We start from the raw sequence: 56,804 nt of genomic DNA on the forward strand, positions 1-56,804 counted from the left end.
ATCATGGCCAGCATGACCAGCAGCAACAGCGGCACGCCCAGATTGCCTCGACTGAGGTCGGCAACGTTTGTGCGTGCAGTGTTGATTAACTGAGAGCGATCCACCGGTTTTCCCCGTTCCTTTAAAGCAAACTTTTGACGCCTGAAGCAGGCTCGGGGCGGCTACTGCAAGAAGCTTTCCAACTTTTGCCGGGGGTTGAAATAGAGGTCTGTTTCGGGGGTTGTATTGCCTGTACCGACGCCTTCGCGGGCAAGCCTCGCTCCTACAGGTTTTGAGTTATACGTGACATATGCGAACGACACAGGACTGTAGGAGCGAGGCTTGCCCGCGAAGAGGCCAGCATTACCAACACAACAATCAGGAATCGCGGCGCAGATCCGGTGGAATCGGCAAATCCTCCTTGAGCGGATCGAGCCGCTTACCCTTGCCCATGAGGCATGCAGGGCCGCTGCACAGACTACCGACCCTATCAGTTCTGCTAGTACCCAACCTGAGCACCCGCATAGATACTCAGACTCCACTCTTCAAAAACAGGGATGAGCCCCCTACTTGCCTTGATGCAAAGCTACAAAATTAGCCGAACCATCAAAGGCGCCCGACCGAACCAATATTTGACGTTAACAAAAGGAGCAAATAGAAACAAAGCCCTGTCCTTCATAGAAGAGCTAAAAACCGAAACTAATTCAAGAATCCTACTGGAAAAGCAACAATCCAGATTCATACAAGACTTTAATAGAATCACATCCCCGAAAACGTTGGAAAGCGCCCCCCCGCCTGGAAGCCTTGGCCAGAAAGACGATATTGAGTAAAGGACTCTCTACCAGCCGTCTCCCCTCGATGATAGAAGAAACAGTACATCCGGCACAGTACAGGCAAGTCGTTGAGTATTTAAATAACAGTAGCAACGCAAGCAACCCAGCGCTTAGCTTAAGTAAATTGCACTTTCTGCCCAGCGAAATAGCCAAATCCCAAGACCCAATCTTTAAAAAAGTAGCCACTCGATACAGGGAAGAAATGCTCCAAATCAGATCACTCGACGCAATTCACTACCGAAACATTAGACGCGCAAAAAAATACTTTGAAGCCCCCCATTACCTTGTTCTGCCAAATCTCTGAGAGATGAACGTCAAATCCCCGGTCAAGAATTCCGCCGCAAATCCGGCAGAATCGGCAAATCATCCTTCAGCGGATCCGGTCGCTTGCCCTTACCGGCGCGGTACTGCCGAATCTGATAGACATACGCCAACACCTGCGCCACAGCCAGATACAACCCACCCGGAATTTCCTACTCCAGCTACGTAGAGTATCGACCGCGCCAGCACCGGCGATTCCAGCAACAGGACCTCGTTGGCCGCCACGACAATGATGATCAGCCCGCAGGCCATCCACAGGGTGCTCCAGCCGAGCACTTGCAGGCTATGGGCGATCGCGCGGTCCAGCGGCTCATGGGCGATGCAAAAAAAAGGGACACCCATTAGCCTCGACTTGAGATCGGCTGATGGACGCCCCTTTTCTTCCGATCTCCCCCGCGCCTTTTTTCCTACACTTTGAGCTTGAGTGAAACTTCATCAACATACGTAGTTGTACCACTCGCCAGAGCGCCACCAGACAAGCCGACGATTAAGAAATCACTGCCGCCTACATTAGGCACCTTATATTCCATCTGGTAATTGACCCAATCATTGGTGACAGTGAGAGATTGATCTATTGAGCCCTGCCCATTACTTCGAATGAACACTCGTCCACCAGTAGCGCCCACGGTGGGTCCCACGGCTTTGGCTCTGAATTTAAAAATATACGTTTTATTAAACGTTACACTCACCGATTGGCGAGCGCTGCCCAGATGGGAAACGAGGATACAGGGGTTGCCATCGTCAAGAAAAATCTGCGCCTTAGCGTCGATATTCGGACGCAGCAGTTGCCAATACTCTTCTCCCTGATTAAAGGAGCCGTTTTTGATCAACTCATCGGGATCGATGACCTCCTCCTCTCTGCGTAGCAAGACATCATCGAAATCCAGTTTGCCGGTAACTCCAAAGAGGGTGATTAGAAGACTGTCCGTGGCCGACAAGCTCCTGAAACGCACCTTCTGCTCTTTCCAGTCGTGCACATCGCTCAAATAGACACGGAAATCGACCCCGCCCCCTATGACTCCTATGTAGCCGGTGGGGTTTCGATCCTGGCCGTCGGATTGTCTCTCACTACCTCTGGTGTTTACTGAAAGGGAATAGAGCGTCGATGGTGTAATGCCTCGAACCACTTGCATTGCGGAACCGGAAATAGAGGAGGCAAAGTATGGGTTGCCAGCCTCGATCTCTCGGGTGGCAAGCGACTCCGGCACCGTCTTTTCAAACGTCCATTCGGAGCTTTCCTCATCTGCAAAGTCGCCATCTTTCACTAGGTTGTTGAGACACGGCGCCATATTCATTGAAAAGTTCGTCATCTCGAATTCCTTTTTCGCGATCAGTGGTAGGAGGAGTTATTAAATGCTGAAGGGAGGAGAATTGGCTACTGTCAGAAGTAACAGGTAGGGGGTGGACTCCGACAGTTGGTAGTGGAATCCTGATACAGCGCGGTTGCAGGTTTTTAGGTCGCTGCGCTCCCCCCAACGGGCGGTATGGCGGGTTGGGTCAAAGCGCAATCTGTTGGGAGCGGGCTTGCGCCGGACGGCGTTCCGACGAAAGCGGTGTGTCAGTCGACATCTTCATCGCCTGGCACGGCCTCTTCGCGGGCAAGCTCGCTCCCACAGGTTTGGTTTGTTGACTGACTGGCTCGGGACTTTTCAGGAATCGCGGCGCAGATCCGGCGGAATCGGCAGTTCATCCTGGAGCGGATCCGGCCGCTTACCCTTACCTGTTCGGTATTGACGAATCTGATAGACATACGCCAGCACCTGCGCAACCGCCAGATACAACCCGCCGGGAATTTCCTGTTCCAGTTCAGTGGAGTAATAAATCGAACGCGCCAGCGCCGGCGACTCGAGCAACAACACTTCATTGGCCACAGCAATTTCACGAATCTTCAACGCCAGGAAGTCGCTGCCCTTGGCGACCAGCATCGGCGCCCCGCCCTTTTCCGGATCGTATTTGAGCGCCACGGCGTAGTGAGTCGGGTTGGTAATGACCACGTCGGCCTCGGGGATCGCGGCCATCATCCGCCGCTGGGACATCTCGCGTTGCAACTGGCGAATGCGCTGCTTGACCTCTGGTTTACCTTCCTGATCCTTGTGCTCATCGCGCACTTCCTGCTTGGTCATCTTCAGTTTTTTCAGGCTTTCCCAAATCTGTACCGGCACGTCGACCGCAGCGATGAGGATCAGCCCGCAAGCCATCCACAAGGTGCTCCAGCCAACCAATTGCAGGCTGTGAATGATCGCCATGTCCAATGGCTCATGGGCGATGCGCAGCAGATCGTCGATGTCCGACGACAAGACCACCAACGCCACGAACAATACGATGAAAAACTTCGCCAGGGCTTTGAGCAATTCAACCAACGCTTTGGCCGAGAACATCCGTTTCAGTCCCGCGCCCGGGTTCATCCGACTGAATTTCGGCGCCATGGAGCCCGCCGCGAACAGCCAGCCGCCGAGGGAGATCGGGCCGATCACCGCAGCCAACAGCAAAGTGATCATCACCGGTTGAATCGCCAGCAGGGCAATCTGTCCCGAGTGCAGCAAGAAGGTGCCCATGTTGCGCTCATCCAGAATCACTTCCCGCGACAGCGTGAAGTTCATCCGCATCAGCTCCATCATGTCCTGCGCCAACGCACCACCAAAAATCAGCAGCGCACCGGCACCGGCGAGCATGATTGCCAGCGTATTGAGTTCCTTGGAGCGCGCAATCTCGCCCTTCTCACGGGAGTCCTTTTTACGTTTTTCCGTGGGGTCTTCTGTTTTGTCCTGACCGCTTTCGCTCTCAGCCATGACTCAGCGCGCCCGTGCCAGTTCGCGTAACAACTGCAAGGCCTCGGAGGCCAGCGGTTGATACTGATTGAGAATGTCCGCCAGACCGACCCAGACAATGAACAGCCCGAGCACCAGGGTCAGCGGGAAGCCGATCGAGAAAATGTTCAGCTGCGGCGCCGCCCGGGTCATCACGCCAAACGCAATGTTGACCACCAGCAACGCCGTGATCGCCGGCAGCACCAGCAACAGTGCCGCACCGAGTACCCAGCCGAGTTTGCCGGCCAGCTCCCAGAAATGATGGACCATCAACCCGCCACCGACCGGCAGCGTGGTGAAGCTTTCGGCGAGGACTTCGAACACCACCAGATGGCCATTCATCGACAGGAACAGCAGGGTCACCAGCATGGTGAAAAACTGCCCGATCACCGCCACTGACACGCCGTTCGTAGGGTCGATCATAGAGGCGAAGCCCATGCCCATCTGGATCGCGACGATTTGCCCGGCGACCACGAAAGCCTGGAAGAACAGCTGCAAGGAGAAACCCAGCACCGCGCCGATGATGATCTGCTCGGCAATCAGCAGCAGTGCGCTCAGGTCCAGCGCGTTGACCGGCGGCATCGGCGGCAGGCCGGGAGCGATCACGAAAGTGATCGCCAGGGCGAAGTACAGACGGATGCGCGTGGGCACCAGCGTCGTGCCGAAAATCGGCATGACCATCAGCAACGAGCCGATGCGAAACAGCGGCAACAGGAACGTCGCCACCCAGGTGCTGATCTGGGTATCGGTTAGCTGCAGCAGCGACATGATTCAGCCGATGACCTGAGGAATGCTGTGGTACAGCTGGAGGATGTATTCCATGAAAGTCTGCACCAGCCACGGGCCGGCAACGATCAGGGTCACCAGCATCACCAGCAGGCGCGGCAGGAAGCTCAGGGTCTGTTCGTTGATCTGGGTGGCGGCCTGGAACATCGCCACCAACAGGCCCACCAGCAAGCTCGGGATCACCAGCACGGCGACCATCACGGTGGTCAGCCACAGCGCTTCGCGAAAGATGTCTACGGCAACTTCCGGCGTCATGGTGAAACACCGCCGAAGCTGCTGGCCAACGTGCCGATGATCAACGCCCAGCCATCCACCAGCACGAACAGCATGATCTTGAACGGCAGGGAAATGATCAGTGGCGAGAGCATCATCATACCCATCGCCATCAGCACACTGGCCACGACCAGATCGATGATCAGGAACGGGATGAAGATCATGAAGCCGATCTGGAACGCGGTTTTCAATTCTGAAGTTACGAACGCCGGCACCAGAATGGTCAGCGGCGCCTGATCAGGCGAAGCGATGTCAGTGCGTTTGGACAAGCGCATGAACAGCTCCAGATCGCTGCTGCGAGTCTGGGCCAGCATGAAGTCCTTGATCGGCACCTGCGCCTTGGTCACGGCATCCTGCGCGGTGAGTTTCTCCGCCAGGTACGGCTGCAAGGCATCCTGATTCACCCGATCGAACACCGGCGCCATGATGAACAGGGTCAGGAACAGCGCCATGCCGGTAAGGATCTGGTTCGACGGTGTCTGCTGCAAGCCCAGGGCCTGACGCAGGATCGAGAACACGATGATGATCCGGGTGAAACTGGTCATCAGCATGACGAACGCCGGGATGAAACTCAGCGCGGTCATGATCAGCAGGATTTGCAGGCTGACCGAGTATTCCTGAGCGCCTTCGGCGTTGGTGCCCAAGGTGATCGCCGGGATCGACAACGGATCGGCGGCGAACGCCAGCGGCGCGACCAGCATCAGGGCCAGCGTCAAGACGATGCGTAACGCATCCATTACTTCTTATCCTTGTGATCCTTGCCGAGCATCTTCAACAGATGCTGAGCAAACTCCGGGGTCGCTTTCTCGGTAGTGGCGGGCACCGGCACGGGCTCCTTGAGCACATGCAGCGCGGTGATGGTTCCGGGGCTGAGACCGAGCAGAATCTGTTCGTTGCCGACCTGCACCAGCATCAAACGATCACGAGGACCCAAGGCGCGCGAACCGATCAGCTCGATCACCTGCCCCCTGCCCGCCGGCCCGGCCTGCTGGACCCGGCGCAGCAACCAGGCGAGGAAAAAGATCAGCCCCAGCACCAGCAGCAAGCCGAATACCAATTGCGTCAATTGCCCGGCCACACCGCTGCTGGCGGCCGGCGCGGAGGCCGCTGTCGCAGCCGTCGTTACCGGCTCGGCCGCCAACACGCTTAACGGCAAGGCCAGCGCCAACCCCAGCACAAAACCCAGAACCTTTTTCACTCAGCGCAGCTTCTTGATGCGTTCGCTTGGGCTGATCACGTCGGTCAGGCGGATGCCGAACTTTTCGTTGACCACCACCACTTCACCGTGGGCGATGAGCGTGCCGTTGACCAGCACGTCCAGCGGCTCGCCGGCCAGACGATCGAGCTCGATCACCGACCCCTGGTTGAGTTGCAGCAAGTTGCGGATGTTGATGTCGGTGCTGCCGACTTCCATGGAAATCGACACCGGGATATCGAGGATCACGTCCAGATTCGGACCATCCAGCGTCACCGGATCGTTGTTCCTCGGCACGCTGCCGAACTCTTCCATCGGCAGACGGTTGGACGGCGAACCGGCGGCGTCGGCGGCCAGCAAGGCATCGATATCGTCCTGCCCGGCATCACCGGTTTCTTGCAGGGCTGCAGCCCATTCATCGGCCAGCGCCTGGTCGTCCTGGGCATTCATATCGTCATTCATCATTTGTCCTCGGCGGGCACCTGCTCAATCAAGAGCAGTCAATTAAAAGGGAGGGGAGCGCCGGTCAGCGGCGCTCGATCGGCTCGATAACCTGCAACGCGAGGTTGCCTTTGTGCGAACCCATCTTGACCTTGAAGGCCGGCACGCCGTTGGCGCGCATGATCATGTCTTCCGGCATTTCCACCGGGATAATGTCCCCCGGTTGCATATGCAGGATGTCGCGCAGGCGCAACTGGCGACGGGCGACCGTGGCCCCGATCGGCACGTCGACATCCAGCACGTCCTGGCGCAAGGCATTGACCCAGCGCTCGTCCTGGTCATCGAGATCGGACTGGAAGCCGGCGTCGAGCATTTCGCGCACCGGCTCGATCATCGAGTACGGCATGGTCACGTGCAGGTCGCCGCCACCGCCATCGAGTTCGATGTGGAACGTCGATACCACAATGGCTTCGCTCGGGCCGACGATGTTGGCCATGGCCGGGTTCACTTCCGAGTTGATGTACTCGAAGTTCACTTCCATGATCGCCTGCCACGCTTCCTTCAAATCGACGAAGGCTTGTTCCAGCACCATGCGCACCACACGCAGTTCGGTCGGGGTGAATTCACGCCCTTCGATCTTCGCGTGACGGCCGTCGCCGCCGAAGAAGTTGTCCACCAGTTTGAACACCAGTTTGGCGTCGAGAATGAACAACGCTGTGCCGCGCAATGGTTTGATCTTGACCAGGTTGAGACTGGTCGGCACGTACAGCGAGTGTACGTATTCGCCGAACTTCATCACCTGCACGCCACCGACGGCAACGTCCGCCGAGCGGCGCAGCATGTTGAACATGCTGATGCGGGTGTAGCGGGCGAAACGCTCGTTGATCATTTCCAGGGTCGGCATACGCCCCCGGACGATGCGATCCTGGCTGGTCAGGTCGTAGCTTTTGACACTGCCAGGTTCGGCAGCGTTATCGGTCTGTACCAGACCATCGTCGACGCCATGCAACAGCGCATCGATCTCATCCTGGGACAGCAGGTCCTGCACGGCCATGTCGTGTTCCTACTGCAGTACGAAATTAGTGAAAAGCAACTGTTCGATCACCACTTTGCCCAGCTCTTTCTGCGCCACTTCCTGGACGCTGGCCGTGGCTTTCTGGCGCAACATTTCCTGGCCGACAGGCGTGGCCAGCGTGGCGAAGTCCTGCCCGGAGAACAGCATCACCAGGTTATTGCGGATCACCGGCATATGGACTTTGAGCGCTTCCAGATCGGCCTGATTGCGACCCTGCATAGTGATGCTCACCTGCATGTAGCGCTGACGGCCGTTCTGGGTGTAGTTGGCGACGAAGGCCGGCGCCATGGCCTCGAAGATGGCCGGCTGCTTGCCGACCACAGCGGTTTCAGCCGCAGCGGCAGGTTTGCTCTGGGCGCCGTGCATGAAGAACCAGGTCGCCCCCACGGACAAGCCGATCGCCAGCAGCAGGGCCACGATAATCACAATGATCAGCTTGATTTTGCCTTTGGTTGCGGGGTCTTTTACTACTGCTTCGCTCTTCGCCATGCCAATAATCCGTCACTATTCGGGTTTTCACAGTCGCACGGCAAGGCAAGAGCAAGTGTTATGCCAGAAGTATCGGGAGGTAAGGAGACGGCGAATGATCGGCGAGCACCAATCAAATGTGGGAGCGGGCTTGCTCGCGAATGCGGTGTGACAGCCAACATAAATGTTGAATGTTAAATCGCATTCGCGAGCAAGCCCGCTCCCACAAGGAGTTGTGGCGTTTGATCAGGCGTAGTAGTCGACGGCGCTGGTGCCGATCACACTGGTGGTATTCGCGGTTATTTCAGCGAGCGTCGCTGGAAGCTCTTCATCGACAGAATCGAGGCGACCGCCACTGGCGTTGCTACGTCCACCTTGCCCCTGTTGAGCCTGTTCCTGACCCTGCCAGCCACGGGACTGATCGGAAACGTTGACATCAACCTGGCCCATGCCCTGCTGCGCGAACATGTCACGCAGGCGATGCATTTGCCCGTCGAGCGCTTCGCGAACGCTTGGGTGGGCGCTCATGAAAGTCACCTGGGTTTGCTGATCCGGAACCATGTTCACCCGAATATCGAGGCGCCCCAACTCGGCCGGTTGCAACTGGATATCCGCCGCCTTGAGATTGGCGCTGGACAGGTACATGACCCGGTTGACCACCTCTTCGGTCCAACCGCTCTGATGCATGGCGATTGGCTGGTTCACCGGCAATGCATTGGCAGTCTTCGGCGTCGCCGCCTGTGTCAGTGCCGCCAGACGGTTGGCGAAATCATCGACACGGGTATCGCTGCTCGCGGACTTGAGGTCTTTGAGGCCGTCATCGATCAGGCCACTGAAAGTCTTCTCGCTGCCCTGACGGGTGCTGTCCTGGTCGGCTTGCACATCGAGCATACTCGCCATGCCCGCGGCAAAGTTTTGTGCCGAAGTTGGCTCGCCGTCGACTTGAGCCGCAGTCGGCGCAGCTTTTGGCTGGGCCTGGCTTGCAGCCGAAACGTGCCCGCCCTGCTCCATGGCCATGCGCACGGCTGGCAGCGCATCGAGAGGATCGGCTTCGGGATCGAAATCCGGGTCGATGGGCGCAACAGTCTGTGCCGCAGCTGCGGTAACGACGGCGGCGACAGGCGCCTCAACGTGTGGTTGCACAGTGGCCACAACTGTTGGGGTTTCCGGCACTGGGGCTGGCACCACCGGCTGCATCACCAACGCAGCATCGAGAGTCGGATCGACAGGTACGGTATCGGCCAGCGGCGTCGACGTCTCTGTCGTATCCGAAGCGTCATCGCTGGCCGTCTTGTCGTCAGCCAGCGCCGGTTTATCGGCGGGCAAGGATTTGCCGCTATCGGCAACCGTCGGTTCCGGGGCGGCAGACTTGTCGTTGCTCACGTCTTTTTTTCCGGCACTGTCCGGCGCTTTGTCGCGCGCAGGTTTAACCGATCCGTCCACCACAGCCGAGGGCTTGTTCCGGGCTTGATTGGCGTAGACCTGAGCGAAGCTGGAGGCTTTGTCCCCGGACTCATCCGTCAGCGCCGGTGCATTGGCGGCCGCGGCTTGAGTCCTGGCCGTAGCGGAGGCCTGAAGAAGGGAATTGGGGGTAACGGGCATAAAACGGTCTCCGCTGCACTGGGATCGTAGGTACAGTTGAGCAAATTGATTGCAAGGGTCGAGCCAGCTTTATTCGCTGGCCGCTAAAAGCGTCGGACGGTTGCTTTATTCAGCAAGGGAGCGCTGGCGCTCCGCTTCGTAGAGAGGTCGGACAATGGCGAATTCACCGTCAATTTCTCCGACCAGCGCTTCAATACCTTCGAGGCTTTTCTGCTTGGCTCGCTGCTCCAGTTCATTGCACAACTCGGCCAGCCGGGTAGCGCCCATGTTGCTGCAACTGCCTTTGAAGCTATGCGCAGCCGCGCCCAACTGATCGGCATTATCGGCCTTTTGCAGCAGGCTCAAACGCTCTTCGGAATCGGCGAGAAAGGTATCGAGCAATTCTGGATACCCGTCTTCCATAACTTCCTGCAACGCGCTCAGCACGTCGCGGTCCAGATGTGTGTCAGCCACTTGTTCACTCCTTGATCAAGAACATGCCTGGGATCAGGCCAGAGCCTCCCAGAAGAACTCCACGCGAGCACTGCGACCATTATCGGACCAGCTCGCATGATCGCTCAACTGGCGGATCAAGCTGACGCCACGTCCCGACAGACGGACATCATCATCGACAGGACGCGCCATCACCCGCGCCACATCGAAACCCTTGCCACTGTCTTCGACCCGGACCGTCAGGCAACCGCCCGCGCCTTTTGGCGTCACTTGAAAATGTACCCGCACATAACCGTCCCGCAATTCGTCCAGGCGTGCATTGCGTTGCTGATAATAACGCGCAAAACCCGAAGCATCGCGTTTGAGACTCGAATCCAGGCCCAGCACGCCATGCTCCAGGGCGTTGGAATAAAGCTCTGCCAGCACACTGTAGAGTGCGCCACTCTGAGTCCGCAGGCCATGCACCTCAAGCAGCAATTGCAACAAGTACGGCAGCGGATTGAAGCGTTTGAGGGTGGCGGCGCGAAACTCGAAACTCACCGACCAGTCCAGCGGACTGGACTGGCCGCTGTCGGAGTACACCGGCGCTGGCGGACTCAGTTGCGCAGCTTCTAGTAGGCTGACCTCGACCATACTCACGTCATCGCGGGCCTCGCCGCGAAAGTCCCGCAGGGCCTGCTCGATCTCTTCGAACAGCGCATCAGGCTGACGATTGGTTGCAAACACCTGCTCCAATCGCTCTACGCCAAACAACTGCTCATTGGCATCGCAGGTATCGATCACCCCGTCGGATAACAAAAACACCCGATCCCCAACAGCCATCGGGAACACTTCGGTGCAATCATTGAAGGTTTGCGGGCTCAGCACGCCCAGCGGCAAGTGCCGTGCCGTCAGTACCGTACGTTCGCCGCTAGCCGTGCTGTGCAGATAACCGTCCGGCATCCCACCGTTCCAGACCTCCACCGAACCTCGCTGAAAGCTCAGGCACAGCAGGGTCGCGCAGCAGAACATGTCCACCGGCAGAATACGTTTGAGTTTGGCGTTCATCTCGCGCAGGGTTTCGGACAAGCCGTAGCCCTTGGCCGTCATGCCGTAGAAGACTTCAGCCAACGGCATGGCACCCACAGCGGCCGGCAAACCATGGCCAGTGAAATCGCCAAGCAGCACATGCATGTCGCCGGCCGGGGTGAACGCGGCCAGCAACAGATCGCCATTGAACAGCGCATAGGGCGATTGCAGATAACGGATGTTCGGTGCATTCAGGCAACCGGAGTGGGCGACCTTGTCGAACACGGCTTTGGCCACCCGTTGTTCGTTGAGCAGGTAGTCGTGGTGCCTGGCGATCAGATCGCGCTGCTCCAGCACCGTGGCCTGCAAACGCCGCAAGCGGTCCATGGCCTTGATCTTGGCGGCGAGGATCACCTGGTTGTAAGGCTTTGCCAGAAAATCGTCACCCCCGGCCTCCAGACAACGGGCCAAGGCTTCGCTTTCGGTCAGCGACGTCAAAAAGATGATCGGCACCAGCGTTTCGCCGGCCAGCGCCTTGATCTGCCGCGCAGCCTCGAAACCGTCCATCACCGGCATCATGGCGTCCATCAGCACCAGGTGCGGTCGCTGCGAACGGAACACTTCGACCGCTTCGGCGCCGTTGCCGGCCGTCAGCACTTCATGGCCCTGGCGACGGACGATAGTCGATAGCAGCAGGCGATCGGCCGCGCTGTCTTCGGCGATCAGGATTGTCAGCGGCTCAAGCGGCTGCATGATGCTCAACTGATGTCGAACAACTTGTCGAAATTGGAAATGGCGAGGATTTTCTTCACGTCGGTGCTGCTGTTGACGACGCGAATATCGGAACTGTCGCCACCGGCGTGATCACGCAGCAAGAGCAGCATGCCCAGCGCCGAGCTATCGAGATAAGTGGCTTTCTTCAGATCCACCACAATGGACTCTGGCTTGCTGTTGAGTCGCTCATAGGACTCGCGAAACTCCTGATGCCGACCGAAATCGAATCGTCCTTCGATCGAAATCGTCAGTTTTTTCCCATCCTGAGATACTTCTGTAACGACTGACATTTCACGGCTTCCTTGTCATTGGCGAACGTACGTGTAGAAGGTTTAGCACCTGATGGGGGCTGGAGCAAGGCTGAAAAAATTGTACGGTTTGTGAAATCGCCTTCGCGGGCAAGCCTCGCTCCTACAAGGGCCCGCAATCTGTAGGAGCGAGGCTTGCCCGCGAAGAACGATAACGCGGATTACCTGATTCAATACGGATCATGCCTCGGCAATCGCTGAGACAACTCATCCAGCAGCTTCTGCTCGCGCTTGTCCTCCAATTGCTGCGCCTCATCCTTGTAGCGCTGAACCAGTTTGCGCAAACCTTCGACCCGGGCAAACGCCTGCTGCCAGGCTTCCCGGGACTTGTTCAGATTGTTTTGGTGCCAGTTCAGACTCTGACGCTGCTGGTCGATGGCCGTGCCCAGTTGCGCGAGAAAGCCCTGATAACCCAGCAGCCACTGACCCGAAACGCCACTGCTGCCGCGCACGATCCATTGCTCTTGATAATCGAGACGAAAGGCTTCGAGGTCGGCGAGTTTGCTTTGCGCCAGACGAACCTGACCCTGAAAATGCCCCAGGCGCTGGACGGCGGTTTTCTCGGCCTTTTCAGCCATTTCCACCACAGGCGCCAGACGTGCTGCGCGGCTCGAGGCCATGACCGGTTAACCGCCCGGCGCTGGCGCGAAGATCGAAGCGAGATGACCTTCGCTGGCGCCCATGTTGATGTTGTCGTTCAAGCCCTGACGCAGGTACATCGTCATGGCCGGTTGCAGATGGATCGCAGTGTCGGTTTCCCGGTCACCGCCGGGCACATAGGCGCCGACGCTGATCAGGTCGCGGCTCTGCTGATAGCGCGACCAGTATTGCTTGAACATCTGCGCGTGGTTCATGTGCTTGATGCCAACCACCGACGGCATCACCCGACTGATGGACGCTTCGATATCGATGGCCGGGTAATGCCCTTCCTCGGCCAGACGCCGGGATAGCACGATGTGCCCATCGAGCACGCCCCGCGCCGAGTCGGCGATCGGGTCTTGCTGATCGTCGCCTTCGGACAATACCGTGTAGAACGCGGTGATCGAACCGCCGCCCTTTTCGGCGTTACCGGCACGCTCCACCAGTTTCGGCAACTTGGCGAACACCGACGGCGGATAACCCTTGGTCGCCGGCGGCTCGCCGATGGCCAAGGCGATTTCCCGCTGGGCCTGGGCGAAACGGGTCAGGGAATCCATGAGCAACAGGACATTCTTGCCCTTGTCGCGGAAATACTCGGCGATCCGCGTGCAGTACATGGCCGCGCGCAGACGCATCAGCGGCGCATCATCCGCTGGCGATGCCACCACCACCGAACGCTTGAGCCCTTCTTCACCGAGGATGTGCTCGATGAATTCTTTAACTTCTCGACCCCGTTCACCGATCAGCCCGACGACGATGATGTCGGCCTCGGTGAAGCGAGTCATCATGCCCAGTAACACGGACTTACCAACGCCGGTACCGGCAAACAGCCCGAGCCGCTGACCGCGACCGACCGTCAACAAACCGTTGATACAGCGGATACCCACGTCCAGCGGCTGGCTGATCGGGTCACGTTTGAGCGGGTTAATGGTCGGGCCGTCCATCGGCACCCAATCTTCAGCCTTCATCCCGCCCTTGCCATCCAGCGCACGACCGGCGCCATCGAGCACCCGCCCAAGCATGCTCATGCCCATCGGCAAGCGACCGTTATCGGCCAAGGGAACTACACGGGCACCGGGCGCGATGCCAGCGACGCTGCCGACCGGCATCAGAAAGACTTTGCTGCCAGAGAAGCCCATGACTTCGGCTTCGACCTGCACCGGGTGATAGCTGTCGTTGTTGATGACCATGCAGCGGCTGCCCATGGCGGCGCGCAAGCCTTCGGCTTCGAGGGTCAGGCCGACCATGCGCAGCAGGCGACCTTCGAGGATCGGTGCGCCGGCAAGCGTAGTGGCCTCGGCGTAACTACCGAGGCGCTTGGCGAAGCTGGTGCGATCAAGGCGCATCAGGGGCGTCCGGTTCCGGAGTGACCGCAGGCTTTTCGTCGCTCGGCAATTCCAGGCTCAGGTCCGGCGCGGCCGGGTGCAGTGCCTGATCGTGCAGTTGGTCGAACAGCTTGGCCATGACCTGGGTAACACGGGTTTCGATAGTCGCATCGATACGGCTGTGTTCGGTCTCGACCCGGCAACCGCCCGGCAACAAGGACTCGTCCTCGACGATGCGCCAGGTTTCTTCATGACGCTCGCGCAGGGCTTTGACCTGTTCGAAATCCTGCGGATTGACGTACAGCCGCACGTTGCCCACGCCCAGCGGCAAGAGTTTGAGCGCTTCACGCATGACGTGTTCGATCTGCGTAGAATCGATCGCCAGCTCGCGCTGAATCACTTGTCTGGTGATGTGCTGCACAAGGTCGACCAGCGACTTTTCGATCTGCGTGTCCTGCTCGGCGATGGGCTCGAACAGGTTGGCCATCAGCTGTTCCAGACCAGCGATCTTGGCCGCCAGGGCCACTTCGGCTTCCTGACGGACCTTGAGCGTAGTGCTGTGGAAACCTTCTTTTTCGCCAACGGCGAAGCCTTCGTTGTAGGCCTCCTGGCGAATGCTTTCGAGCTCTTCGAGGGTCAGTGGCTGGACTTCTTCCAGCGGCACTTCTTCCATTTCCGGCGGTTCGGGCTCGGGTTCCGGCTCGGGTTCCGGCACAAACGGGTCGAAACTGGGCAGCGACCAGATGTCGAAACCACCGACGTCCTTGGCCCGGATCAGGTCAGTATTGGACTCATCATGTTTGGACGACATAGTGACCTTAGATCATCTCTTCGCCGCCCTTCCCGCCGAGAACGATTTCTCCGGCTTCGGCCATACGGCGGGCAATGGTGAGGATTTCTTTCTGCGCCGTTTCCACGTCGCTGACGCGCACCGGGCCTTTGGCCTCGAGGTCGTCGCGCAACAGTTCGGCCGCCCGTTTGGACATGTTCTTGAAGATCTTCTCCTTGACGCCTTCGTCCGAACCCTTGAGGGCCAGCACCAGCACGTCCGAGGACACTTCGCGCAACAGCGCCTGAATGCCGCGGTCGTCGACATCGGACAGGTTGTTGAACACGAACATGAGGTCTTCGATCTGACCGGACAGGTCTTCGTCGACTTCGCGGATCGAGTCCATCAGCTGACCTTCGATCGAGCTGTCGAGGAAGTTCATGATGTCGGCCGCGCGCTTGATGCCACCCAGGGTGGTGCGCGAGGCATTCGAGTTGCCGGAGAATTGCTTCTCGAGAATCTGGTTGAGTTCTTTCAGGGCCGCCGGCTGCACGGTGTTCAACGAGGATACGCGCAGGATGATGTCCAACCGGACCTTGTGGTCGAAATTACCCAGCACTTCACCGGCCTGATCCGGGTCGAGATACGCCACCACGATCGCCTGGATCTGCGGGTGCTCGTAACGGATCACGTCAGCGACGGCACGCGGCTCCATCCACTTCAGGCTGTCGAGGCCACTGGTATTGCCGCCCAGCAGAATCCGGTCGATCAGGCCGTTGGCCTTGTCTTCGCCCAGGGCCTGGGTCAGCATTTTGCGCACGTAGTCATCGGAACCGACGCCCAGGCTGGTCTGGTCGCCGACGATGTCGACGAACTCGCTCATGACCTGTTCGACCTGCTCGCGGTGCACGTTGCCCATCTGGGCCATCGCCACACCCACACGCTGGACCTCTTTGGGCCCCATGTGGCGCAGCACTTGCGCGGCGTCGGTAGAACCCAGGGACAGCAGCAGAATCGCGGCTTTGTCGACCTTGGTCAGTTTGGCGGCAACGGCTCGGTTATCACTCATCTGCGTTAATCCACTCTTTCACGACCTGGGCCACGCGACCCGGATCTTCTGCCACCAGACTCTTGATTGCGTTCAACTGGGCGTCATAGCCTTCGCTCGGACTCGGCAGCAGGATGCTGGTCGGGCCACCGAGGCTGACGCGGTCGTTGGCCAGTTCGCCGTCCAGGCCGCCCATGCCACCGAGTTCCATGTCGCTGCCCAGGCCTGCAAGCTGCTTGTCTTTGCCGCCACCGGTGATGTTGTTGAGCACCGGACGCAGCACGCCGAACACCAGCACCAGGATGAACAACACACCCAGCACTTGCTTGACGATGTCCCAGAACCACGGCTGGGAGTAGAACGGAATCTCGGCAATCGCTTCACCGCGTTCAGCGGAGAACGGCATGTTGATCACGCTGACGCTGTCGCCACGGCTGGCATCGAAACCGACCGCGTCCTGTACCAGACGGGTGAAACGCGCCAATTCATCGGCACTCCACGGCGCACGGGTAGTTTCACCGTTGGCCGCGTTGACCTTGACCTGATCATCCACCACCACCGACACCGACAGGCGATTCAACCGGCCCTGCTGTTGTTTGGTGTGGCTGATGGAACGGTCGAGTTCGAAGTTCTTGGTGGATTGTTGACGCTTGTCTGCCGGGTACGGCGCCAGCATCGGCTGGCCGGTGGCTGGGTCCATGATTTGCTGACCGTTGGCATCGAGCAACGGCTGGCCTGGCTGCACCATGCCGGCCGACGCGGTGGCGCCCCCGGTGGTTTGCGGCGCCGAGGCTGGCGACGGCGGCTGGTTGCTCAGGGCACCCGGCACACCTTGCGGGCCATTGCTGGCGGTACGTTGCTCGTTGACCGACTGCTCGCTGCGCAACGCCGGCTGGTCCGGGTTGAACTGCTCGGAAGTCGACTCGACGGCACTGAAATCCACATCGGCCGAAACTTCGGCTTTATAGCGGTCATTGCCCAGCACCGGTTGCAGGATGTTGTGCACGCGCTGGGTGAGCATGCTTTCCATGCGACGGCTGTAATCGAATTGCTTGCCGGCCATGGTCAGTTCGGAGTTTTCCGCCTGATCCGACAGCAGGTTGCCCTTCTGGTCGACCACGGTGATCTGCGACTTGCTGAGTTCAGGAACGCTGGTCGCGACCAGATTGATGATGGCGACGACTTGGCCCGGCTCCAGCGAGCGACCGGAATAGAGCTCAACCAGAACCGAAGCGCTTGGCTTGCGTTCGTCACGCACGAACACCGAGCTTTTCGGAATCGCCAGATGCACACGGGCACCCTTGACGTTGTTCAGGCTGGAAATGGTCCGGGCCAGTTCGCCTTCGAGGCCGCGACGATAACGGGTCGCTTCCATGAACTGGCTAGTGCCCAGCCCCTGTTCCTTGTCGAGAATCTCGAAACCGATGTTGCCGTCGCTGGGAGTGACACCAGCGCCCGCGAGCTTGAGCCGCGCACGGGACAGATCATCGGCCTTGACCAGCAAGGCACCGGAGTTCGGTTCAACGGTATAGGGAATGTCGGCTGCGGCCAGGGTTTCCATGACCTGCTTGGCATCCATACCGGCAAGGCTGCCATACAGAGGCCGGTAGTCCGGCTGCTGGGACCACAACACCACGGCAAAACCAATCGCCACGCTCGCAGCCAGGCCGACCAACAGGCCCACCTGACGCAACATGGTCATCTCGGAGAGGTTTTCCAGGAAGGACAACCCGAACAGCGGCGGTTTGCCGTCTATTGGAGTGGCCTTGGCCGGAACATTATCGGCGATTGCTTCTGCCATGACTCAATCTCGTCCTTAAACCGGCATCTGCATGATGTCTTGGTATGCCTGAACCAGCTTGTTACGCACTTGGGTCAACGCCTGAAAAGACACGCTGGCCTTCTGTGAGGAAATCATTACATCCGTCAGGTCGACGCCGCTTTTACCGATCTCGAAGGCACTGGCCAACTGATTGGACGCCTGCTGGGTGTCGTTCACTTTATTGACGGCTTGACCGAGCATGTCGGAAAAACTGCTGCCACCCAACTCAGGGACTGCGGCCGTCGATTTCGGCGCAGACATGGCATCCATTTGCATGGAGCGCATATCCAGCATCAACCGATTGAATTCAATACCTTGGCTCATGGTTTCTCTCTTTGACGAGCTACGTCTTTGGCGACCCGCAATTTTTTGACACTCACTCGGCGGGCAGTGAGGTGTTAGCAACAAGGGTGCCAGCTCCGTGACCGCTCTAAACAAAAGCCTTCCGGACTTTGCTCAACCGTGAACCACCGCAAAATAAATGTGGGAGCGGGCTTGCTCGCGAATACGGTTTTCCATTCAACAGAGATGCTGGCTGGTCTACAGCTTTCGCGAGCAAGCCCGCTCCCACATTTGGACGATGTGGCTTGCGTCAACTTTCAGGTGGCGAACAAGTACGCTTCCACATCCATGCCGGCGTCGCGCATCTGCGCCAGCTTGTAGCGCAAGGTGCGCGGGCTGATGCCCAGTCGCTCGGCCGCTTCTTTGCGACGGCCGCGCTCGGAGCGCAAGGTGTCGATGATCATCTGGAATTCACGGCGCCGCAGGTCATCGCCGAGGGCGCCTGCCGATTCGGCTTCGACTTCCACTGCGCGCGCGGGCATCACTGCCAAAGTCGGCAACGGCGCACACGCCACAGGCCCGGCCAGGCAGAAATCCTGCGGCTGGATCAAACCGCCCTGCTGCAGAATCAAGGCACGCTGGATCGCGTTATCCAGCTCACGCACGTTGCCCGGCCACGGATAACCGATCAGGCACGCCTGCGCCTCGGGCGAAAGCTTCGCCGCGGCATGCTTCATTTTATTGACGTGTTTGGCCAGCAGGCGCTCGGCCAGCGGCAGGATGTCGGCGGTGCGTTCGCGCAGTGGACGCCAGGCCAGTGGAAACACCGACAGGCGATAATAAAGATCTTCGCGAAAACGCCCCGCCGCCACTTCACTGGCCAGGTCACGGTTGGTGGTGGCGACCACTCGGATGTCCAGCGTGATCGGCTTGCGTGCGCCGACTCGCTCGACTTCGCGCTCCTGCAAAACCCGCAGTAACTTGGCCTGAAGGCCTAGGGGCATTTCGGAGATTTCATCGAGCAGGATCGTCCCGCCATCGGCCTGCTCGAACTTGCCGGCCTGCGCCGCGATGGCACCGGTGAACGAACCTTTTTCGTGACCGAACAAAGTGGCTTCGAGCATGTTGTCCGGGATCGCTGCGCAGTTGATCGCAACGAACGGCTGACTGGCGCGGCGGGAGTGCTGATGGATGTAACGCGCCAGCACTTCCTTGCCAGTCCCGGACTCACCGGAAATCAATACCGTGGAGTCACTGCGCGCCACCCGCGCGGCCAATTCCAGTAATTGCGCACTGGCCGGTTCGAACGCCACAGGCCCCTCATTCTCGGTCGCACCAAGATTACCCAGTGCGTGACGCGCCACCAGATCGAGCAGGGCTTTGGGCTCGAACGGTTTGACCAGATAGTCCGCTGCACCTTGACGCATGGCATCGACCGCTCGCTCGACAGCACCGTGAGCAGTCATCAGCAGCACTGGCAGCTGCGGCTGACGAGCTCGCAGCAATCCCAGCAGCCGATGACCGTCCATGCCCGGCATATTGACGTCGCTGAGCACCAGGTTAAACGCCTCGGTGCCGACAGCCTCTAGCGCCTCTTCCGCCGAACCGACCGCGGTGTAATCGTGCCCGGCTAGCAACAGCGTATCGGCCAGTGCCTCCCGTAGCGCGCGATCATCCTCGACCAATAAAATCTTGATGGCCATGTCCTTCACTTCACTCCCGTCGCGCTGGGTTGCTCACCGGAAAAGAGCGGCAAGATCACCTGCGCGCAAGTGCCGCGACCCGGCCGCGAGCGCAACTGCAATTCTCCCTGATGAGCACGGGCCACCGCCTTGACCACAGTCAGGCCCAGACCGGTGCCGGTGGTTTTGGTGGTGAAAAATGGCTCGCCCAAACGCGCCAGTACCGCCACGTCGATACCGCTGCCGCTGTCACTGACGCACAGGCGCAGGTTGTTGCCACGGGTATACAGGTGAACTTTCAAGCGGACATCGCCAGCACTCGCCTGAATGGCGTTCTCGATCAGATTCAGGATCGCCCCGACCAGCGTGTCGCGATTGCACAACAACTCGCCGGCATGACTGTCGCACTGCCAGCGAATCGGCAGATCCTGAACCTGAGTCAGTGCGGCCGCTTGCAGCGACTGCATCAGCATCCTGGGGCTCACGCGGTCAGTCAACGGCAGCTCGCCACGAGCGAACACCAGCATGTCGCGAACCTGGTGTTCCAGCTCATGCAAACGCTCTTTCAGGCGGCCGGCAAACCGCTGTTGCGTGGCGACCGGCAGCTCCTGCTCAGTCAAATGACTGGCGTAGAGCAATGCAGCGGACAACGGTGTACGAATCTGATGAGCCAATGAAGCGACCATACGGCCGAGAGACGACAGGCGCTCATGACGAGCCAGTTGATCTTGCAGATGACGGGTTTCAGTCAGGTCGTTGAGCAACACTAGCTGACCGGGTTCGGCATCCAATGAGCGCGTGGCGATCGATAGACGCCGACCGTCCTTGAGAGAGATTTCATGACCGTCGTCTTCGCGCGGGGCAAAGCATCGAGCAATCACATGACGCCACAACTCGCCTTCGAGGGGCAGACCAAGCAGTTCACTCGCGGCGGGATTCGCTTCGCGTACGATGCCCTGGGCGTCGATGACGATGACGCCGCCGGGCAACAGATCGAGCAGATTTTGCAGACGGTTGGCCAGGCGTTCTTTTTCCGCCAACTCCTGCATGCGCTGAGCACTGACCACCGCCAGCTCGCCCTTGAGCTCGGTAACCCGGGCTTCAAGCATGCTGTAGGAATCGGTCAATTGGCTCGACATCTGGTTGAACAGCGCAAATGCCTGCTCAAGGCCAAGCCGGCTTGCCTGCTCTACGGACGACGGTTGCCCCGAAGCATCAGGGACAGGAGACATCTGGGCGGCTAGGGGCATCGTGCTCTCTCGCGTGGCTGACCGTCAGTTAAACGGAATGTTGCGAGGGATGTAGCAATACCCGTGCCTAAAAAAAACCGCCTGTAAATGAAGGACTTGGAAAACAGGCGTCAATCATCCGCCTGTTCATCACCCTCGCGACGACTCATGCCGTACTTGCGCATCTTCTCCACCAACGTGGTACGACGAATACGCAGCCGTTCGGCCGCCCGCGCCACGATGCCATTGGCATCATCCAGGGCCTGCTGAATCAGCCCTTGTTCCAGACCGCCGAGGTAGTCCTTCAGGTCCAGGCCTTCCGGCGGCAGCAGGGCATTGGCGGTGAAGTCCGGGGTATGACCGTTGATGGCCACCCGCTCTTCAAGATCGCTGCGCAGGCTGTCGACCAGTTGCTCGTCTTCGTCATCGACATAGCGGAATTTCTTCGGCAACTCGACCACGCCGATCACCCCGTACGGATGCATGATCGCCATGCGCTCCACCAGGTTGGCGAGTTCGCGAACGTTGCCCGGCCAGCCGTGACGACACAGCGACATGATCGCCGCCGAGTTGAAACGGATCGAACCGCGCTTCTCGTGCTCCATGCGCGAGATCAACTCGTTCATCAGCAGCGGGATGTCTTCGACGCGTTCGCGCAATGGCGCCATTTCGATCGGGAACACGTTCAAGCGATAGTAGAGGTCTTCGCGGAAGGTGCCGATCTCGATCATGCTTTCGAGATTCTTGTGGGTCGCTGCGATGATCCGCACATCGACGCTTTGGGTCTTGTTGCTGCCCACGCGCTCGAAGGTGCGCTCCTGCAACACACGCAGCAGCTTGACCTGCATCGGCAACGGCATGTCGCCGATTTCGTCGAGGAACAAGGTACCGCCGTTGGCCAGCTCGAATCGCCCGGCACGGCTAGTGATCGCGCCGGTGAAGGCGCCCTTCTCGTGGCCGAACAATTCGCTTTCCAGCAACTCGGCGGGGATTGCCCCGCAGTTGACCGGAACGAACGGCGCTTCACGGCGCTTGGAGTGGTAGTGCAGATTACGCGCGACCACTTCCTTGCCGGTCCCCGACTCGCCGAGGATCAGCACGCTGGCATCGGTGTCGGCGACTTGCTGCATCATCTGACGGACGTGTTGAATCGCCCGGCTGGTGCCGACAAGGCTACGGAAAAGATTGGGTTCACGATGACGACCGCGCTCGCGAGCCTGGTCATACATCTCGCGATAGACCTGGGCACGGTGCAACGAGTCGAGCAATTTGCTGTAGCTGGGTGGCATTTCGAGAGTCGAAAGCACTCGACGACGCTGGTCTTCCGGCAAGTCAATGGAAGAATTATCGCCCATTAACAAAACTGGAAGGAACTCATCCCAGGTAGAGAGTGTCTTTAACAGGCCCAAAAGTGCACCAGGAGCATTTACCGTCCCGATGAGGACACAGATTACTTCGCGACTTGATGACAAAGAGCCGACAGCCTGCTGCCAGTCATGGCTGCCACAGGGTAAATTTTCTTCGCCGAGAAAATTTAAAATCACCGCCAAATCGCGGCGGCGAACGCTATCGTCATCAATCAGCAGAATTTTGGTTTCACGCCACATGCAATAGCAACTTCCCTAGTCAACTCAATGCCCAAAATGAAGGGCAAGTTAGACGTTTACAAACACGTCGTGCCTGTAGACGCCTGAAATCTGGAACCAGCCACTAGTTAAGTCAAAAAACCGTGCACAGTCAAATTTATGGCGCACTATGTTTGGATTAACTGAGGGTTATTATCCAAACAGATGGTAAACCTTTGCTGCGCTCTGTGCTTGGTGGATCTGCGTCATCTCGTCGACTATCGCCTGCCGCTCACCCGTCGCCGCCTCCAGAAGCTGTTTATACACCCCCAGCAACTCCTCAAGGTTGTCGCGCAACGCGGCCTCGTCCACCGATGCTTCACTCAAGACGTCTTCCATGCAGGAACGGCAAGCCAGGTCCAATTCACCAATGGCTTCCCAGTTGCGCTCGGCCAATGCACCGACCAGGGCGTCCCGGGTTTGTTCGATTCGCTGCAAGACAAGACTCATGGTGAACTCCTTAAAACTGCGGACCCGGCGCGGCAATAGCATCCCAACCGTCTTTGACCGTGCGAAGCAAATCGGCGACTTCGTCGAGAATCTTTGGATCGGTCCTGACGTTGGCTTCAGCCAGACGCTTCATCATGTAGGTATAGAGATTATCCAGCTCGCCTACAGATTCGGCCTGGTTTTCCAGGTCCAGACCTTCACGCAGACCACCAATGATGCCAATGGCCTTGCCGATCAGAACCCCTTTATTCGGAATATCCTTGCGCTCCATTGCGCCTTTGGCCTGGGCGATTCGATCCAGGCCGCCTTCCATCAGCATCTGCACCAGACGATGGGGGCTGGCTTCAGACGTTTGCGCCTGAGCGCCAATCTTCTGGTATTGGCGAAGGGCTAACATTGGATTCATGTTGTACCTCATCAGAAATCTGTGGTTCGTATAACCAGTGTATCGACGACGCGTCAAAAAACTTTAGATTCAAAAACAAAAAGCCCGGAGCGTGAAAACGCTGCCGGGCTTTTGGCACTCTGAGTGTTACGAGTTCTTCTGCTGCGCGGTCATGGCTTCGAACATCGAGGTGATGTTACTGGCAGTGGCTTTCAGCTTGCCGACAAGAGTATCCATGTCGTTGTATTTTTTGGTCAGGACCGCAGTGAGTATGTCGATACGACGATCAAGGACCGCCTGGTCGTTTGCCAGCTTGGTCTTGGTCTTGGTCAGACTGGTCGCACGCTGCTCCAGTACACCGCCCGCGTCTGAAAAAGGCGCAATAGCCTTCTTCATGCGCTCCAACAGACCATTGTCGCCGGTAAATAACTCCTGAACTTCACCGCCCAGTTTTTTGTCATTCAAGGCAGCAGTGAATTTGGTGCTGTCAAAATCGAGCGCACCGGTCTTCTGATTGGTGGTAATACCCAACTGCGCAAGCACCGTCAGCTTGTCTCCCGCCCCGGTTTCAGACAACGGACTGCGAATGGCCGACAGGATCGAACGAGGTAGCGCATCACCGGTCAATGCTGCCGGAATGGTCGGATTACCATCATCGTCGAGCGAAGGCTTGGTCAACGAGGTGACGCTGTTGGCGATTGCGTTGTAGGCATCGACGAACTTTTGGATAGAGGCTTTAAGGCCGTCGGTGTTGGTGGAAACCGTAATGGTCGAAGTCCCCACTGCCAACAAGTTGAAGGTCAGCCCGGAAACCGCCTTATCCACGGTATTGCTCTTGCTTGTCAGCACCATACCGTCAACAGTGAAATTTGCATTTACAGCCAAAGCACCGATAGAACCGGCAGAATCGGCAGTCATCGGAGAGGCAGTAGTTCCCACGACTTGCATGCCGTCGATGGTCAACTCAGGGATACCAGAGACGGAGATATCCGAGTCGGCACCTGTAGTGCTCGAACCCAACACCAGACGTGAACCGAAGGAGTCAGTCACGATGTTGGCGCTGATACCTGCGCTTTTGAGTGAGGCATCGGCGTTGATCGAATCTCGAACCGATTGCAGTGTAGCGCCAGGCTCTATATCAAGATTGTATGTCCCGGTGCCCTGCTTGATAACCAGCGTGCCATCAGTGATAGCACTTGTCGTTCCATCGACAAACGCCTTACTGGTCACTTTGGAAGATGTGGCGAGATTCGTGACATTGATAGCGTAGTTGCCACCCACGGCCGAATTACCAGCGATGGCCGTGACAAATTTCACATCAGAGGAAGCCGCAGCAAACCCGGAAAACTGCGGATTGGTTTTGCTACCCAATTCAGTCATGGATTTGATAAACGCAGCCATCAAGGACTTCAAGGTCCCGATACCGGAGATGCTAGCGGTGTTGGTCGCAGTCCCACGGTCGATCTGACCTTGCTTGGCCGCTTTATCGGCGTTCACCAAGGCTTTGACGATAGCACCGGTATCAAGGCCCGAACCTAAACCCGTGCCCGGTAGAATTGGACTTGCCATGTGAAACTCCCTTCAGTGTGTCGTCGGCCTTTTGACCAGTACAACGCCCAAAAGAACATAAACAACAAAATTCGTGCCAGCCGTCAGACTTTAGCGCTGAACAACAGGCTGCTTGCATCATTCAAACTGTTCGCCAGCTTAAGGACTTCTTCGTTGGGGATCTGACGGACCACCTCACCGGAGTCACTGGCAATAACCTTGACGACGACTTTGCCTGAAGGCTCATCGATCGAGAACTCCAGGTTACGCTTGACCGACTGAACAAACTTTTCGATTTCCTGAACGGCCATCTTCAGTTTTTCCTGCTCGGTCTTGTCGCTTTTACCTTCTTCCTTGACGGCAACCACTGGCGCAGTTTCCGCTAGAGGCTTTTCCGCGGACTGATCGGCAACAGTCGTTGCCTGCTTGGCCGCAGGATAAGACAAGTTCAGCTTGATGCTCATATCCATGTCCATCACCTCTTAAAGTAAAAAGCGAGAGAGCGCGACAAGCGCACTCCCCCGCCAAAACTCATCAGCTATTACTGAAGCAGTTTCAGTACAGCGGATGGCAGTTGGTTGGCCTGGGCCAGAACTGCGGTGGACGCTTGTTGCAGAGTTTGTTGCTTGGTCAGCTGTGCAGTTTCAGCAGCGAAGTCGGTATCTTGTACGCGACCCAGTGCAGCACTGGCGTTTTCGTTGATGTTCTGCAGGTTGGAGATGGTGCTGGTCAGACGGTTTTGTGCAGCACCGAGGTCAGCACGAGAGGTGTTGATCGTTTTCAGCGCAGCGTCAATTGCATCGACGGCGGCCGCGAAACTGGCCTGAATTTGAGTGTCATCGCCGGTGATAGCGATGGCGCCGCTATCAACAGACAGGGTGGTAGCCGTGAGATCTCCAAGTGTAATAGTGATCTGGTTTTCAGTACCGGTGTTCGAACCCACTTGGAACGTCATGACGTTGGCTGCTGTTTTCAGCAGATCCTTGCCGTTAAGTTGGGTGCTGTTGGCGATACGTGTCAGCTCATCAGACATCTGAGCAAACTCAGTATTAAGAGCGACACGGTCGTCAATGCTGTTGCTGCTGTTACGGGCCTGGACAGCCAGTTCACGCATACGCTGCAGAATGTTGGTCTGCTCCTGCATCGCGCCTTCAGCGGTCTGGGCAATGGAGATACCGTCGTTGGCGTTTTTGATCGCCATGGTCTGACCACGGATCTGCGAAGTCATACGGGTAGCGATCTGCAGGCCGGCGGCGTCGTCTTTTGCACTGTTGATTTTCAGGCCGGAAGACAGGCGACTCATCGAAGTGGACAGAGCATCGGAAGCCTTGTTCAGGTTCTTCTGTACGTTCAACGATGTAACGTTAGTGTTTACTGTTAAAGCCATGACGAATTCCTCGTTGGTTGGGTACTGCGGCTTCCGGCCCTGGCAACCGCCGGGTATGGCCTAGAGAACCTTCGTAATAGTTATCGTCGTGTTTGCAACTTGCTTTAGGAGATTTTCAAAAAAAATTGCCATCACGTTGCCACCCCCTGCAATTCAAGGGTTTGGCAACGTGAGAGCAGCGAAAAAAATGACGTCAGGGAAATGTCGGTGATGGAGCGGGGAGAATTCGCCTGCCCGGCAAAAAAGAAATTGTTTAAATGGACAGACTGTCGCGCACCAGTTCTGTCAGCCTGAAACCTGGCCTCGCGAGTGCGGTCATGACGACTGGTCGTCGTTGCGCTCAAAGAGCCTCGCTTTTCATTCGGGCACAAAAAAGCGCTCAAGGTTTATACCTTGAACGCTTTTTTTACCCGGCTTTAGAGGTTCAAGGGCGATAGATGATCGCCGAACCCCAAGACAAACCAACACCGAAACCGCTGAGTGCCACACGCTTCCACTTGGAATCGAGCACATGTTTTTCCAGCAGCAACGGAATGCTCGACGACACGGTATTGCCGGTCTCGACCATGTCTTTGATGAATTTCTCGGGCTCGCCCTCGAAGCGCCGCGCCACGGCGTCAACAATCGCTGCGCTGCCCTGGTGAATGCAGAAGGCATCGATGTCGTCTGCCGTCAGGCTCGAGTCTGCGAGCAGCTCATGCAAATGCGCCGGGACTTTCAGCAGCGCGAAGTTGAACACCTGACGGCCATTCATGAAGAACACCCCGTCGGAAACCTTCAGGTGCGGCGCGCCGGAGCCGTCGGTGCCGAACTTGGCTTTGCCCAACTGCCATGGTGCGTCTTCGCCCATCCAGGTGGCGGTGGCGGCATCGCCAAAAAGCATGGTGGTATTGCGGTCTTCCGGGTCGACGATCTTGGAGTACGGATCGGCGGTCACCAGCAAGCCATTCTTCAGGCCCGCGGCTTCCATGAAACCCTTGATGGCGTAGATGCCGTAGACGTAGCCGGAGCAGCCCAGGGAAATATCGAACGCGGCCACGGTGGTCGGCAGGCCCAGTTTGTCCTGAACGATCGCGGCGGTGTGCGGCAGGCCTTCTTCGTCACCGTTCTGGGTGACGACGATCAGCACATCGATGGCTTCACGCGTCAATTCGGGATTGTTGTCGAACAGTGCATTGACTGCTTCGACACACAGATCCGACGTTTCCTGACCGGCATCTTTACGCGGCAGGAAGGCCGAACCGATCTTGCCCAGGATGAATTCTTCATCCTTTTCGAATTTTGCACCTTGTGCGTAATTGTCCACGCCGGCTACAGGAACGTAGCTCGCAATGCTCTTTATGCCAATCATTACGGCTTCCCAATAATAAACAGCCCAATACCACCACTCGCAAGGATTCGAGGGGCGCCGACAAACAACGAATAACGTCGCCCTCAAGGGGCCGACAGCGGGAAGAATAAAAGGCCACCACTGGGCTAAACACAGTCCAGGCGCCATCTCCCCTTTTTATACAATACAGTGAAGATGCGCGTTATGACTCGCAGGTCACGCTATTTTGCCGAATCAGCCCCGCAAGCGGTTATTCGACCAACGACCAATCCAGCGGCGTTCCGCGCTTGATGGCCTGTCGGGCGTGGCGGCCCAGAAGGGTTTCAGTGTGTTTGGGGGCCAGGGCGGGTGGCCCGTAGATTGGCGACGCTGAAGGGTTCATCGGCGGCCATGTCCTGAGTGATATACAGCGACCGACGGTACCCCAGGGACTTGCGCCCGGCTTCGGTCACGCCGTCATGCACCTGGCCCATGGCCTGCCAGGCGCACGCGGCTTCGTGGCTTATGCGAGCAACTGCGCCCAGTTCACACGGGTCGGCTCGCTGAGTATAAAGCCCTTGCCGGTCAAGGCCAGGTTCTGGTTATAGGCCGGGTCCTGTTCGAAGCGGGCCTGCCATTTGTCACGCAGGGCGGCACGAGCCTGAGTTGCTTCAGGCAGTACGCCCGGGTGCAGCAATTGCGCTTGTGGCGTCCAGACAACGAGGTAACCGGCGTCAGCGACTTTCAGGCACAGATCGACATCAGCGAAGGCCTCGTCAAAATGCTCTTCGTCCAGGCCGCCGACCGCTTCATACAAATCCTTGCGAATCATCAGGCAGGCACCGGACACCGCCGAGTAGTTCTGCTCCACTTGGTGGCCATTCAGGTAGCCCTTGGCGTCCTTGCGTTCGCCGACAAAGACCGAGCCGATATCGCCATTCAAACCGAGGACCAATCCGGCCTGGGTGGTGACGCCTTGAGTGTCGACCAATTTGGCACCCACGATGCCGACTTCCGGACGCTGAGCCTGGTTGAGCATGGCGTCGAGCCAATTGGCATTGAACACCTGGGCTTCGGTCGACAGCAGCACCAGGTATTCGCCCTTGGCCTGCGCGCTTGCAACGTTGTACAACGCTGAATCGCTCAGGCGCTGGCCGGTGCGCAGCACACGAATGCGTTCGCCTTTGCCTTCCAGACTGCTCAGCCATTCGGCCAGTTCTGGCGATTGGCTGTGGCTGTCGACAATCAGCACTTCGTGGCGCTGGTAGCGGGTGCGTTGCAGTACGCTGACCAATGCACCTTGCAAGTGTTCCAGGTTGTCCTGACTCTGGAGGATGATCGACACCATCGGTCGCTGAGCATGCTGATAGTCAATCTGCCAGGTCTGCGGCAGCGTCGAACTGACCTGACCACGATACCCACGATTAGCCAAGTGACGGGTCAAGACTTGACGTTCCTGAGCATTTTCTTCAGCAGCTGGCGCGTTGCAGATCAACAAGGGTTCGGCCAGGTGCGCCAGGCCAGCGAGGCCGCCATCTTCGATCAGACGCAGCAACAGGTCGAACTCCAGAGCCTGGCTGTACTCGGTCGAGTAACCTTTGGCTTGAGCCAATACATCGCGCTGGATAAGCCAGTGACGCGCCATTAGCGACGGCACCGTTTGCAGCAGATCGAGGTTAACCCCGGGACGGAATACATCCACCAGAGCACCGCTGGCCTGACGCTGGATTTCGTCCATCGCCACCGCACGCACACCCTCGGCGCCGATCAGCTCAAGGCTGGCGCGCAGCAAACCGCTTGGGGTGAACTGGTCACCGGCCTCGGCCAGCAACTGCCAGTCGGCCATGGACTGGGCGACGATTTGATTGATGCGATCCACGTAGTTGGCGGTGGTGACTTTGACGAAGTGCACAGTGTCGCGCACGGACGTGGTCGCCGGTAAGTCGCCCGTGGTGAAGACCACCACTTTGAAGGCCCTGCAGTGGCCGTTGACCAGGCTGTCGAAGGTCGCCTGCAACTTGAACATGTCCGCATCCAGGTCCAGCAGCAGAATGCCGAACTGCGGGCCGCCATTGTGACTGGCCAGATGTTGGGAGATCGCTGAAAGTTGAGCGGTATCGGGATTGCGCGCCTCGACCCAATCGAGCAAACGCCCGGACGGCATGCTCTGAAGCAATGTGCGGTCATCTTGTCCCGGTACCGAATCCAGACGCTCGGCCCATGCTTGAAGCTTGAGCTTCTCGTCCTGTTCCTCGGTGCCTTCGAGCGATTCAACCAGACGCTTGACCACCGACCGGTTGAACCGGTTAAGACTCAATGCCTCCCACAAACGGGCACGGAGGGTGCGCTCGTTGTCATTAGGCTGAACTCGCATCAGCTCGTGTTGCTTGAGCAGGATGCCTTCGAGTTCCTGCAATTGCAGACGACCGGCCGGCATGGCGTGCAACAGAAATTCGAATTCGGTCAGCAGGTCGAACATCGGTTTGTTGTAGAACGGCATTTCGACGAACTGCTCGGGGCCGAACGAGCGAACCGGCTCTAGCCCCGCCTCGATCCAGGCCGAACGGAAAATTATGGTGCCTTTCAGCGAGCGACCTTCGAGCAGGCAGTCGGCCATGGCGGTAAAACTGTCCAGAACCATCTGTTTGACCCGTGCTGGATCGCTGTCGCTGAACTGCGCCGGAATCGAGGCCAGGAATTGCGCAAACTGCTCGCGTTCGGCGACAGTTTTCGCATCTTTGTACGTCAGCACGGTCAACACGTTGGTGTTGTGGTCAGAACCGCCATAGTTCGCCTCACGCACAGCGTAGGGAATCGGCAGGATCCGCGCCTTGGCACACGCCAGCAGGTAGAACGCGTGGCCGATTTCCTGCCACTCGAAACTGGTGCCGGCTGGCAACAAGCTGTACCACTGCTGCAGCAGGTCGGTGCGGGTCACCGCATAGAACGGCGGCAGGAACTGGCCCATGAATTCCATGACCCGATCTTCGGGCTGTTGCGAGTTGTAATCCTCTTGCACTCTTTTGTCGCGGCGGTAGTAGTTCACTTCAGTGGCACGGGCGAGATACATCATCCCGTAGCCATGACACAGGCCGTAGTCAGGGTTGGCCTCAAGAAACTCCACCGACTCAGTCAGTGCGTGATGCAACAGAAAATCGTCATCGGCGGCAAACACCATGTACGGCGTGGTGACCTGATTGACGCCGTAAGTGAGTTTTTCCTGGAGCCCCTTGTAGGTGTACTGCGGCAAGTGGCGATAGTCGACCGACGGGAAATCCCGGGCCACGTGTTCATCGCCCTGCGCGGACGAGTCCAGAACCAGAACCGTGCAGGGATAGCTGCTGTAGTACTGCAAGGTGCGCCGCAGAAACGCGTTCCGGTTGTGGGAAATCACCACCACCGTGAACCGCTCGTTCAGCGGTGCAACGTTGTTTTGAGCACTGTTTTGAACCTGCATCTTCCTATCCCCACAATCGGCCAATCGCCAAGAACCTGAAACCACTTTTGATTAACGAACGCGACGCAGGTAACCATCCGGCGCCACGGTGATCAGCAGCTTGTTTTGCAGTTGCCGATCGATTTCGAAGTTCTGGTTTTCTTCCAGGTATTTCCACACCGCGGTCTTCGGGTTGTCGCCCGGGCCCCATGGGCGATCCGGGAAGAAATCGGCCGGCATGTCTTCGACCACGGTGTCCATGACCACGCAGTAGCTGTCCACCGAAACCAGTGGTGCGTAGAGGCGCAGCTCTTCGAGCACGTGATCGTGGGTGTGGTTGGAATCCAGCACCAGAATGACTTTCTTGCCTTCGGCAATGGCACGCACTTGCGCGGCAATCGCCGGATCGATGCTCGAACCTTCGATCATCGAAATGCGCTTGATCATCGGGTGGCTTTCGATGGCTGCGCGGTTGTGCGCACGAATGTCGAGGTCGATGCCCAGCACTTCACCATGGCCTTGCAGCTCCAGCAGCGAGGCGTAGTAAATGATCGAGCCGCCGTGGGCGATGCCGCATTCGATCACCAGATCCGGTTTGACCTGCCAGATGATTTCCTGCATCGCCATCATGTCTTGGGGCAACTGGATGATCGGACGGCCCATCCACGAAAAGTGGTAGCTGTATTTGTGTTTGGCCGATTCGTTGAAGAAATCCCGGGCCAGACCGGTGAGCTTCTGGTTGTCACCCTGCTGGGCGATCTGTTCCTGGCATTCGGCTTCGAAGGCTTTATTGATGCTGTTGTCGGTCATTTTAGAATCTCAAAAGTCACTGGAACGAAGCACTGTCGACGGCGTGATAGACGTAGCGCCCACCGGTCATCCGCTTGATTTCTTCGAGGTAGTTGGAATTCATCACAAACAGATTGGCGCCTTCGGGCAAGGCGTCCATGGCCTCTTGCGGCGAGGACACCCGCACACCGCTCAGGGGTAGATAACGGCCCTGTTTGGCCGGGTTGATATCCACCACACGATCCACCACCACCCCGGCTCGTTGCAGGAACAGCGAATAAATCACGCCTTTGGACGAGGCGCCCCAGATCGCTGAACCTTGCTCGGGTGCCGTCTGAATAATCTGCGCCGCGCGGTCCAGGCTGGCGGTGAAATGTTCCGACAGCGTCAGCAACGACGGTGCCTCGGCCGGCGTACGGCGCAACGTCGACAGATCCGCAACGATGTACAGGTACTGACCACCGAAAAGGTGCCCCGCCTCGTGCACCGTTCCGAACATTGCGCGCAGATCCGCAAGGCGGAAGTAATTCACATGTTCGTAGAAAACATCGAACCAGGCGTTGTGCTCGACAATCCAGTCGAAGCACGGCACTTCGATGTAAATCTGACCGCCATGGTTCGCACTGGCAATTTCAGCCAGGAAACTCACCGGATCGCTGATATGTTCCAGCACGTGCCGCAGGACGATCGCTTCGGCGGCCAGCCCCAGTTCCCGGGTGAAGGGGGCCTTGATCACTTCGGTATTGTCCCCTTCATAGGAAGGGTCGATCCCGGTGATGGCATAGCCGAGTCCCCGAAGCATCTCCAGGAAGTAGCCTTTGCCACAGCCGACTTCTATCAGGCTTTTACCCTTGAAATGATGCGCCAGGATCGCTTCGACATCATTCAAGTGCTGCTGAAATTGCACCGAATGGGCCTGTTCGCTTTGATAGTCGACGTCGTAGCTGAGTTTACTGGCGTCAAATGCCTGGTTGAAGATCAGCCCGTTCTGGCTGTCCTGCACCAGCACAATATCCGCGCTGCCCGAAGCTTGCGCTTGTTCGGCATTGGCGAAAGTGCGGTTCTGCAGAACCGGCAGCCCGATCGCTCGATAGAGTTCACGCTGCATGCTCTTCTCCCATCAGTTGCGAAATCCGCTGGGCAACGCCCCAAAACGCCATGGGCTCATGGGCGGAGTAACCGTAGTGCCCAAGATTCAGGACGATGGAGGATTGACGCTGGCGCACACGCTGCTCAACCAGCGCCCGCACGGACACCGGTTGGCCGCTGCAACAGTTGATCACGCCATTGACATCGCGCCAGGCAATGAGTGATGCGAGCTGGGAGGCGGCCTGCCTGACTTCCAGGTAGTCGCGCAACTGGTCGCCCGTCGACATATTGAACTGCGTATCGCCGGCGTCGATGGCCCGGTCGAGACTGGCTAACAGGCTGTTGGGGTTCTGTCCCTCGCCATACAGATAGAACAGCCGTGCCCACTGCAATGTGAACGCACGCTCACGCTGCAAGGCTTCGAGGAACAGGCGCAACGTGTGCTTGGCCAAGCCATAAGGGGTGCAGGGCTGTGCGACCACCGTCTCACTTAACGGGCCACTTTGCAGCCCATACTCAAAACAGGTTCCAGTGACTAGCACCTGGCTGACACCGGCCTCGATCACCCGCTTGAGAAACGCATAATCCAGTGGCAGGTTCCGCTCGAAATGGAACAGCGCCTGGTAGTTCGGCAGGCCGGTCCATGCCAGATGCGCAATGGCATCCATGCCATCGGCCAGGTTTTCCACGTCCAGATCCGGTGCGTGGATATCAGCGGCGACAAACTCCACTTCATCGAACCACGGCATGGCGTGCGCGGCTTCGATATTTCGAGAAACCGCACGAACCTTGAAGCCTTTGGCGAGCAAGGCGCTGATCAGATGCTGGCCGACAAAACCGGTGGCACCAGTGACCAGCACTGTCATGGCGTGCCCTGTCACAGTTCGACTCCGCTGAAGTCTTTGTCCAGCAGAGGATGGCATGCATCTTTGGCCGACAAGTTCTTGACGGGTAACGGCCAGGGTATCGACAACGCAGGGTCCATGACCGACAGACCCGCTTCATGATTCGGAGCGTAGTCCGCATCCGTCAGATAGAGCACTTCCGAGTCGTCGGACAGGGATTGAAACCCATGAGCAAAACCCGCCGGGATAAGCAAACTGCGCCCATCGTCGGCCCGCAGCTCTTCGGCGTGCCACTGCAAATACGTAGGGGACTGCGGCCGTAGATCGACCACCACATCCCATACCGCACCACGTACGCAGGTAATCAGCTTGGACTCTGCATAGCCGGCTTTCTGATAATGCAGGCCACGCACACTGCCCTTTTCGACCGTACGCGAATGGTTGATCTGACGGATGGCAAACGGGCGGCCCTGCGACGTCAGACGGGTCTGGCAAAACAGCCGGGCAAACCGACCTCGATCATCGCAGAACACTTTTTGCCGGATCAGATACAACCCCTCCAGCTCCAGGGCCTGGAGCGTGAAATCAGTCATGACCGTTCCCTGTAGAGATTCAATTGATTCAAGGTCATCGTGCGCATGTCGTCACCGTTCTGCCACGCCAGGTGCCAATCGAGGGTCTGGGTCAGACACTGCTGCAACGACCAGCGCGGTTGCCAGGCCAACAGTTGACGGGCGCGGCTGCTGTCCAGGCGCAACAGGCCGGCTTCGTGCAAATCACTCGGTTCGATGCGCAATCCACGCGCTTGCGGCCAGCGGTTGGCGAGCAATTCGACCACTTCGCCGACACTGCACATGTCCGCTTCGCTCGGGCCAAAATTCCACGCACCGGCAAACTCCGGACCTTTTTCATGGAGGCCTGCAGCGAGTTGCAGGTAACCGGCCAGAGGTTCCAGGGCGTGTTGCCAGGGGCGCACGGCTTGCGGGTAGCGCAAGGTCACCGGCTCATCCGCCGACCAGGCCTTGAGTACATCGGGAATCAGCCGTTCAGGCGCGAAGTCGCCACCGCCCAGTACATTGCCGGCTCGGGCAGTGGCCAACGCCAGGCCGTGCTCGGCATACTTTTCGGCGGGGAAAAACGACGCGGCATAAGACTGGGCCAGCAACTCGCAGCAAGCCTTGCTGCTGCTGTACGGATCGTGACCACCGAGCGCTTCATCTTCGCGGTAGGGCCACAGCCATTCCTTGTTGGCGTAGACCTTGTCGGTGGTCACCAGCACGCAGGCACGCACGCCACCGACCTGGCGGATCGCTTCAAGCAGATTGAGGGTGCCCATGACGTTGCTGGAGTAAGTCCCCAGCGGGTCGCGATAGCCTTCGCGCACCAGCGGTTGGGCCGCCAGGTGCAGGACGATTTCCGGTTGGGTTTCGGCGATCAGTTCCAGCAAGGCGCCCAGATCACGCAGGTCACCGCGCTGATCATTGATGCCTTCGTGCACCCGCGCCAGCTCGAACAGGCTTGGCTCGGTGGACGGGTCGAGGGCAAAACCGCTGACCTCGGCACCGAGGCTTTGTAGCCACAGCGTCAACCAGCTGCCCTTGAACCCGGTGTGGCCGGTCAACAGAACGCGCTTGCCGCGCCAGAACTCCGGGCTCAGTCCCATTGCTTCCATGGGGCCTCCCCGCTCTGCCACAGTGCTTCGAGATGGTTTTTGTCGCGCAGGGTATCCATCGGCTGCCAGAAGCCCGAGTGCTCGAAGGCACGCAATTGCTCAATTGCGGCCAGACGCATCAGCGGCTCCGCCTCCCAACTGGTCGTATCACCCGCGATGTAGGGCAGTACCTGCGGTGATAGAACAAAAAACCCACCATTGATCCAGCCGCCATCGCCACGTGGCTTTTCCGTGAACCCCATTACCTGGTCGCCAATGCGTTGCAGGGCGCCATAACGACCTGGCGGTTGCACGGCGGTGACGGTGGCCAACTTGCCGTGGGCCTCATGGAAATCAAGCAGCGCACTGATGTCGACGTCGCAGACGCCATCGCCATAGGTGAAGCAAAAGGCTTTTTCGTCTTTCAGATAGGGCGCCGCCCGCAACAGACGGCCACCGGTCATGGTTTCCTCGCCGGTGTCGATGAGGGTGACGCTCCACGGCTCGCTGTAGTTCTGATGAACATCCATGCGGTTATTGCGCATGTCGAAGGTGACGTCAGAGGTGTGCAGGAAGTAGTTGGCGAAGAAGTCCTTGATCGCATAGCCCTTGTAGCCAAGGCAGATCACGAAGTCATGAATTCCGTGGGCGGAGTACTGTTTCATGATGTGCCAAAGAATTGGCTTGCCACCGATCTCGATCATCGGCTTGGGCTTGAGGTGCGACTCTTCGCTGATGCGCGTGCCCAGGCCACCCGCCAGAATTACTGCCTTCATCACTGTCCTCTTTTTTGCACGGCGGGGCAGCCCCCTCAAGGGTCGGCGACCGTCAGATGCACATCATTTACCCGCAGCCACTGGGCCACTCACGCCCATCGGGGTGAAGGTTTTATGGCGATATAGGGAGGGCTTGCAGGAAGTGAGCCAATTGCGCAGGACAAAAAAATCGCGCGACACCGACCTCGTAGGAGCCCGGCTTGCCGGCGAAGGCGTTTTCATCGGCGCTGCATGACATGAGGCTGTTATCGCTGCATGGGTATCTACACATCTCTTGGGCTATAGAGATTTACTGCCGGGGCTTGGTGTTTTTGGAGTACATATCCGTTTCTGCGGTCACGGCCGCTGGCGGTTTCGCTTTTACAGCGAGTCACTTGGAAAAGCCCCAAGTAACCAAGGGCTCTTGCCCCGCCATTCGGTGCCTCGCCTAGGCTCGGCATACCCTCTCTCCGGCATTGCTCCGGGGGCCCGCCGCGATCGGCCATCCATGGCCGTGCGCGGCTACCGCGGCATCCTTGCCGCGGTGCCCCCTGCGCAACGCCTGCGTTCGGCCTCTGGGAAAAGGGGCAAGCAGATCAAGATCAAAAGCCAAAGCAACGGCAACGGCAACGGCAACGGCAACGGCAAGATCAACAGCTTCGCGGGCAAGCCTCGCTCCTACAGGGATCGGCGTACGGCTTTCGCTTCTCACCACTCGACAGGCCGAGCGTTAGCTCGCCTGCAGCTCTTGATCTTGATGCTCCGCCCCATCGAGAGGCCGAGTGGAGGTTCTGCGCAGTGGGCAACCCGGCATGGATGCCGGGTTAGCCGCGCACGGCCAGGGATGGCCGATCGCGGCGGGCCCACGGAGCAGGACCGGAGCGAGGGCATGCCGAGCCTTAGCGAGGCACCGAACGACAGGGGCAAGAGCCCTTGGTTACTTGGGGCTTTTCCAAGTGACCCGCCGTAAGGGCGGAACCCTAGGTGGCCGTTACCGCAGAAATGGATATGTACACCATCAAAACCGGTTTACCAGTTATTCAAACAAAGCGTCGAGCGCCTGTTCAAGACGCGTCACGGCAATGATCTGCAACCCCGGCGGCGCCTCTTTCGGCGCGTTGCCCTTGGGTACGATCGCGCGTTTGAAGCCATGTTTGGCCGCCTCTTTCAAGCGTTCCTGGCCACTCGGCACCGGGCGCACTTCACCCGACAAGCCGACTTCACCGAACACCAGCAGATCATGGGGCAGAGGCCGGTTGCGTAAACTGGACATGACCGCCGCCATCAGCGCCAAGTCAGATGCTGTTTCCAGTACCTTCACTCCGCCAACCACGTTGAGGAACACATCCTGGTCGTGGGTCGGAATGCCGCCGTGGCGATGCAACACCGCCAACAACATGGCCAAGCGATTTTGATCCAGCCCGAGCGTTACCCGCCGCGGATTGGCCAGATGACTGTCATCCACCAACGCCTGGACTTCCACCAGCATCGGCCGAGTGCCTTCCCACGTTGCCATGACCACGCTGCCCGGGACTTCTTCCTGAGCGCGAGTCAGAAAAATCGCCGAAGGGTTGGAGACTTCCTTCAGGCCTTTGTCGGTCATACCGAACACGCCCAATTCATTCACCGCGCCGAAACGGTTTTTCACTGCCCGCAACAGACGCAAACGTCCATCGGATTCGCCTTCGAAATACAGAACGGTGTCGACCATGTGTTCCAGCACTCGAGGACCGGCCAGCGCGCCCTCTTTGGTGACATGGCCCACGAGGAAAATCGCCGTGCCGCTTTGTTTCGCATAACGCACCAGCAACGCCGCACTTTCGCGCACCTGGGAGACGCCGCCCGGAGCCGATTGCAGTTGCTCGGTGAAGATCGTCTGAATCGAGTCGATCACCATCACCTTGGGCTTTTCCTGCCGGGCGGTGGCGATGATGGTTTCGATGCAGGTTTCGGTCATCACCCGCAGTTGATCCTGAGGCAAGCCCAGTCGCCGGGCACGCATGGCCACTTGTTGCTGGGACTCTTCGCCGGTGACATACAGCGCCGGCATGCTTTTGGCGAGGTTGCACAAGGTTTGCAACAAAATGGTCGACTTGCCAATGCCGGGATCACCACCGATCAACACCACCGAGCCATCCACCAGGCCGCCGCCGAGAACGCGATCCAGCTCGCTGGACGCCGTGGAGAAACGTGGAATCTCTTCGACGCTGACTTCGGCCAGGGTCTTGATCTGCGCCTGCTGGCCGGTCCAACCGGTGCGACCACTGGGGGCTGCGGCGCCGCCGCTCTCCACCATGGTTTCGGTCAGCGTATTCCAGGCCCCGCATTCGCCGCACTGGCCGGCCCACTTGGGGAAGGTTGAACCGCACTCGGTGCAGCCGTACATGCGCTTGGCCTTGGCCATCTGAACTCCCGGAAAAAACCGCGATGATAGCTCAGCTGGCGCGGATCAGCGCGGCGCGGCCGTGCGGATTTCACCACTGGCCAGACGCGTGGCACTGTTGCCCAGCGGATCTTCGGCGTTCATGTCCGCGCCTTTGGCCTTGAGTGCGTCGAGCAGCTCGATGCGTTTGAATAAGCCGGCGTACATCGCCGGATGTCTGTCCCGCGCCATTGCAATAAGCGATCTTCCGAAGGTTCGATACCCGGAACTAAATTGGCCGGGGCCATGGCCATTAGTTCAGTGTCCTGGAAAACATTCGCCGGATTACGGTTCAGCACCATTTGTCCAACTTTTCGTTGAGCAATACCGGGCCATATCTTGGTGGCGTCCAATGGATCGAAATTAAACTTGGACACGTCTTGTGGATTGACAACCTGGATGTACAAGTTTCACTTCGGAAACTCTCCTTTGTTGATATAAGTAAGCAAATCGTTAGTCATATGACTGTAGTCTTGAGCTTGAACACCCGTCACTTCTTCAGGGTCGATATTTTTTATCCCCTGCAAACTTTTCCAGTGAAACTTTACATAGTGAACATCACCTTTGGCGTTAACCAACTTATAGGCATGTACACCGTTGCCGTCCATTTCCCGGTAACTGGCCGGCGTGCCTGAATTGGAATACAGCTCGGTCAAGGTGCGAGTGGCTTCCGGAACATGGGAGAAGAAGTCGAAACGACGGGAATCGTCGTCAAGGTTGGTGTGCGGGTCCGGCTTGAAGGCGTGGACCATATCCGGAAACTCGGTCACGGTGAACGTGCCATGGGCGCCAGTGCCACGGGCATGCACCACGCGCTCGGGGATACCGAGCCGATAGCTAAAAGGCTCTGGAAATCCCGGTCTAGAGCGGGTAGACGCGGGCGACCGGTGGCACTTTGTAAACTAATTGCCGGAAGATGTGTCGATAGGAGCGAGCATCGTAAGGCGGTGTTTCGAGCAGGAGCCGTTTTGCTGCTTTACACTGCGTCCACCAACCTCATCTGTAACAAGGAAATAACCTATGGGCGTGATAAGTGAGTTCAAGGCCTTCGCGGTCAAAGGTAATGTGGTCGACATGGCCGTCGGTATCATCATCGGCGCGGCCTTCGGCAAAATCGTTTCGTCGTTTGTCGGCGACGTAGTGATGCCACCCATCGGCTTGCTGATCGGTGGGGTGGACTTCAGTGACCTGGCCGTTACGCTCAAGGCTGCCAATGGTGATGTGCCGGCGGTGGTGCTGGCATACGGTAAATTCATCCAGAGCCTGATCGACTTCATCATCGTCGCCTTCGCGATTTTCATGGGCGTCAAGGCTATCAACCGTCTGAAACGCGAAGAGGCCGTTGCGCCAACCCTGCCGCCGGTTCCGACCAAGGAAGAAGAGCTTCTGAGCGAGATCCGCGATCTGCTCAAGGCCCAGAACAACCGGCCCTGATGGCTGACTACCCCAGAAACGGCACCTTCAGGCTGACCGCTTTTCGTAGGAGTCAGCCTTCGGGCGCCGTTCGTTTACCAGTAGTTTTCCACTGCCACCTGGCCGGGTCGTCGACTGAGGCTCAGGTGCATGTCCCGTTGTTTGAGTAACTTGCGTGTATCGTCGATCATCTGTGGATTGCCGCAGAGCATCACCCGCGAATGCTCGGCCGTCAGCTCTACACCGGCCGTCTGCTCCAGTTCGCCACTCTCTATAAGCCTGGTGATCCGCCCGCTCAAAGCACCCGGATGCTGCTCGCGGGTGACAGTGGCGATGAACTGTAGCTTGTGCGCGTACTCAGCCAGATAATCGCGCTGCGCCAACCCCGCAATCAGCTCCTGGTACGCCAATTCCCGTGCTTCGCGCACGCTGTAGACCAGAATGATTCGTTCGAATGTCTCCCAAACCTCGAAGTCCTGCAGGATCGACAGAAACGGCGCCAACCCCGTGCCTGTGGATAACAACCAAAGGTCACGACCATCGACGAAGCGATCCAGTGTCAGATAACCGAAGGCCTGCCGGTCGACCAGCAGTGTATCGCCGACTTCCAGCCGACTCAGTTCACTGGTGAACTCCCCTCCCGGTACAACAATGGAGAAGAACTCCAGGAACTCGTCGTGGGGTGATGAAACCATCGAATAAGCCCGCCACACCGTACTGCCGTCTGCCTTGGTCACGCCCAGCCGGGCGAATTGCCCTGCGCGAAAACGAAATCCCGGATCCCTGGTGGTCCGCAGGGTAAACAGGTTTGGCGTCAATGGCTGGACATCCAGCAGCGTTTGGCGCGTGAATTTTTCTGCACTGACAGTCATGGGGCGCTCCATTCAACAGTTGGAGTCAGTGTCCCGCAAAGCAGGCGGCGTAAACACCGGTGATTTGTAATGGCTTTGTTCCCAGTTCCAATATAAATATTACAACGCCGTCATTTATCCTGTTTTTTGGTAAAACGCTTAAGAACCGGTGATGCAGTTAGCGGATTTTTCAAGAGCAAAAAAATCCAGCACATATGTAGGAATTCTCCTACACTCTTTGGCGTGCCGGATCCTGGATCCAACCAGCACCAACGAAAGTAAGTCCGCCCACGGAGTTACCCAATGAAAGTGTGGAAAGAATCACAATTAACTCAGCTTTCTTACGCTCAGAAAATAGAGACCGCCTATGAGATTGCTCTCAATCTCGTTAAAAATCTTGGATTCAATTTCTGCGCATTTTCAATAACATCCAACACAAAGGAGATGCACCGCCACACGATCAATCTGAATAACTACCCTATCGAGTGGAATACCAAATATGAACAAGAGCACTTCAGTGAAGTCGATCCGATACTAGCCCATTGCAATCATTGCGAATTACCGATTATTTGGCACGAGGAGGTCTTCTCAAAGGCGCCGACGCTGTGGCAAGCACAAAAACAGCAAGGTTTACGCTATGGCTGGTCGCAATCGGTTCATGATCAGAGTGGTCTTTGCAGCATGCTGAGCCTGGCCAGGAGCCACTGCCCGATTACTACGCATGATCTGTATAAGAATCTGGGCTATGCGATGTTCATTAGCCGTCACCTGCATGGGCTTGTCGCGAAAGAGCTGCCTGCTTTCTCTAAACCGGGCACAGCACATTTATCATCCCGTGAAATCGAGGTGCTGAAATATTCAGCCGACGGCAAGACGGCATGCGAGATCGCGATCATCCTCAACCTGAGTGAAAGCACGATCCAGTTCCATATACGCGGCGCCATTCGTAAACTCGGCGTCAACAACAAGATTGCCGCGGTGATCAAAGCAGCAAGAGCCGGCATCATCTGAATCTGTTTGAATCCGGTAATCCCTGCGAGTAATCCAGACGAAAAAACCGTACCATCTGCGATCCATCCTGAGTAATGCCGTTTGAAACTCCATGACGCAATCCATTCGGATGGTTCGCCCGCTACAAGCCCTTGAACGGCGGGCCACTCGTTGATTTTCCTCCGTTGACTACCAGAGCCCCGCCTCATGCCTCTGCTCGAAACCCCCTTCGCTCAACTCGATCTGATCCGCCAGCCAGAACAGCAGAACGAACCATTGCAAGCGTTTGATGCCGCCGACGAATACCTGCTCAATCATCTGGCAGAACAACAACCGGCAGCCGATACCCGAGTGCTGGTGCTCAACGACAGCTTCGGTGCTTTGGCCGCCAGCCTGGTGGGCAAGGTTCGAGTGACCAGCAGCGGCGATTCGTTTCTGGCCTTTCAGGGGTTGGAAAAAAACCTGATGCGCAACGGCCAGGCATTTGATGCGGTGTCAAAGGTGCCTGCCAGCGAAGCGTACGCCGGGCCGTTTGACCGGGTATTGATCCGGGTACCGAAAACCCTGGCCTTGCTGGAAGAGCAATTGATCCGGCTACAAGGACAACTGGCTCCCGGTGCTCAAGTGATTGCGGCCGCAATGGTGAAGCATTTGCCACGCGCTGCGGGCGATCTGCTGGAGCGTTACATCGGCCCGGTGCAAGCCTCGCTGGCCATGAAGAAGGCTCGGCTGCTGATTGCCACAGCCGAAGCCAAAGCCCCTGCCGTCTCCCCCTACCCGACCCGCTATCGACTCGACGCTCCTGCGATCGAACTGCTCAATCACGCCAATGTGTTCTGCCGCGAAGGGCTGGATATCGGCACACGGGCGTTTTTGCCGCACTTGCCGAAGAACCTCGGCACAGCGCGAGTCGCCGACCTGGGGTGTGGCAATGGCGTGCTGGCGATCGCCAGTGCCCTGCAAAACCCAGAGGCCCACTACACCTTGGTGGATGAGTCGTTCATGGCCGTGCAATCGGCCGCTGAAAACTGGCGCGCGGCGCTGGGTGATCGTGACGTGATCGTGCGGGCCGGTGATGGTCTGGCAGAGCAGGAACCTCAATCCCTGGACGTGGTGCTGTGCAATCCGCCATTTCACCAACAGCAAGTGGTCGGCGATTTCCTGGCCTGGCGGATGTTCCAGCAGGCGCGCGAAGCGTTGGTGGTGGGCGGCGCGCTGTACATCGTCGGTAACCGACATCTGGGTTATCACAGCAAGCTGGCGCGGTTGTTCCGCGGTGTCGAGCAAGTAGCCGCCACCCCCAAGTTCGTCATTCTCAAAGCCCGCAAATAAACCCCAAAAAAAACCCTCCAAAAGGAGGGTTGTAAATCCGTGCCGCAAGGCAACGGGATGGGAATTTCAGTGAGTGCTCAGGCCTGCGGCATTCATGAACATGCGCATCAACGTGGCCACGATGAACAGGGCCACGACGCTGCCAGTCCAGATCATCGCCAGCCAGCCGAGTCGCTGCCAGAGCGGCTTTTTCTCGGCAGCTTCGATTTCCTGCAAATCAGGTTTGCCCGCCATCATCGCTTTCTCCTCTGCAACGGCGCAGGTATCAATCCTGCGCCGTAGTCGTATGGGCTAGTGGTAACCATCTTCGTGGGTAACCTTGCCGCGGAACACGTAGTAGCTCCAGAAGGTGTAACCCAGGATGAACGGGATGATGAACAGCGTACCCACCAGCATGAAGCCCTGGCTTTGCGGCGGTGCGGCGGCGTCCCAGATCGAGATCGACGGCGGCACGATATTCGGCCACAGGCTGATACCCAGACCGCTGTAGCCGAGGAAGATCAACACCAGGGTCAGCAGGAACGGCGTGTAATGCGCATTGCGGGCCACCGCGCGAATCAGACCGTACAAGGTCACCAGCACCAGAATCGGCACCGGCAAGAACCAGAATAGATTCGGCAGGGAAAACCAGCGTGCAGCAATATCAGCGTGGGCCAACGGCGTCCAGATACTGACGATGCCAATCACCGCCAGCAATACGAACGCCAATGGCCGCGCCAGGTCATGCATTTGCTTCTGCAACTTGCCTTCGGTTTTCATGATCAGCCAGGTGCAACCGAGCAATGCATAAGCCACCACCAGCGCCGCACCGCAGAACATCGTGAACGGTGTCAGCCAGTCGAGTGAACCGCCGGCAAACTGACGATTGACCACCGGTAGCCCATCAATGAACGCACCCAACGCCACACCCTGGAAGAAGGTTGCGGCAATCGAGCCACCGATGAATGCCTTGTCCCAGAGATGGCGTTTTTCGTCTTTGGCCTTGAAGCGAAATTCGAAAGCCACACCGCGAAAAATCAATCCGATCAGCATGAAAATAAGCGGCAGATACAGCGCCGAGAGCACTACCGAATAGGCCAGCGGGAAGGCGCCGAACAATGCCGCGCCGCCCAATACCAGCCAGGTTTCGTTGCCGTCCCAGACCGGGGCGACGGTGTTCATCATGACGTCGCGGTCGCTCTTGCCCTTGATGAACGGGAAGAGAATCCCGATCCCCAGGTCAAAGCCGTCCATGACCACGTACATCATGATGCCGAAGATGATGATCACGGCCCAGATCAGCGGAAGATCAATACCCATGATTCAAATCTCCTTGTTCAGGCTGCGGCTGTATTCGCCTTCACCGTTGTCGTCGTCGGCTGCAGACAGCGGACGGGCCGGTGTGCGTTGCTGGCCAGGACCACCTTCGTTGGTTTCCTTGCCTTCGTCGATCTTCGGCCCTTTGCGCACCAGGCGCATCATGTAGCCCAGACCGGCACCGAACAGCGCGAAATACACCACAACGAACATGATCAGGGTGATGCTCATCTGCACGAAACTGTGCCCGGAGGACGCATCCGCCGTGCGCATCAAGCCGTAGACCACCCACGGCTGGCGGCCGATCTCGGTGGTGAACCAGCCGGCGAGAATCGCGACCAGGCCGGACGGGCCCATCCATAGCGCCAGGTACAGGAACGGACGCGAGGTATACAGCTTGTCGCGTTTGCGCAGCCACAGGCTCCACAAACCAGTGAAGATCATCAGCACGCCCAGGCCGACCATGATCCGGAACGACCAGAAGACGATGGTCGAATTCGGCCGGTCTTCAGGCGCAAATTCCTTGAGCGCTGGTACTTGCTTGTCCAGGGTATGGGTCAGGATCAGGCTGCCGAGGTACGGAATCTCCACGGCAAATCTGGTTTTCTCGGCTTTCATGTCCGGCCAGCCGAACAGGATCAGCGGGGTCGGTTCATCGCCGACGTTTTCCCAGTGGCCTTCGATTGCAGCGATTTTCGCCGGTTGATGCTTGAGCGTATTGACGCCGTGGAAGTCACCGATAACCGCCTGAATCGGCGCCACGATCAGTGCCATCCACATCGCCATCGAGAGCATCGTGCGGATCGCCGGGTTGTCCTTGCCGCGCAGTAAGTGCCAGGCCGCCGACGAACCGACGAAGAAAGCGGTCGCAACGAAGGCCGCCGTGGACATGTGCAACAGCCGGTAGGGGAACGACGGATTGAAAATAATCGCCAGCCAGTCTACTGGAATGACCTGGCCGTTGACGATTTCGTAGCCTTGCGGGGTCTGCATCCAGCTGTTGGAGGCCAGAATCCAGAAGGTGGAAATAAGGGTGCCGATGGCCACCATGACGGTAGCGAAGAAGTGCAGCTTGCGCCCGACCTTGTTCCAGCCAAACAGCATGACGCCCAGGAAACCGGCTTCGAGGAAGAACGCGGTGAGCACTTCATAGGTCAACAACGGCCCGGTCACCGAACCTGCGAAGTCCGAGAAACGGCTCCAGTTGGTGCCGAACTGATAGGCCATGACCAAACCGGAAACCACGCCCATGCCGAAGTTGACGGCAAATATCTTCGACCAGAAATGGTATAGATCGCGGTAAGTGTCGTTGTGCGTCTTCAGCCACAGGCCTTCGAGCACCGCCAGGTAACTCGCCAGGCCAATGGTGATGGCCGGGAACAGGATGTGAAACGAAATGGTGAATGCGAACTGAATCCGGGCGAGATCGAGTGCCTCCAAACCGAACATAAGTCTTCCTCTGTCAGGTAATACTGGCTGAAGGCTTGCGGCCTGCACCCACTGCCCCCACGGATATGGCGAATTCGGATTCGTTGTTTTTTTACCGTCATCACAACGTAGGGAATCTGGCCATCTGGCAACCGGATCATTTCCACGAAGGGTCTTGATCTGGATCAAGCAACGTTGAAAGAGTAGTCGCATTTTTACCGATGGACGGTGTGGTCTTTTGCCGCGTGACAGGTTGCCTCATGGGTTTGGCAACGACATGAAATGCATTTTTTGGGTGGGTGACTAACTGTGGCGAGGGGGCTTGCCCTAATAGTCAGTTAAGCGAAGGAACCGCTTTTCGTAGGAGCCAGGCTTGCCGGCGAAGGCACTCTTAAGGACGCCTTCGCCGGCAAGCCTGGCTCCTACAGGTCCGATTTACCCTTACTGACTGGTATTGGGGCAAGCCCCTCGCCACAGGGGGTTCGTACGTTCCATGGATCGGTGTCTAGCTAACTAAATCTTTCCGGCCTGCAACCTCTGGTTACAGGTCGGTGATAATCTCGCCCTTCCATCTCCCCAGACCTGCCTTCAGATGCCCAACCAAGCGCCCTTGCTGTTACGTCATCACCGTCCGTTTATCGCGTTCTGGCTGGCTCGGGTGTTTACCGCCAGCGGTTTTCAGATGCTCACGGTGGCCATCGGCTGGAATCTGTATCAACTGACTGGCAATGTGCTCGATCTGGGGTTGGTAGGTTTGGTGGAGTTTGCTCCGCGGGTGTTGTTCATGCTGCACACAGGGCATGTTGCGGACCGCTATGACCGGCGCAAGGTCGCGGCGATCTGTCAGTCCCTGCAAGCGCTGATCGCCCTGTCGCTGGTTATCGGCAGTGCAACCGACCATGTCACCCGGGAAATGATCTTCATCCTCGCGTTCCTGCTCGGTGCCGCCCGCTCCTTCGAAATGCCGACGACTCAGGCCTTGCTGCCGAGCATCGTGCCCAGCGCGTTGTTCCCCCGTGCCGTTGCCGCGGCGCAATCTGCGCAACAATCAGCAACCATCGTCGCCCCGGCACTGGGGGGTTTGCTCTACGCCTTCGGTAGCGTCTGGGTGTACGGCCCGACGGTGATCCTTTACCTCATCGCTTGTGCGCTGATGCTCAACCTGCCGGCGCGGCAGACACCACTGAACAAGGGCAAGGCCACCCTGGATTCGCTGCTGGCAGGCATCCGCTTCATTCGCAGTCGCCCGGACATTCTCGGGGCGATTTCTCTGGATCTGTTTGCCGTCCTGCTGGGTGGCGCGACTGCGCTGCTGCCGGTGTTCGCCAAAGATATTCTGCTGACCGGCCCGTGGGGTCTGGGCCTGCTGCGTTCGGCCCCGGCAGTGGGTGCACTACTGATGTCCCTGTTCCTGGCGCGATTTGCCGTGGAACGCAACGTCGGACGAGTCATGTTCACGGCCGTGGGTGTATTCGGCGTGGCGACCATCGCTTTCGGTCTGTCGACTTCGTTCTGGTTTTCCCTCGCCGTACTGGTGGTATTGGGCGCGGCAGACATGATCAGCATGGTGATCCGCGCCTCCTTCGTGCAACTGGAAACCCCCGACGAAATGCGCGGCCGGGTCAGCGCTGTGAATGGCTTGTTCATCGGCGCTTCGAATCAGCTTGGCGAGTTCGAATCCGGCCTGACGGCCCACTGGTTCGGCACGGTGCCGGCAGTGGTCATGGGCGGCATCGGCACGCTGATGGTGACCGGGGTCTGGATCAAATTGTTTCCGACTCTGGCCAACCGCGACCGCATGCATGTGCCGGTGGAAGAGGTCAGGGCCTGACGTTGTTGTTCAGGGCACTCTTTAAACCACCAACTCCCCCGCCACCGTCGACCGCGTGGCTTTGCCGCAGAGTTGCTCCACCAGTGTCAGCGCAAACTCCAACGCGGCGCCTGAACCCTGGGCAGTAATGCAGTTGCCATCGACCACCACCGGTTGATCGATGAAGTTACAGCCCGACAGTTGATTGCTGACCGTGGGCAGGCAGGTCATGCGCCGCTGACGTAAAACGCCAAAGGTTTGCAACGCCAGCGCCGGCGATTCGGCAATACCGGCGAACAGGCGCCCGGCGGCGGCCTGGTCCTTGATCAATTGCTGCAGAGGTTGGTGGGCCGCCAAATGCTGCGCACCTATGGCACCGCCAGGCAGCACGATCAGGTCGAAGGGTTGGGCGAGCAAATCCACCAACATCGCATCGGCGGTCAAGCGGGTGCCGCGAGCGCAGGTGAGCATGCGCCGTGCCTCGATGCTGGCCACTACCACTTCAACCTTGGCGCGGCGCAGCACATCGATCAGATTCACGGTTTGCAGATCGTCGATGCCCTCGGCGAGGGTAATCAGAGCTCTAAAGGTCATGGGCGCGGTCCACAGGATGATCCTTAAAGCGTAGTCAGCTTTCCTGACCCTTGTTCGAGGCCAGCCGTTACTTGATGTAAAGCTGCGTCGACAGCGTATTGCCGGGTGCGTTGATCGAAGTGTTGCTGAACGTGAATATGCCGTCCTGCTTGCCCGCCAGGTTGAAGATGTACAGATAGCCGACGGTTTTTTTCCCGGCGGAGCACTCGGTCAGGTTGCCGGTATCAAAAGCACAGACAGGGGTTCGGGTGCCGCCCACTTTGAATCCGTCCAGTGCGACTTGAGGCTCGCGACCGTAGCCGACCTCCAGCACGTAGACCTTGATGTTCGGGCCACTGTGATTGCAGCGCGTCTGGTCCTGAGCGGCCGCAATATTTTCAAATCCACAGGATGGCGATTCGACCTTGAGTACCTCTACCTGGCTCAACGGTGGCGCCGTGGCCGCAATGGCTGTTTGCGCGCCGATGAAACAGGTGAACAGCAACCCGAATGCCGCCATCACACGCTTATTAATGCAATACATAGCTACCCCCTCCCTCCCCCAAAAAAACAGCTCGCAGTATGGCGCAGTTCCCTTTTGTGCAAAACATCGACGACGATCGCAGCCATAAGCAGCCATAGCCCCACGCTGCTGGTATGATGCGCGGCTTTTTCCGACCCATAGAAAATTACCAGGCGCTTGCAGCGGTCTGTGCTTTGCTGTTGAGGTCGATACATTTACGGCGCCGGGCGCGCCACGGGGAGCAGACATGCTGGAAAGGCTGTTTCAACTCAAGGCACACAACACCAACGTGCGGACCGAGATTCTGGCGGGCGTCACGACCTTTTTGGCCATGGCCTACATTCTGTTCGTCAACCCGAGCATTCTCGGCGAGACCGGCATGGACAAGGGTGCGGTGTTCGTTGCGACCTGTCTGGCAGCCGCCATCGGCTCGGCCACCATGGGCCTGATCGCCAACTACCCGATTGCCCTCGCGCCGGGCATGGGTCTGAACGCCTTCTTCACTTACACCGTGGTCTTGCACATGGGCCATACCTGGCAAGTGGCGCTGGGCGCGGTGTTCATCTCGGCGGTGATGTTTTTCCTGCTGTCGATCTTCCGCATCCGCGAATGGATCATCAACAGCATCCCGCTGGCGCTACGCTCGGCGATCGCCGCCGGTATCGGCCTGTTCCTGGCACTGATCGCCCTGCACAACGCCGGCATCGTCGTCAGCAACCCGGCCACCATGGTCGGCCTCGGCGACTTGAAGCAACCGGCGCCGATTCTCGCGACCCTCGGCTTTGCCCTGATCGTTGCGCTTGAAGCCTTGAAAGTACGCGGCGCGGTGCTGATCGGTATTCTGGCGGTGACCATCGTTTCGATCGTGATGGGCTTCACCCCGTTCGGTGGCGTGATGTCGATGCCTCCGTCCCTGGCCCCGACCTTCCTGCAACTGGACATCAAAGGCGCACTGGACATCGGTCTGGTCAGCGTGATCTTCGCCTTCCTGTTCGTCGACCTGTTCGACAATTCCGGCACACTGATCGGCGTTGCCAAGCGCGCCGGCCTGATGGGCAAGGACGGCCACATGCCGAAAATGGGCCGCGCCCTGATCGCCGACAGCACCGCGGCCATGGCCGGTTCCTTGCTGGGCACCTCGACCACTACCAGCTACATCGAATCCGCCGCCGGCGTGAGTGCCGGTGGCCGCACCGGCCTGACTGCCATCGTGGTCGCGATTCTGTTCCTGCTGGCGCTGTTCTTCTCGCCATTGGCGGCCAGTGTTCCAGCCTTCGCCACCGCGCCTGCCTTGCTGTTCGTCGCCGTACTGATGACATCCGGCCTGGCCGAAATAGACTGGGACGACATCACCGTCGCCGCACCGGTCGTGGTCACCGCCCTGGCCATGCCATTCACTTATTCCATCGCCAACGGCATCGCCTTCGGTTTCATCGCCTGGACGGCCATCAAGTTGTTGTCCGGTCGCGGCCGTGAGTTGAATTCGGCGCTGGTGATTCTGTCGATTCTGTTCGTGATCAAATTGGGTTGGTTCAACGCATGACTTTTGACTCCCAGGCCTACGCCGTTCAGCTCGAAGAAAAGGTCACGCGCCTGCGCGACCTGCTGGCCCCATTCGAAGCACCCGAACCCGCAGTGTTCGATTCGCCGCTGAAAAACTTTCGCCTGCGTGCCGAGTTCCGCCTGTGGCGAGAAGCCGGCGAGCGCCATTACGCGATGTTTTCCCAGGAAGACAAACGCACGCCGATCCTGATCGAAGAGTTCCCGATCGCAAGCAGGCGCATCAACCAGTTGATGCCGCAGCTGAAGGCGGCGTGGCAAGCGAGTGCGGCCCTGAGCCACAAGCTGTTTCAGGTGGAGTTTCTGACCACGCTGGCCGGCGATGCGATGATCACCCTGTGCTATCACCGCCCGCTGGACGAGCACTGGCACGTAGCGGCGTCGAAACTGGCAGCCGAGCTGAACGTCAGCGTCATCGGTCGCTCGAAAGGCAAGCGCGAAGTGATCGGTCACGATTACGTGGTCGAGAAACTCGAAGTCGGTGGCCGCACCTTCAGCTATCGCCAGCCGGAAGGCGCGTTCACCCAACCCAACGGCACGGTGAACCAGAAGATGCTCAACTGGGCGTATGACGCCCTCGGCGATCGCTCCGACGATTTGCTGGAGCTGTATTGCGGCAACGGCAACTTCACCCTGCCGCTCGCGACCCGCGTGCGCAAGGTGCTGGCCACCGAAATCAGCAAGACCTCGGTCAATGCAGCACTCAGCAACCTGAGCGAAAACGCGGTGGATAACGTCACGCTGGTGCGCTTGTCTGCCGAAGAACTGACCGAAGCCCTGAACGAAGTTCGCCCGTTCCGCCGCCTGCACGGCATCGACCTCAAGAGCTACGAGTTCGGTAGCGTGTTCGTCGACCCGCCCCGCGCCGGCATGGACCCGGACACCTGCGAACTGACCCGACGCTTCGACAACATCCTTTACATTTCCTGCAACCCGGAAACCCTCGCGGCCAACATCGCCCAACTGCACGACACCCACCGCATTACCCAATGCGCGATGTTCGACCAGTTTCCGTGGACCCATCACATGGAGTCCGGGGTGTTGTTGACCCGTCGTTGATCGCAGCCTCCACCTACAAATCAGCCGTCCACTGGACGGCTTTTTTGTGGGCGATCAACGAGCCGCATCGACCTTGCGCGGGCGACCGCCCTTCTTGCCGTTGGCCCGCGCAGCCTCGGCCTTCGCCGCGCTGCTCTGACGGCCATTGCGCGAGGCGATCACCGAGGCTGCCATATCCATCAGCGGTTTGCTCGCCGAAATCAGACCGGCGATGGACACCTGCAAATCCTTGTCTTCATGACACAGCGCGGCTCCGGCAAAACCGACTTTCAGCCCGGCGAAATCCTCAGTCTCAAAACCATCGAACTCCGGATAGTTTTTTACTGGCAACAACACACCGCTACCATCCTCGAAACCGACGGCGAGACATGGATCAAGAAAGATCACCGTCGTCGCATTCAATCCGGCACGACGGCGTGCCCCACCACGCTCGATCGCTTCGTCCAGAGCGCCTTCGGTCACCGGGTGATCGACCTGCATTTTTGCGTTTATCGTTTTCATAATTCGATCTCCACACCCTCCGGTGCTCCCATCAGGGTCAATAGGGTCTTGTTGCTCTCCGGCTCATAGCGAGCCGAACCAATCATGTAAGTCGTGCTGCCAATCCACTTCATCACGACCACTTCATTGCCCTGCCAATCCCATAAGTGATTGTCGAGGCAGGCCGTCTGCAGTTTGTTCCACCAGATGCCACGGGCTCGCCGCAGATGAGCAGGTTGCCTGAGCGCCTGACGCAATCCCTCCAGCACAGCCAAAGGAGGTCGATGCGAATGAGGAACGACATCCCATAGCTCGACACCGTTGTGCCAGAAGCTGAACCTGAAGCGCGCGCTCCATGTGCCTGCGTCGACGTGAACGTGTGGCGGGCAATGCTCATTACGCAACATGACCACCAGTGAAAACCCTTTGTAGCGGCATACGTTCATGCTAACCCATCCGTTAGGTTATAGAGTTCGAAGATTCGCCATTCCTTGAAGAATCCGATAACTGGCGCCGATCGTTTGATCAGCTGGCCACGTTTGAGCCTAGCGTTCCAGGTCGATCGGGCTCTGCCAATCAAGGCAAAAAAGAGTAAGCAATCCTTTCATTACCAACCTGAACGGTGCTGAACCCGGCGCTGTATTTATGCACTCTTATTTGATAAATACAGATTCAGACACTTCATTTGATCCCCGGCGTAATCAATCATGCAGCGGCATTTCGACGATCTTCAATTAGGCAGTATCGAACTATTTTGCCTGGCCGCCGAAGCTGGCAGCTTTACCGCCGCGGCCTTGGTGGCGGGCGTGACCCCGGCCGCCGTCAGCCGTTCGGTGTCGCGCATGGAAGAACGTTTGGGTGTGCGGCTGTTTGCGCGTACCACCCGCAGCGTCAAGCTGACCGACAGTGGCCGGCGTTATTTCGAAGAATGTCGCGAGGCTCTCGCACAACTGGTCGAAGCCCAACGCGAGGTGATGGGGCAGCAGCAGGAACCCTCTGGCACCTTGCGCATCAGCATTCCCACGACCTATGCCCACCATCGCATCCTGCCCTTGCTGCCTGCGTTTCGGGCGCGCTTTCCCGCCGTGAAAGTCGAGGCGCACATCAGCAATCGCAACATTGATTTCGTCGGCGAAGGCTATGACATGGCAATCCGCGTGCGAGCCATTCCCGACTCCGGGCTGATTGCCCGGCCGTTGGAGGACGCCGCGCTGGTGATGATTGCCAGCCCTGATTACCTGCAGCGCGCCGGCACCCCGCAGACGCTGGATGACTTGGCTCAGCACGAATGCATTCAGTACGAACTGCCCAGCAGCGGCCGGCGGATTGCCTGGCTGTTCAACGACAACGGCGTGCCGCTGGAGATTTTGGCCGAGGGCAACTACTGCTGTTCCGATGACGTATTGGGTGGCGTGACGCTCGCAAAAAGCGGCGCAGGGATCTTTCAAACCTATCGCTTCATCGTCGAAAAGGAACTGGCGGACGGTTCGCTAGTGGAAGTGCTCAAACCTTATGGCGGGCGGTCCCGCCCTTTCACTCTGCTGTATCCGCAAAGCCGCCATGTGCCGTTGCGGCTAAGAGCGTTTATCGATTTTCTGGTTGAGCATCTGCCGCGCTGAAAAGATCGCACCTGTAGGCGTGGCCGAAGGCTGCGATCTTTTTGTCTCTGTCCGATCACCGCACAAATAATCCAGGCCTGACGCCCTCTTCAATTGACCTTATTAACCAGTTAGTACAATTTCTCTCCACAGGCTGAAACCCTCGGCCAATGCCAAAAATAATATGTGGAGAAACCCGATGTCCCCTATCGTTCTGGTGCTCAACGGCCCGAACCTGAACCTGCTGGGTACCCGTGAACCGGCAACTTATGGCCACGAAACCCTGGCGGACATTTCAGCGTTGTGCGGTCGTGCTGCCGAAGAATTCGGCCTGACAGTGGAGTTTCGTCAGACCAATCATGAAGGCGAACTGCTCGACTGGATTCATGCTGCACGAGGCCGCTGCGCCGGGATCGTCATCAACCCGGCTGCCTGGACTCACACCTCGGTGGCCATTCGCGATGCCCTGATTGGCAGCGAACTACCGGTGATCGAAGTACACCTGTCCAACGTCCATGCCCGCGAACCCTTCCGGCATCACTCCTTTGTTTCGTCCATCGCCACGGCGGTCATGTGCGGCTTCGGCAGCCACGGCTATCGTTTGGCGCTGGAGCATTTCAGCCAACGTTTGAAAGGTTTAGCGTCATGACCCAGAACACCGTGGTACTGGCCGGGCTGATCGGTGCCGGCATTCAGGCTTCCCGCACCCCCGCGCTGCACGAGCATGAAGGCGATGCGCAGGGTTTGCGTTACCTGTATCGGTTGATCGATCTGGATCAATTGAAACTCGACAGCAGCGCCCTGCCCGACCTGCTGATGGCCGCCGAACGGATGAATTTCACCGGACTGAACATCACCTTCCCGTGCAAGCAGACGATCATCCCGTTGCTTGACGAATTGTCGCCAGAGGCTCGCGGTATTGGCGCGGTGAATACGGTGGTGCTGAAGGACGGTAAACGCATCGGCCACAACACCGATTGCCTGGGTTTTGCCGAAGGGTTTCGCCGTGGTTTGAAGGACGTTGCCCGTGAGCGTGTGGTGCAAATGGGCGCCGGTGGCGCAGGCGCGGCAGTGGCCCACGCGCTATTGAGCGAAGGCGTACAGCTGCTGAGCATTTTCGATGTGGATCAAAGTCGCGCTCAGTCGCTGGCGAACAACCTCAATCAGCATTTCGGTGCTGGCCGCGCCGTGGCGGGTCATGACTTGCCAGGCACGCTGGGTCAGGCTGACGGACTGGTGAATACCACGCCGATGGGCATGAAAAAACTGCCGGGCACGCCCGTGCCGGTGGAACTGCTTCGGGCACAGTTGTGGGTGGCGGAGATCGTTTACTTCCCACTGGAAACCGAACTGCTGCGCAACGCTCGTGCGCTGGGTTGCCGAACCCTAGATGGTGGCAACATGGCGGTGTTTCAGGCGGTGAAGGCGTTTGAACTGTTCAGCGGGGTGGTGCCGGATGCTCAGCGGATGCTGGCGCATTTTCAGAGCATGAATGGTTGAAAAGCCTTCGCGGACAAGCCTAGCTCCCACACAGGTCGCGTGATCTGTAGGAGCGAGGCTTGCCCGCGAAGGCGTCAGGCCTGCAGGTATCGCAAAACCGACTCGCAAATCATCTCCCGATGACGCTGCTTGATGCTTTCGTCCGGCAAGTCGATCTGAAAAATCTCACCGAAGGTATGACGGTTCGACACGCGATAAAAGCAAAACGAGCTGATCAATAGATGCACATCCAGCGGATCGAGACCGCTGCGGAATACACCGGTTTCGGCTCCGCGCCGCAAGATCTCGCCCAGTGAATCGAGGATGGTGTTGTTCATCGCCTTGATCGCATCGGAGCGCTTCACATACTCGGCGTTGTGAATGTTCTCGATGCTGACGATACGCACGAAATCGACGTTGCGATCATGGTGATCGAAGGTGAATTCCACCAAGCGCCGAATCGCCTCTACTGGCGCCAGTTCAGCCAGGTGCAAACGGTTTTCGGTGTTGCGGATATCTCCGTAGAGTTTCTCCAGCACCTCGACGTAGAGCTGTTCCTTACTACCGAAGTAGTAATAGATCATGCGTTTTGAGGTGTGGATTCGCTCGGCGATTGCATCGACGCGCGCACCGGAAAGTCCCTGCTGAACGAACTCGACAATGGCCTCTTGAAGGATGTTCTCGCGGGTTTTTTCCGGGTTGTTCTTGCGACTCTTGCGAGGCTCGGCAATTGGCTTTTCGGACGCTGCGGAGAGTTCTGAAATTATTGTCATTGGGCTCACGGCCATCACTGCACAAGCGGAAGATTATGGGCCGCCACGCGCAGTGAAGGAAGCTGCGCGGCAGCGGTTTTGTACCCGTGTTTACGTTTTTCCTACAACTTTGCCTGACGAACGCCACCATTTCGCGACTTGGCCATGGCCGCCAGTCGCACTGCCACGTTGGCCGCGCCGTAACCCACGTAGCCGTTTTTGCGCTGGATGATTTCAAAGAAGAACCGCCCTTCGAACGGCTCGGTGTACACATGAAACAGCTCGCCGCCCTGAGCATCACGGTCGTAGAGCACATTGAAATAGGCCAGCTCGCTGAGGAACTCATCGTCGAAGTCGAACCGCGCGGCGAGGTCATCGTAGTAGTTGAGCGGGATATCCAGCAGCGGTACGCCCACCGCCTTGGCGCGGCTGACTTCGGCAAAGATGTCGTCGCAATCAAAAGCGATGTGATGCACACCGGAACCGCGATAACTCGACAACGCGTGTGAGATGGCGGTGTTGCGGTTCTCGGAAATGTTCAGCGGCAGGCGGATCGAACTGCAACGGCTGCGCAATGCACGACTCTTCACTAAACCATATGGGTCGGGCAATACCACTTCATCGTCGGCTTCGAAATCCAGCAGGCTTTTATAGAACAGCACCCAACTGTCGAGGCTATCGGCGGGCAATGCCATTGCCATGTGGTCGATGCGCTTGAGGCCACCGCTGGCCACGGCCGTCGATTGCAGATTGAAGTCGGTGCCGTAGACGTCGGCGTGCTGGTCCACCAGGTAAATCAGGCTGCCGTCCGGCGCACGCACCGCTGCCAGTTCAAGCTCGTTGGGGCCAACGAGTCCACGATACGGTTGGC

The 56,804-nt window shown here is 58.2% G+C and carries 56 protein-coding genes and 4 pseudogenes (2 of these 60 running past the window's edge); 9 read left to right on the plus strand and 51 right to left on the minus strand.

All coding sequences use genetic code 11. The features are described from left to right. From flhA to MEB48_RS06775, 41 genes and pseudogenes are all read right to left on the minus strand, one after another. Positions 1–104, minus strand: partial view of a flagellar biosynthesis protein FlhA gene (gene flhA, locus MEB48_RS06575; protein ID WP_237882971.1) — the 5' portion only. Its footprint begins 2,026 nt before the window's first position; the window shows 104 of its 2,130 coding nt (coding positions 1–104); it begins with the start codon at positions 102–104; its stop codon lies off the left edge, out of view. Between the two features lie 1,034 nt (positions 105–1,138). After that, positions 1,139–1,454, minus strand: a pseudogene (locus MEB48_RS06580) (hypothetical protein); the annotation flags it as partial. A gap of 86 nt (positions 1,455–1,540) precedes the next feature. After that, positions 1,541–2,443, minus strand: a complete 903-nt coding sequence (locus tag MEB48_RS06585) for a carbohydrate binding domain-containing protein (RefSeq protein ID WP_237882974.1) — start codon at positions 2,441–2,443, stop codon at positions 1,541–1,543. A 339-nt stretch (positions 2,444–2,782) separates the two neighbouring features. After that, a complete protein-coding gene (gene flhB / locus MEB48_RS06590; RefSeq protein WP_237882976.1) occupies positions 2,783–3,922 on the minus strand; it encodes a flagellar biosynthesis protein FlhB in 1,140 nt (379 codons plus the stop codon). Between the two features lie 3 nt (positions 3,923–3,925). Then, positions 3,926–4,708, minus strand: coding sequence for a flagellar biosynthetic protein FliR (gene fliR, locus MEB48_RS06595; protein ID WP_237882979.1), 783 nt, complete (start codon positions 4,706–4,708; stop codon positions 3,926–3,928). Between the two features lie 3 nt (positions 4,709–4,711). Further along, on the minus strand, positions 4,712–4,981 hold the full coding sequence (gene fliQ / locus MEB48_RS06600) for a flagellar biosynthesis protein FliQ (protein ID WP_030130551.1): 270 nt from the start codon (positions 4,979–4,981) through the stop codon (positions 4,712–4,714). Next, positions 4,978–5,736 (minus strand): flagellar type III secretion system pore protein FliP, encoded by a 759-nt coding sequence (gene fliP / locus MEB48_RS06605; protein ID WP_237882981.1) that lies wholly within the window; start codon positions 5,734–5,736, stop codon positions 4,978–4,980. Before fliP ends, fliQ begins: the two co-directional genes overlap by 4 nt. Next, positions 5,736–6,197: a flagellar biosynthetic protein FliO gene (fliO, locus tag MEB48_RS06610; protein ID WP_237882983.1), complete on the minus strand. Its 462-nt coding sequence runs from the start codon at positions 6,195–6,197 to the stop codon at positions 5,736–5,738. Before fliO ends, fliP begins: the two co-directional genes overlap by 1 nt. Further along, positions 6,198–6,656, minus strand: coding sequence for a flagellar motor switch protein FliN (fliN, locus tag MEB48_RS06615; RefSeq protein WP_095052254.1), 459 nt, complete (start codon positions 6,654–6,656; stop codon positions 6,198–6,200). A gap of 64 nt (positions 6,657–6,720) precedes the next feature. Continuing rightward, the gene (gene fliM / locus MEB48_RS06620; RefSeq protein WP_237882984.1) at positions 6,721–7,689 is read right to left on the minus strand and encodes a flagellar motor switch protein FliM; all 969 of its coding nucleotides are present in this window, start codon (positions 7,687–7,689) and stop codon (positions 6,721–6,723) included. Positions 7,690–7,698: 9 nt separating this feature from the next. Next, complete coding sequence (fliL, locus tag MEB48_RS06625; protein WP_237882987.1) at positions 7,699–8,199, minus strand: flagellar basal body-associated protein FliL; 501 nt, start codon at positions 8,197–8,199, stop codon at positions 7,699–7,701. Between the two features lie 225 nt (positions 8,200–8,424). Further along, complete coding sequence (locus tag MEB48_RS06630) at positions 8,425–9,780, minus strand: flagellar hook-length control protein FliK (protein ID WP_237882989.1); 1,356 nt, start codon at positions 9,778–9,780, stop codon at positions 8,425–8,427. 105 nt (positions 9,781–9,885) lie between these two features. Continuing rightward, positions 9,886–10,233, minus strand: coding sequence for an Hpt domain-containing protein (locus MEB48_RS06635; RefSeq protein ID WP_237882991.1), 348 nt, complete (start codon positions 10,231–10,233; stop codon positions 9,886–9,888). 33 nt (positions 10,234–10,266) lie between these two features. Next, entirely contained in the window at positions 10,267–11,973 is a 1,707-nt protein-coding gene (locus MEB48_RS06640) for a fused response regulator/phosphatase (RefSeq protein WP_237882993.1), read from the minus strand. A 5-nt stretch (positions 11,974–11,978) separates the two neighbouring features. Beyond that, positions 11,979–12,284 carry an STAS domain-containing protein gene (locus MEB48_RS06645; RefSeq protein ID WP_038979589.1) on the minus strand — a complete coding sequence of 102 codons (306 nt, stop codon included), beginning with the start codon at positions 12,282–12,284 and terminating at the stop codon, positions 11,979–11,981. 188 nt (positions 12,285–12,472) lie between these two features. After that, a complete protein-coding gene (gene fliJ, locus MEB48_RS06650; RefSeq protein WP_237882995.1) occupies positions 12,473–12,922 on the minus strand; it encodes a flagellar export protein FliJ in 450 nt (149 codons plus the stop codon). A 6-nt stretch (positions 12,923–12,928) separates the two neighbouring features. Beyond that, the gene (gene fliI / locus MEB48_RS06655; RefSeq protein ID WP_237882998.1) at positions 12,929–14,287 is read right to left on the minus strand and encodes a flagellar protein export ATPase FliI; all 1,359 of its coding nucleotides are present in this window, start codon (positions 14,285–14,287) and stop codon (positions 12,929–12,931) included. Further along, on the minus strand, positions 14,277–15,077 hold the full coding sequence (fliH, locus tag MEB48_RS06660; RefSeq protein WP_237883000.1) for a flagellar assembly protein FliH: 801 nt from the start codon (positions 15,075–15,077) through the stop codon (positions 14,277–14,279). The genes fliI and fliH overlap by 11 nt, the downstream gene beginning before the upstream one ends. 7 nt (positions 15,078–15,084) lie before the next feature. After that, positions 15,085–16,104 carry a flagellar motor switch protein FliG gene (fliG, locus tag MEB48_RS06665; protein ID WP_007894195.1) on the minus strand — a complete coding sequence of 340 codons (1,020 nt, stop codon included), beginning with the start codon at positions 16,102–16,104 and terminating at the stop codon, positions 15,085–15,087. Then, positions 16,097–17,884 (minus strand): flagellar basal-body MS-ring/collar protein FliF, encoded by a 1,788-nt coding sequence (gene fliF / locus MEB48_RS06670; RefSeq protein ID WP_237883002.1) that lies wholly within the window; start codon positions 17,882–17,884, stop codon positions 16,097–16,099. Before fliF ends, fliG begins: the two co-directional genes overlap by 8 nt. A gap of 15 nt (positions 17,885–17,899) precedes the next feature. Then, complete coding sequence (gene fliE / locus MEB48_RS06675) at positions 17,900–18,229, minus strand: flagellar hook-basal body complex protein FliE (RefSeq protein ID WP_008072611.1); 330 nt, start codon at positions 18,227–18,229, stop codon at positions 17,900–17,902. Between the two features lie 275 nt (positions 18,230–18,504). Further along, the gene (locus MEB48_RS06680) at positions 18,505–19,890 is read right to left on the minus strand and encodes a sigma-54-dependent transcriptional regulator (RefSeq protein WP_237883004.1); all 1,386 of its coding nucleotides are present in this window, start codon (positions 19,888–19,890) and stop codon (positions 18,505–18,507) included. A gap of 5 nt (positions 19,891–19,895) precedes the next feature. Then, the gene (locus MEB48_RS06685; protein WP_237883132.1) at positions 19,896–21,101 is read right to left on the minus strand and encodes a sensor histidine kinase; all 1,206 of its coding nucleotides are present in this window, start codon (positions 21,099–21,101) and stop codon (positions 19,896–19,898) included. Between the two features lie 128 nt (positions 21,102–21,229). Next, positions 21,230–22,705 (minus strand): sigma-54 dependent transcriptional regulator, encoded by a 1,476-nt coding sequence (locus tag MEB48_RS06690; protein ID WP_237883006.1) that lies wholly within the window; start codon positions 22,703–22,705, stop codon positions 21,230–21,232. 171 nt (positions 22,706–22,876) lie between these two features. Beyond that, a complete protein-coding gene (locus MEB48_RS06695) occupies positions 22,877–23,173 on the minus strand; it encodes a hypothetical protein (RefSeq protein WP_030130534.1) in 297 nt (98 codons plus the stop codon). A 10-nt stretch (positions 23,174–23,183) separates the two neighbouring features. Beyond that, on the minus strand, positions 23,184–23,579 hold the full coding sequence (fliS, locus tag MEB48_RS06700) for a flagellar export chaperone FliS (RefSeq protein ID WP_030130533.1): 396 nt from the start codon (positions 23,577–23,579) through the stop codon (positions 23,184–23,186). Positions 23,580–23,705: 126 nt separating this feature from the next. Then, on the minus strand, positions 23,706–25,127 hold the full coding sequence (fliD, locus tag MEB48_RS06705; RefSeq protein WP_237883008.1) for a flagellar filament capping protein FliD: 1,422 nt from the start codon (positions 25,125–25,127) through the stop codon (positions 23,706–23,708). Positions 25,128–25,210: 83 nt separating this feature from the next. Further along, positions 25,211–25,576: a flagellar protein FlaG gene (locus MEB48_RS06710; RefSeq protein ID WP_237883010.1), complete on the minus strand. Its 366-nt coding sequence runs from the start codon at positions 25,574–25,576 to the stop codon at positions 25,211–25,213. 71 nt (positions 25,577–25,647) lie between these two features. Beyond that, entirely contained in the window at positions 25,648–26,493 is an 846-nt protein-coding gene (locus MEB48_RS06715) for a flagellin domain-containing protein (protein WP_237883012.1), read from the minus strand. A 424-nt stretch (positions 26,494–26,917) separates the two neighbouring features. Further along, on the minus strand, positions 26,918–27,844 hold the full coding sequence (locus MEB48_RS06720; RefSeq protein ID WP_237883014.1) for a ketoacyl-ACP synthase III: 927 nt from the start codon (positions 27,842–27,844) through the stop codon (positions 26,918–26,920). 229 nt (positions 27,845–28,073) lie between these two features. Then, positions 28,074–28,359: pseudogene (locus MEB48_RS06725) on the minus strand (SAF domain-containing protein); the annotation flags it as partial. Continuing rightward, on the minus strand, positions 28,326–31,259 hold the full coding sequence (locus MEB48_RS06730; protein ID WP_237883015.1) for a TIGR00180 family glycosyltransferase: 2,934 nt from the start codon (positions 31,257–31,259) through the stop codon (positions 28,326–28,328). The gene MEB48_RS06730 and the pseudogene MEB48_RS06725, both read right to left, overlap by 34 nt. Positions 31,260–31,310: 51 nt before the next feature. Then, the gene (locus MEB48_RS06735; protein ID WP_237883017.1) at positions 31,311–32,048 is read right to left on the minus strand and encodes a cephalosporin hydroxylase family protein; all 738 of its coding nucleotides are present in this window, start codon (positions 32,046–32,048) and stop codon (positions 31,311–31,313) included. Between the two features lie 16 nt (positions 32,049–32,064). Continuing rightward, entirely contained in the window at positions 32,065–33,135 is a 1,071-nt protein-coding gene (locus tag MEB48_RS06740) for a class I SAM-dependent methyltransferase (protein WP_237883019.1), read from the minus strand. Continuing rightward, complete coding sequence (locus tag MEB48_RS06745; RefSeq protein WP_237883021.1) at positions 33,125–33,982, minus strand: NAD-dependent epimerase/dehydratase family protein; 858 nt, start codon at positions 33,980–33,982, stop codon at positions 33,125–33,127. Before MEB48_RS06745 ends, MEB48_RS06740 begins: the two co-directional genes overlap by 11 nt. Positions 33,983–33,993: 11 nt before the next feature. Beyond that, positions 33,994–34,554, minus strand: coding sequence for a dTDP-4-dehydrorhamnose 3,5-epimerase (gene rfbC, locus MEB48_RS06750; RefSeq protein ID WP_237883023.1), 561 nt, complete (start codon positions 34,552–34,554; stop codon positions 33,994–33,996). Then, positions 34,551–35,633 (minus strand): CDP-glucose 4,6-dehydratase, encoded by a 1,083-nt coding sequence (gene rfbG, locus MEB48_RS06755; RefSeq protein ID WP_237883025.1) that lies wholly within the window; start codon positions 35,631–35,633, stop codon positions 34,551–34,553. Before rfbG ends, rfbC begins: the two co-directional genes overlap by 4 nt. Then, entirely contained in the window at positions 35,615–36,388 is a 774-nt protein-coding gene (gene rfbF, locus MEB48_RS06760) for a glucose-1-phosphate cytidylyltransferase (protein WP_237883027.1), read from the minus strand. Before rfbF ends, rfbG begins: the two co-directional genes overlap by 19 nt. A 1,015-nt stretch (positions 36,389–37,403) precedes the next feature. Next, positions 37,404–38,771, minus strand: a complete 1,368-nt coding sequence (gene radA / locus MEB48_RS06765; RefSeq protein WP_007937264.1) for a DNA repair protein RadA — start codon at positions 38,769–38,771, stop codon at positions 37,404–37,406. A 45-nt stretch (positions 38,772–38,816) separates the two neighbouring features. After that, a pseudogene (locus MEB48_RS06770) lies at positions 38,817–38,982 on the minus strand (ankyrin repeat domain-containing protein); the annotation flags it as partial. After that, positions 38,975–39,613: pseudogene (locus MEB48_RS06775) on the minus strand (catalase); the annotation flags it as partial. The pseudogenes MEB48_RS06775 and MEB48_RS06770, both read right to left, overlap by 8 nt. 196 nt (positions 39,614–39,809) lie before the next feature. On the opposite strand from MEB48_RS06775, the gene mscL reads away from it, so the two are divergent. Next, entirely contained in the window at positions 39,810–40,223 is a 414-nt protein-coding gene (gene mscL / locus MEB48_RS06780) for a large-conductance mechanosensitive channel protein MscL (protein WP_237883028.1), read from the plus strand. A 74-nt stretch (positions 40,224–40,297) separates the two neighbouring features. Here the strand turns inward: mscL and MEB48_RS06785 are convergent, their stop codons facing one another. Next, on the minus strand, positions 40,298–41,074 hold the full coding sequence (locus tag MEB48_RS06785) for a ferredoxin--NADP reductase (RefSeq protein WP_237883030.1): 777 nt from the start codon (positions 41,072–41,074) through the stop codon (positions 40,298–40,300). A 282-nt stretch (positions 41,075–41,356) separates the two neighbouring features. Between MEB48_RS06785 and MEB48_RS06790 the strand changes: the two genes are divergently transcribed. Next, positions 41,357–42,064 carry an autoinducer binding domain-containing protein gene (locus MEB48_RS06790; protein WP_237883032.1) on the plus strand — a complete coding sequence of 236 codons (708 nt, stop codon included), beginning with the start codon at positions 41,357–41,359 and terminating at the stop codon, positions 42,062–42,064. Between the two features lie 186 nt (positions 42,065–42,250). Next, positions 42,251–43,375: a methyltransferase gene (locus MEB48_RS06795; protein ID WP_237883034.1), complete on the plus strand. Its 1,125-nt coding sequence runs from the start codon at positions 42,251–42,253 to the stop codon at positions 43,373–43,375. A gap of 66 nt (positions 43,376–43,441) precedes the next feature. Here the strand turns inward: MEB48_RS06795 and MEB48_RS06800 are convergent, their stop codons facing one another. From MEB48_RS06800 to MEB48_RS06810, 3 genes are read right to left on the minus strand one after another with little or no spacing between them, the layout of a single operon-like run. Next, the gene (locus MEB48_RS06800; protein ID WP_095054680.1) at positions 43,442–43,609 is read right to left on the minus strand and encodes a DUF2474 domain-containing protein; all 168 of its coding nucleotides are present in this window, start codon (positions 43,607–43,609) and stop codon (positions 43,442–43,444) included. A 57-nt stretch (positions 43,610–43,666) separates the two neighbouring features. Further along, positions 43,667–44,674: a cytochrome d ubiquinol oxidase subunit II gene (gene cydB, locus MEB48_RS06805; RefSeq protein ID WP_237883036.1), complete on the minus strand. Its 1,008-nt coding sequence runs from the start codon at positions 44,672–44,674 to the stop codon at positions 43,667–43,669. 3 nt (positions 44,675–44,677) lie between these two features. Further along, positions 44,678–46,120: a cytochrome ubiquinol oxidase subunit I gene (locus MEB48_RS06810; protein ID WP_237883038.1), complete on the minus strand. Its 1,443-nt coding sequence runs from the start codon at positions 46,118–46,120 to the stop codon at positions 44,678–44,680. Between the two features lie 571 nt (positions 46,121–46,691). On the opposite strand from MEB48_RS06810, the gene MEB48_RS06815 reads away from it, so the two are divergent. Next, on the plus strand, positions 46,692–47,930 hold the full coding sequence (locus MEB48_RS06815) for an MFS transporter (RefSeq protein WP_237883040.1): 1,239 nt from the start codon (positions 46,692–46,694) through the stop codon (positions 47,928–47,930). Between the two features lie 21 nt (positions 47,931–47,951). Here the strand turns inward: MEB48_RS06815 and MEB48_RS06820 are convergent, their stop codons facing one another. Both MEB48_RS06820 and MEB48_RS06825 read right to left on the minus strand, forming a co-directional pair. Continuing rightward, entirely contained in the window at positions 47,952–48,503 is a 552-nt protein-coding gene (locus MEB48_RS06820) for a DJ-1 family glyoxalase III (RefSeq protein ID WP_237883042.1), read from the minus strand. 67 nt (positions 48,504–48,570) lie between these two features. After that, on the minus strand, positions 48,571–49,026 hold the full coding sequence (locus tag MEB48_RS06825; RefSeq protein WP_237883044.1) for a DUF4879 domain-containing protein: 456 nt from the start codon (positions 49,024–49,026) through the stop codon (positions 48,571–48,573). Between the two features lie 226 nt (positions 49,027–49,252). Between MEB48_RS06825 and MEB48_RS06830 the strand changes: the two genes are divergently transcribed. Both MEB48_RS06830 and trmA read left to right on the plus strand, forming a co-directional pair. Continuing rightward, positions 49,253–50,548, plus strand: a complete 1,296-nt coding sequence (locus tag MEB48_RS06830; RefSeq protein ID WP_237883046.1) for an NCS2 family permease — start codon at positions 49,253–49,255, stop codon at positions 50,546–50,548. Continuing rightward, positions 50,545–51,624 carry a tRNA (uridine(54)-C5)-methyltransferase TrmA gene (gene trmA, locus MEB48_RS06835; protein ID WP_237883048.1) on the plus strand — a complete coding sequence of 360 codons (1,080 nt, stop codon included), beginning with the start codon at positions 50,545–50,547 and terminating at the stop codon, positions 51,622–51,624. The genes MEB48_RS06830 and trmA overlap by 4 nt, the downstream gene beginning before the upstream one ends. Before the next feature lie 54 nt (positions 51,625–51,678). Here the strand turns inward: trmA and MEB48_RS06840 are convergent, their stop codons facing one another. Together MEB48_RS06840 and MEB48_RS06845 are read right to left on the minus strand one after the other, a co-directional pair. Beyond that, positions 51,679–52,125: a DUF2442 domain-containing protein gene (locus MEB48_RS06840; RefSeq protein ID WP_237883050.1), complete on the minus strand. Its 447-nt coding sequence runs from the start codon at positions 52,123–52,125 to the stop codon at positions 51,679–51,681. Then, entirely contained in the window at positions 52,122–52,550 is a 429-nt protein-coding gene (locus MEB48_RS06845; protein WP_237883052.1) for a DUF4160 domain-containing protein, read from the minus strand. The genes MEB48_RS06840 and MEB48_RS06845 overlap by 4 nt, the downstream gene beginning before the upstream one ends. 261 nt (positions 52,551–52,811) lie before the next feature. Here MEB48_RS06845 and MEB48_RS06850 point away from each other — a divergent pair, with 261 nt between their 5' ends. The 3 genes from MEB48_RS06850 to MEB48_RS06860 all read left to right on the plus strand — a co-directional run bounded on the left by MEB48_RS06850 (position 52,812) and on the right by MEB48_RS06860 (position 55,202). Further along, positions 52,812–53,723, plus strand: a complete 912-nt coding sequence (locus tag MEB48_RS06850; RefSeq protein ID WP_237883054.1) for a LysR family transcriptional regulator — start codon at positions 52,812–52,814, stop codon at positions 53,721–53,723. Between the two features lie 178 nt (positions 53,724–53,901). Further along, positions 53,902–54,351, plus strand: coding sequence for a type II 3-dehydroquinate dehydratase (aroQ, locus tag MEB48_RS06855; protein ID WP_237883056.1), 450 nt, complete (start codon positions 53,902–53,904; stop codon positions 54,349–54,351). Beyond that, positions 54,348–55,202, plus strand: coding sequence for a shikimate dehydrogenase (locus tag MEB48_RS06860; protein WP_237883058.1), 855 nt, complete (start codon positions 54,348–54,350; stop codon positions 55,200–55,202). Before aroQ ends, MEB48_RS06860 begins: the two co-directional genes overlap by 4 nt. 74 nt (positions 55,203–55,276) lie before the next feature. On the opposite strand, the gene MEB48_RS06865 is transcribed toward MEB48_RS06860, so the two are convergent. Together MEB48_RS06865 and quiC are read right to left on the minus strand one after the other, a co-directional pair. Next, complete coding sequence (locus MEB48_RS06865) at positions 55,277–55,954, minus strand: TetR family transcriptional regulator (protein WP_237883060.1); 678 nt, start codon at positions 55,952–55,954, stop codon at positions 55,277–55,279. Between the two features lie 101 nt (positions 55,955–56,055). After that, positions 56,056–56,804, minus strand: the 3' end of a protein-coding gene (quiC, locus tag MEB48_RS06870) for a 3-dehydroshikimate dehydratase QuiC (protein WP_237883062.1). Its footprint extends 1,153 nt past the window's final position; only the last 749 of its 1,902 coding nucleotides appear in the window; the start codon falls outside the window, past its right edge; it ends in the stop codon at positions 56,056–56,058.

Source organism: Pseudomonas sp. PGPR40, from assembly GCF_022014505.1.
Classification (GTDB): Bacteria; Pseudomonadota; Gammaproteobacteria; order Pseudomonadales; family Pseudomonadaceae; genus Aquipseudomonas.

Bases quoted from the DNA above. Each gene is read 5' to 3' on its own strand.
- aroQ (WP_237883056.1), top strand. From the start codon at position 53,902: ATGTCCCCTATCGTTCTGGTGCTCAACGGCCCGAACCTGAACCTGCTG.
- MEB48_RS06810 (WP_237883038.1), bottom strand. From the start codon at position 46,120: ATGTTCGGTTTGGAGGCACTCGATCTCGCCCGGATTCAGTTCGCATTC.
- MEB48_RS06735 (WP_237883017.1), bottom strand. From the start codon at position 32,048: ATGACCGACAACAGCATCAATAAAGCCTTCGAAGCCGAATGCCAGGAA.
- MEB48_RS06785 (WP_237883030.1), bottom strand. From the start codon at position 41,074: ATGACTGTCAGTGCAGAAAAATTCACGCGCCAAACGCTGCTGGATGTC.
- fliH (WP_237883000.1), bottom strand. From the start codon at position 15,077: ATGTCGTCCAAACATGATGAGTCCAATACTGACCTGATCCGGGCCAAG.
- MEB48_RS06710 (WP_237883010.1), bottom strand. From the start codon at position 25,576: ATGGATATGAGCATCAAGCTGAACTTGTCTTATCCTGCGGCCAAGCAG.
- fliS (WP_030130533.1), bottom strand. From the start codon at position 23,579: ATGAATCCAATGTTAGCCCTTCGCCAATACCAGAAGATTGGCGCTCAG.
- fliG (WP_007894195.1), bottom strand. From the start codon at position 16,104: ATGAGTGATAACCGAGCCGTTGCCGCCAAACTGACCAAGGTCGACAAA.
- MEB48_RS06795 (WP_237883034.1), top strand. From the start codon at position 42,251: ATGCCTCTGCTCGAAACCCCCTTCGCTCAACTCGATCTGATCCGCCAG.
- cydB (WP_237883036.1), bottom strand. From the start codon at position 44,674: ATGGGTATTGATCTTCCGCTGATCTGGGCCGTGATCATCATCTTCGGC.
- MEB48_RS06865 (WP_237883060.1), bottom strand. From the start codon at position 55,954: ATGACAATAATTTCAGAACTCTCCGCAGCGTCCGAAAAGCCAATTGCC.
- fliI (WP_237882998.1), bottom strand. From the start codon at position 14,287: ATGCGCCTTGATCGCACCAGCTTCGCCAAGCGCCTCGGTAGTTACGCC.
- MEB48_RS06640 (WP_237882993.1), bottom strand. From the start codon at position 11,973: ATGCAGCCGCTTGAGCCGCTGACAATCCTGATCGCCGAAGACAGCGCG.
- mscL (WP_237883028.1), top strand. From the start codon at position 39,810: ATGGGCGTGATAAGTGAGTTCAAGGCCTTCGCGGTCAAAGGTAATGTG.
- fliL (WP_237882987.1), bottom strand. From the start codon at position 8,199: ATGGCGAAGAGCGAAGCAGTAGTAAAAGACCCCGCAACCAAAGGCAAA.
- fliF (WP_237883002.1), bottom strand. From the start codon at position 17,884: ATGGCAGAAGCAATCGCCGATAATGTTCCGGCCAAGGCCACTCCAATA.
- MEB48_RS06840 (WP_237883050.1), bottom strand. From the start codon at position 52,125: ATGAAAACGATAAACGCAAAAATGCAGGTCGATCACCCGGTGACCGAA.
- fliR (WP_237882979.1), bottom strand. From the start codon at position 4,708: ATGTCGCTGCTGCAGCTAACCGATACCCAGATCAGCACCTGGGTGGCG.
- rfbF (WP_237883027.1), bottom strand. From the start codon at position 36,388: ATGAAGGCAGTAATTCTGGCGGGTGGCCTGGGCACGCGCATCAGCGAA.
- MEB48_RS06695 (WP_030130534.1), bottom strand. From the start codon at position 23,173: ATGAGTCTTGTCTTGCAGCGAATCGAACAAACCCGGGACGCCCTGGTC.
- MEB48_RS06630 (WP_237882989.1), bottom strand. From the start codon at position 9,780: ATGCCCGTTACCCCCAATTCCCTTCTTCAGGCCTCCGCTACGGCCAGG.
- MEB48_RS06830 (WP_237883046.1), top strand. From the start codon at position 49,253: ATGCTGGAAAGGCTGTTTCAACTCAAGGCACACAACACCAACGTGCGG.
- MEB48_RS06825 (WP_237883044.1), bottom strand. From the start codon at position 49,026: ATGTATTGCATTAATAAGCGTGTGATGGCGGCATTCGGGTTGCTGTTC.
- MEB48_RS06850 (WP_237883054.1), top strand. From the start codon at position 52,812: ATGCAGCGGCATTTCGACGATCTTCAATTAGGCAGTATCGAACTATTT.
- MEB48_RS06715 (WP_237883012.1), bottom strand. From the start codon at position 26,493: ATGGCTTTAACAGTAAACACTAACGTTACATCGTTGAACGTACAGAAG.
- MEB48_RS06860 (WP_237883058.1), top strand. From the start codon at position 54,348: ATGACCCAGAACACCGTGGTACTGGCCGGGCTGATCGGTGCCGGCATT.
- MEB48_RS06680 (WP_237883004.1), bottom strand. From the start codon at position 19,890: ATGGCCATCAAGATTTTATTGGTCGAGGATGATCGCGCGCTACGGGAG.
- MEB48_RS06685 (WP_237883132.1), bottom strand. From the start codon at position 21,101: ATGTCTCCTGTCCCTGATGCTTCGGGGCAACCGTCGTCCGTAGAGCAG.
- MEB48_RS06720 (WP_237883014.1), bottom strand. From the start codon at position 27,844: ATGATTGGCATAAAGAGCATTGCGAGCTACGTTCCTGTAGCCGGCGTG.
- MEB48_RS06815 (WP_237883040.1), top strand. From the start codon at position 46,692: ATGCCCAACCAAGCGCCCTTGCTGTTACGTCATCACCGTCCGTTTATC.
- fliN (WP_095052254.1), bottom strand. From the start codon at position 6,656: ATGAATGACGATATGAATGCCCAGGACGACCAGGCGCTGGCCGATGAA.
- MEB48_RS06845 (WP_237883052.1), bottom strand. From the start codon at position 52,550: ATGAACGTATGCCGCTACAAAGGGTTTTCACTGGTGGTCATGTTGCGT.
- radA (WP_007937264.1), bottom strand. From the start codon at position 38,771: ATGGCCAAGGCCAAGCGCATGTACGGCTGCACCGAGTGCGGTTCAACC.
- fliQ (WP_030130551.1), bottom strand. From the start codon at position 4,981: ATGACGCCGGAAGTTGCCGTAGACATCTTTCGCGAAGCGCTGTGGCTG.
- MEB48_RS06645 (WP_038979589.1), bottom strand. From the start codon at position 12,284: ATGTCAGTCGTTACAGAAGTATCTCAGGATGGGAAAAAACTGACGATT.
- trmA (WP_237883048.1), top strand. From the start codon at position 50,545: ATGACTTTTGACTCCCAGGCCTACGCCGTTCAGCTCGAAGAAAAGGTC.
- MEB48_RS06730 (WP_237883015.1), bottom strand. From the start codon at position 31,259: ATGCAGGTTCAAAACAGTGCTCAAAACAACGTTGCACCGCTGAACGAG.
- flhB (WP_237882976.1), bottom strand. From the start codon at position 3,922: ATGGCTGAGAGCGAAAGCGGTCAGGACAAAACAGAAGACCCCACGGAA.
- rfbG (WP_237883025.1), bottom strand. From the start codon at position 35,633: ATGGAAGCAATGGGACTGAGCCCGGAGTTCTGGCGCGGCAAGCGCGTT.
- MEB48_RS06690 (WP_237883006.1), bottom strand. From the start codon at position 22,705: ATGTGGCGTGAAACCAAAATTCTGCTGATTGATGACGATAGCGTTCGC.
- MEB48_RS06745 (WP_237883021.1), bottom strand. From the start codon at position 33,982: ATGACAGTGCTGGTCACTGGTGCCACCGGTTTTGTCGGCCAGCATCTG.
- fliE (WP_008072611.1), bottom strand. From the start codon at position 18,229: ATGAGCCAAGGTATTGAATTCAATCGGTTGATGCTGGATATGCGCTCC.
- fliJ (WP_237882995.1), bottom strand. From the start codon at position 12,922: ATGGCCTCGAGCCGCGCAGCACGTCTGGCGCCTGTGGTGGAAATGGCT.
- MEB48_RS06585 (WP_237882974.1), bottom strand. From the start codon at position 2,443: ATGACGAACTTTTCAATGAATATGGCGCCGTGTCTCAACAACCTAGTG.
- MEB48_RS06800 (WP_095054680.1), bottom strand. From the start codon at position 43,609: ATGGCGGGCAAACCTGATTTGCAGGAAATCGAAGCTGCCGAGAAAAAG.
- rfbC (WP_237883023.1), bottom strand. From the start codon at position 34,554: ATGACTGATTTCACGCTCCAGGCCCTGGAGCTGGAGGGGTTGTATCTG.
- MEB48_RS06820 (WP_237883042.1), bottom strand. From the start codon at position 48,503: ATGACCTTTAGAGCTCTGATTACCCTCGCCGAGGGCATCGACGATCTG.
- MEB48_RS06790 (WP_237883032.1), top strand. From the start codon at position 41,357: ATGAAAGTGTGGAAAGAATCACAATTAACTCAGCTTTCTTACGCTCAG.
- fliM (WP_237882984.1), bottom strand. From the start codon at position 7,689: ATGGCCGTGCAGGACCTGCTGTCCCAGGATGAGATCGATGCGCTGTTG.
- MEB48_RS06740 (WP_237883019.1), bottom strand. From the start codon at position 33,135: ATGCAGCGTGAACTCTATCGAGCGATCGGGCTGCCGGTTCTGCAGAAC.
- fliD (WP_237883008.1), bottom strand. From the start codon at position 25,127: ATGGCAAGTCCAATTCTACCGGGCACGGGTTTAGGTTCGGGCCTTGAT.
- fliP (WP_237882981.1), bottom strand. From the start codon at position 5,736: ATGGATGCGTTACGCATCGTCTTGACGCTGGCCCTGATGCTGGTCGCG.